Genomic DNA, 56,714 nt, shown 5'->3' with positions numbered 1-56,714 from the left:
GCCAAATCCCTGTTGATCGGCGGGGTGGCCGCCTGGGCGATCTGGACGCGCCGCGACACCATCCTGGCTTTGCTGAACGTACCGGTTGCCGCTGCGCTGGCGGAAGCGCTGGGTATGGTAGCGCGGGTATGCGTCACCATCATTGCCGCCTTGCTCTTCATTGTGCTGCTGGATGTGCCCTGGCAGATATTCAGCCATTTGAAAAAACTCAGGATGTCGCGCCAGGATATGAAGCAGGAACACAAGGAAAGCGAGGGCGATCCGCACGTCAAGGGCAGGCTGCGCCAACTGCAGCGCAGCATGGCACGCCGGCGCATGATGGCGAATGTGCCGCAGGCCGATGTGGTGGTCACCAACCCCACGCATTACGCCGTGGCCTTGCGCTACGAGGAAGGCAAGGGCGGTGCCCCACGAGTGGTGGCCAAAGGCAGTGGCCTGGTGGCCGCACGTATCCGCGCGCTGGCAGCGGAGCATGGTGTACCTTTGCTGCAGGCGCCGCCCTTGGCGCGGGCCTTGCATCATCACGTTGAATTGGAGCAGGAAATTCCCATCGAACTGTATGCCGCTGTGGCCGAAGTGCTGGCCTGGGTCTTCCGGCTGCGCGCCTGGAAAGCGTCCGGGATGGGCGTCGAACCGGTTGCGCCGGAGGGGCTTGCCATCCCTGAAGGCTTTGATGTCCGGTCGGGCAAGCGGGGTGTGGCATGAATGCCGGCCTGTTGAATCATTTGCGGCGCGTGACTGGCGGCAATCCCCGGTTGCTGGTTGGCCCGATCCTCATCATGTTCGTGCTGGGCATGCTGGTGCTGCCGCTGCCGCCGGTGCTGCTGGATCTGCTGTTCACCTTCAATATTGCCTTGGCCATCATCATCATGCTGGTGGTGATGTTCACCCAGAAACCGCTGGATTTTGCAGCCTTCCCTGCCGTCTTGTTGTTTGCCACGCTGTTTCGCCTGTCGCTCAATGTGGCCTCGACACGCGTGGTGCTCCTGCATGGCCATACCGGGCAGGATGCCGCAGGCAAGGTCATCGAGGCGTTCGGGCAGTTTCTGGTGGGCGGGAATTTCGCGGTCGGCCTGGTGGTATTCATCATTCTGGTCATCATCAACTTCATGGTGATCACCAAGGGCGCAGGCCGGATTGCAGAAGTCGGGGCGCGTTTCACCCTGGATGCCATGCCGGGCAAGCAGATGGCGATCGACGCCGACCTGAATGCCGGGCTGATCGGTGAGGAAGAGGCGCGCCGGCGACGTGGCGCCGTGGCCCAGGAGGCGGAGTTCTATGGCGCCATGGATGGGGCCAGCAAATTCGTGCGCGGCGATGCGGTGGCGGGCCTGCTGATCATGGTCATCAGCATTGTGGGCGGGCTGATCGTCGGGGTGGCGCAGCACGATATGTCGTTTGGCGATGCGGGCCGGGTCTATACCCTGCTGACCATCGGGGATGGCTTGGTGTCGCAGATCCCGGCGCTGGTCATTTCCACGGCTGCGGGTGTCGTGGTGTCGCGGGTGGTCACGGGCGAAGATATTGGCCAGCAGGTGACCAGCCAGTTGTTCGCCAATCCCAACGTGTTGTTCCTGGCGGCGGGCGTGCTGACGCTGATCGGCCTGATTCCCAATATGCCGCATCTGGTGTTTCTGTCGCTGGCGATCGTGCTGGGCGCATGCGGCTGGGTGCAGCTGCAACGCCAGGCGCAAGCCCGGCAACAGGCGCAGGCCGAGCAGCCGCCAGCGGCAGCAGTTGCCGAAGCGGAGCAGGAAGCCAGTTGGGAGGATGTGACGCTGGTGGATCCGCTGGGCCTGGAAGTGGGGTATCGCCTCATTCCCTTGGTGGATCACGTGCAGGGGGGCGAACTCCTGCTGCGTATCCGCAGTTTGCGCAAGAAATTTGCCCAGGAAGTCGGCTTTTTGCCGCCTGTCGTGCATATCCGCGACAACCTGGAATTGCAGCCAGGCGAGTACCGCATTCTGCTGTCCGGCGTGGAAATTGGCCGGGGGGCGGCCATGCCCGAGCGCTGGCTGGCGATTGATCCGGGCGGCCTGGACAGCACGGCCATTGAAGGGATACCCACGACGGACCCCGCCTTCGGGCTGCCCGCGTTCTGGATCGAACTGGCGCAGCGCGAGCGCGCGCAGGCAGCGGGCTATACGGTGGTGGACCCTGGCACGGTGATCGCCACCCATATCAACCATTTGCTGCATCGCCATGGCGCTGCATTGCTGGGCAGCCAGGAAGTGCAGGAACTGTTGGATCGTATTGGCCGCGAGGCACCCAAGCTTGTCGGCGACCTGGTGCCCAAGGTGGTGCCGCTGACCTTGCTGCGGCAAGTCTTGCAGGGATTGCTGGAAGAAGAGGTGCCTATCCGGGATATGCGCACCATCCTGGACACGCTGGCCGAATGGGCGCCCCGGCTGGCTGCGCAGCCGGGCGGCCCGGATGCCGGCGCCTTGCTGGCGCATGTCCGCCAGACGCTGGGGCGCTTGCTGGTGCAGCAATGGTTCGGCAATACCACTGAATTGCGGGTGATCGGTCTGGAAAGCCGGCTCGAACGGGTGCTGACCCAGGCCTTGTCCACCAGCGGCGCGCTGGAGCCGGGCCTGGCCGATACCCTGCTGCGCGAGGCACAGCAGGCCGTCGTGCGCCAGGAAGACAATGGCGATGCGCCTGTGCTGCTGGTGGCATCGGCCTTGCGGCCGAGCCTGTCGCGTTTTCTGCGCAGCCATATTCCGCAGATCGTGGTCATGGCCAACACTGAAATTCCGGGTGACCATCGCGTCCACGTCACCAGCCTGATAGGTAATGCAGTATGAAGATCCTGAAGTTCGTAGGCGCCAGCAACCGGGAGGTGCTTGATCAGGTGCGGCAGCTGCTCGGCTCCGAGGCCCTGATTATTTCCAACCGGCGTCTGGAGGACGGCCAGATCGAGGTCATGGCGGCCGATCCGCGCAGCCTGAGCGCCGATTTCAATGACATGGCGCCTCCCGTGCCTCCTGTGGCCCCTGTGTCGCCCGCGCGCCCTGCGCCGCCGGCAGCCGCAAACCATGCCCGATTGGCGCCGGCTCCGTCAGCGCCTGCGGCGTCGATGGCGTCCAGGGCAGGGACAGCCGGTATGGTTGCGGCGCCGGAGCGGGTGGCAAAGGCAGAGGCCGCCACTGCGCCCATGGCGCCGGGCGCGGCCGAGTCTGCGCCTGCAATGCCCGGCGGGCAAGCGGCGTCGGCAGACCAGTCCGGGCCTGCGGCGGCGTCTTCGGCCAGTCTGGCAATGGAGGCGCGCCTGGCCAACTTCCAGGGGGAAATGGCGCAACGCCTGGACGGCCTGCTCTGGGGCCAGACCCTGCAGGCCTCATCGGCCAAGGCCAGACTGTTTGGCGAGTTGCTGGCAGCGGGGTTCAGCGCCACGCTGGCGCGTGTCTTGCTGGAACAGGCGCCACAGGCGGCGGATGCCCATGCCTTGCGCCTGTGGTTGCGCAGCGCTCTGATCGAGCGTGTGATGGCGGCTTCTGCCGGGCAGGAATTGCTGGTTGATGCCGGGGTGATTGCGCTGGTCGGGCCGACGGGCGTGGGCAAGACAACCACGATCGCCAAGCTGGCGGCGCGCTGTGTGGCGCTGCACGGGCGCGGCAGCCTGGCGCTGATCACGGCGGACAGCTATCGCATTGCGGCACAGGAGCAACTGCAGACGTTCGGGCGCATGATGGGCGTGCCGGTCTATCCCTTGCGGGCCGACGCTGACCTGAAAAGCCTGCTCAAGCGTCTGTCTGACAAGCGCATCATTCTGGTGGACAACATCGGGCTGAGCCAGCGCGACCGCAAGGTGGCAAGCCAGCTTGCACTGCTGCGCCAGACCGGCGCGCCGGTTCGGCGCGTGCTGGTGCTCAATGCCGCCGGGCAGGGCGAGACGCTGGAAGAGGTCGTGCAGGCGTATGCGGCGGGCGATGCCTTGGCGGGTTGCATCATTACCAAGCTGGATGAAGCGTCGCGCAGCGCAACAGTGCTGGATGCGGCCATCCGGCATGAACTGACCGTGCACTATGTCACGCATGGACAGAAAGTGCCGGAAGACCTGGCCTTGCCTGTGGCGGAACGCCTGGTGGACGGCGCTTTGCATCCGGCGGGTGGCGGCAGTGGCCTGTATGCGCCGGACGAGGCGGGCTTGGCGGCCTTGCTGAGCCACGCGCAGGCACAGGCCTCGGGACAGGCGCAAGTGCAGGCGTCCGTGCCGGCTGCCGCTCAGGCTTCAGTGCCGCTCTCGGCAATGGCGCGGCAACCCGCGCAGGCGTTGGGGCAGCAGTGCCTGCCGTGGCTGCTACAGAATGGGGCGGAACCGGAGCACTCGGCGGCGGCCGATAGTACCGCAGGCGTTGCGGCTTTTGCGGCAGGCGCCGCCTGGCTGCAGGCGGATCCGTCCTGCCGGCTGGCGTACGCTGCCTGGAAACAATGGGCCGGGCTGGCGCCGGCAGACGCCAGGGCAGCGATCTTGCCGCCCTTGGCGCAGGCGGGCAGCTGGACGCGGGCGGCCAGGGATGCCTGGGTCACGAGCTGTGATCGCAGCTTGCTGGCCATCCATGGTCAGGTCGCGCTGGCGCCGGACCTGCCGCGCACGACGCTTGAAGGCGTGCTGCTGGGCAGCGATAGAGGGCACTTGCTGGCCGCGCCGCTGCCGGCGCTGGTCAGTCCGTTTGGGCGGGTCAGCCTGCTGGACGAGGCTGATGCCCATCATCATGGCGCAGCCTTGGCAGGGGCCACCGGAGCGGCGGCAGAGCACATGGCCGGTAGCGTGGCTTCAGCCCGCCAGGCTGTGCTGGCGCAACGCATGGGCTGGCTGCAAGGAGAGTTGGCGCAGGCGCCGCTTGTACATATGCTGGAGGCGGCCGCGCCGCCAGGACCACTGCCGGCGGACAGCCTCTGGATGATGGCTTGCGAACCCGGCTGGCGGGTGTATCCGGCCGTGGCGGGCGCAGGCGTCGGCGCCGAAGCGGGGGCGACGGTGGGTACGGAGGCGCTCACTGAAGGGGAAACTGTGGGGGAAGCCGAGGGGCGAACTGCGGGGCGAACTGCGGCTGATCGTGCTGCGGGGATCGCGTTGTCGGCCTGGGCGGAACGCCTGACTTGCCTGCCCTTGAGCCTGAGTTTGAGCGCGGGTTGGGAGGAAGCTGCGGCAGGCTGGTGGGGAACCAGCGTGGGCGTGGAAGAGGTGCTGGGTTCGGTGTCTGCGCCGCCGGCAGATGCGCGCGCGGGCGGCCTGTTCTGGCTGGCGCAGCCGGGAGTGCGCCTGCTGGTATTGCGTCATGAGAATGGTAGCGGCAATGCGGGCATGGGTATGGGGATGCAATTGGTGCTAACCAATGTTCCCGCTTCCCAGGCGGATACGGGCAGGCTGGCGGCCTGGTGGATGTACGCGCAGCGCATGCGGCGGGCGTTTGACGCGATGCCGGCCGCCTGGTGCGGGCTGGGGCGCGCGACAGGGCCAGCAGGGAGTGCGGATGCCGGGACGACGGGGCAGGAAGGGGATGGCACGCAGGCCATGCTGACACGCGCCCTGCTGGCCGCGCAGGTGGGCGCCGTGGCGTGGCAGGCCATGCATGTCGGCCACGCGGAACCGCTGCGGCGCGCATTGAAGGCGGCGGCCGGCTGGCATGGCGGGGATTCGTCATGGCAAACGACGGCGGCGTTGTGGCGATTTTTTGCGTTGCAGGCACTGGCTGCCTGAGCGCGGGGCGTGCACTGCGGCCGGTATCGGCCAGGGCGTCCTCTGCACGTACGCCGGAAGGGGGGGCAGGCGTGGCGGCCCCTCCCGGCCGGTCTCCTCAGCCGGCGCGGTAGTGGCTGGCGCCGCTGCGCTTGGCCCTGGCCGTGCGGCCCTGGGCGTCATAGAGATCGGTTTGCTGGCTATCGCGGCGCAGTGATTGAATGGCTTGTTCGGTGTGCTTGAGATACACATCCAGAATGATGCCGTTGCGCCGGTTTTTCTCATGGGCGGCTTGTCCGGCCTGCACCAGGGCCTGCCAGGCGGGCCGGACGGCAGGGAGCGCCGCCGCCTGCTGCATGGGGGACAGGCTTGCATGGGCAGCAGGCAACAGCCCGGCTGCCAGTGTCAGCCGATGCTGTTCATGCGCATGCAGCTGATCGGCATAACCCTGCTTTTGTTCTGCGATGGCCCGTAGCGCATCGGCGCTGTGGGGGGCCGCCAGCAGTCCGGCTTCTTCATCCAGCAGACGGCTGAACGCCTGGAAACATTCCATTTCCTGCTTCAATTGCAGGCAGAGCGCGGCGGTAGCTTCTTGGGCAGGCATGGCAGGTCTTGCAGGAGGAAAATCGCTGAAACGGAAAGAGACGCAGCGAAAGTTGCTGCAACGGGGATGACCCTGGCGGCTCAGGGTTTGAGCAGATCCTTGGCGCTGGATAGCAGGCCATCGGCAATGCGGCCGGTGTCCATCTGATACTCGCCCTGGCGGATGGCCTGGATGATGCGTTCGACCTTGGCGGTGTCGATGTCGCCGGTTGCCGTGGCAGCTGACGCAGGTGCGCGGGCTGCGTCCAGTGACGCCGCACTCAGCGAGACGGAGACCGTGGCGGTTTCTGCTTTGTCCTGCCGTTCGGGAGCCGCCGCCGGGGTGCGGTCGCGCACGCTGTCGGCAAGGCCGGTCGCGGCAGGGGGAAGATGGCGGGGCGGAATGATCACATGTTCTCCGGGCGGGCGTCACAGGCCGGTTTGCGGCGTGGCCTGTGGAATTCAGGGGCTTGACCGGGTTAACGGCAGGGCTTGCGGAAAGTTTAGCCCGCCTGCCGGGCTTAATGCAGGATGTCGATGGTTCCGGCGTTGCGCACCCGGCCAGACAGAATGGTGCCAGCGGGGTTGCGTACCTGAATCGTCTGGCCCGGTGCACCATCCTCCATGGCCAGGCCCTCCGTGCTCACACTGAATCCCTGGCCTTCGATAATCAGTTTGACCGTGCTGCCGCGCAGCACCGTTTCCGCATGGCGCAGGGCGCTGGCGCGAATGGGCTGGCCGGCGGCGATGCGCTGGCGTGCCTGCTGCTGCGTCAGCTGCGTCCAGTCGGTCAGGACATCGGCTGGCTGTTGCAGCAAGTTGCCTTCCAGGCGCTGCACCTTGCTGTTGTCCAGGCTATCGCCAGTCTGGATCGGGACGGTGGCGGCCAGATAGCTGCCGTTGAGCGCGATTTCCGCTGGCGCGTACAGGCTCCAGCGCTGCGGGCCGGCGCAGCGGAAACCGATGTTCATGCGCGCCCGCAGCCTGCCGTTGCCGGACAGAAAGGCGCTGAGCCCTTCCGTGCAGGGCTGGCGTTGTTCCAGGCGTACCGGCGCCAGCTGAATGTGGGGCTCGCCTGCGAGTTGGCTGCTGTGCGCCGTGATCAGTTCGGTTGCGAGTTGCTGGAGGGTGTCCTGGCTTTGGGGCCAGGCGCAAAAGGGCAGGAAGGCCAGTGTATAGCCCGCCATGCGGCGCCAGGATGCCAGGCGCGGCCAGCGGGCGGCGCCTTGCGGTACACGGGAGGAGCGGGCCGGCGGAGTCGGCCAGGATGCAGAAGCTGGGGGCATGCGGATATTTTACGGGGCTTGGGCAGGGATGCCAGCGGCGCGGTGGCCGCCAGGCATAGGCTGCAGCGGGCAGCCGGAAGGGGGGGGCAAGTCCGGACAGGCGGCCCGCGCAGCAGGGGGGCTGCGGCTCAGGGGAAAGCGGCGCATCACGGGTTCGGAAAAACCGTAGTCTGGAAGGGGGAATAGGCAAATATTTACATTCTTTTTCCCGGCATTGTCCGAGCCCGTCCTTGCGTAACATCCTTGTCAGGATGGCGCGCGGCGCGTCCGCATGCGAGAGCGGGGCATTCTATGGCCGGCCTCGGTTGCGGCACCGGCATGGGCCGGACGCAGCCCGCTTAGTCAGGTTTCCGTTTACTTCAGGTTTTCTCAGGTTTGGCGCCGCCAGGCGTCCTGCTTGCCTTATCCATGCTTGACCGTATCGACGACCATTTCAGTTTTCATCAGAAAGCCCTGAGCCTGCGGGCGCAACGCCAGGAAGTGCTGGCCGCCAATATTGCCAATGCCGACACGCCCGGCTACCAGGCGCGTGACTTCGATTTCAGTCAGGCCCTGGCTGCGGCCGAGGCTGGCCAGCAAGGCGGTTTGCCGCTGGCGGTGACGGCACCGGGCCATCTGAGCACGGCGGGCGCGCAGGCGGGCACGGCGGATCTGCTGTACCGCCAGCCGCTGCAGCCCAGTCTGGATGGCAATACGGTGGATATGGATGTGGAACGGGTGGATTTCGCTGACAACGCCTTGCGCTACCAGGCCGGGCTGACGGTGCTGTCCAGCCGCATCAAGGGGCTGCTGGCAGCCATGCAGCAATAGAAACGGACAGAACGGACGAGACATGTCATTGACGAACATTTTTGGCATCGCCGGGTCGGCGCTGACGGCGCAATCCCAGCGTATGAACGTGTCGGCCAGCAATATGGCCAATGCCGATAGCGTGGCCGGCCCGGACGGCCAGCCCTATCGTGCGCGCCAGGTGATTTTCCAGGTGGCGCCCGTCAGCGGGCAGTCGTATGGCAATGAGCTCATCGGCGGGGTGCAGGTCGCTGAAGTGGTGCAGGATAGCGCGCCGCTGCGCATGGTGTACGACCCGGCGCACCCGCTGGCGAATGCGGACGGCTATATCGCCATGCCCAACGTCGATGTGGTCGCGGAAACCGTCAACATGATTGCGGCCTCGCGTTCCTATCAGGCCAATGTGGAAGTCCTGAATACCGCCAAGAACCTGATGCAGCGCACGCTGACGCTGGGCCAGTAAACGGACGCGGCAAAGAGGACGCAAGAACACGATGAGCACGATAGTAAATGGCAGCAATGCGGGCAGTGTCGATAGCCGTTCCTTGGCGGTATCGACGGCACAGGCCAGTACCAACAACCTGATGGCCGACACGCAGGAGCGTTTCCTGACGCTGCTGGTGACGCAGATGCAGAATCAGGATCCGCTCAACCCCATGGACAACGCGCAGGTCACCTCACAGATCGCGCAGCTGTCCACGGTGGCCGGGGTGAATCAGTTGAATACCACCTTGCTGGCGTTGTCCGGCCAGTTGGATGTCGGCCAGTCCATGCAGGCGGCTGCGCTGGTCGGCAAGGATGTGCTGGTGCCGGGCAGCAAGGTGTTGCTGGGCGGCGCGACGGGCGAGGATGCCCAGGGCCAGGCTACGCCGTTCGGCGTCGATATGCAGGCACCGGCTGCGGGTGTGGTGGTCGAGGTGCTCGACAAGAACGGAACGCCAGTGCGGCGGATGGATCTGGGGGCGCAGCCAGTCGGTGTGCGGGCGCTGTCCTGGGACGGCAAGGACGATACCGGCACGGCATTGCCGGAGGGGGCGTATTTCGTGCGGGTATCCGCCACGGCATCCGACGGCTCGGCAGTGCCGGCCGAAACACTGAGCTATGGGCAGGTCAAGAGCGTGGTCTATACCACCGAAGGCTTGCGCCTGGATCTGGGTTTGGCGGGCCAGGTCAGTCTGTTCGATATTCGACAAATCATGTAATTGCGGATCAGCCGCCAGACGTGTGCGGAAGGCGTGCGGGGCGGTGTTCAGGGAGCGTAGAAAAATGGGTTTCAGTCAGGGTTTGAGCGGCTTGAATGCGGCGTCCGCAGGCCTGGATGTCATCGGCAACAATATTGCCAACTCGGCGACGGTTGGTTTCAAGGCAGGCAGTGCCGTGTTTTCCGATGTGTTCGCCAGTTCCCGTATCGGTATGGGGGTGCAGGTGTCGGGTATCAGCCAGCGCTTCGCGGCCGGGACGATCTCCAGCACGAACAATGAGCTGGATATGGCCATCGACGGCCAGAACGGTTTTTTCCGTTTGCAGGACACCGATGGCTCGATTCTGTATTCGCGCAACGGCCAGTTCTTTGAAAACGAGAACCACCAGATCGTCAATATCCAGGGCCACAAGCTGACGGGCTATCCCGCCGGCCAGGTGGGCGCCGATCCGGTGCCGCTGAGCATTCCCTCCAGCAACATTCCGCCGCAGGCTACGGATGCGCTGTCCGCAAACCTGAACCTGGACGCCAACGACCCGGTGATCGACCCGGCGCTCAAGCCTTTCAACCCGAGCGACAGCAGCACTTTCAGCGATTCCACGCCGATGACGGTCTATGACTCGCTGGGGAATTCCCATGTGCTGACCCAGTACTTCATCAAGCGTTCCGGCTCACAGGGCACCGCCAGCAACTGGGAAGTGCAATACGCCCTGGATGGCAAGCATGTGCCGGGCAATGCCCAGGAGCTCAGCTTCGACACCAGCGGCCGCATGACCAGCCCGATAGCCCAGGTATCCAAGAATTTTGCAGATCCGGGTGGCGCGGATTCGCCTGCGGCCGACCTGAATATTGCTTTCAACTATGGCGGCTCTTCGCAGTATGGCGGCAAGTTCCGTTATGACATGCTGCAAAACGGCTACCAGTCCGGCGAGTATGTACGGGTTTCGCTGGCGGCCGACGGCCGACTGATGGCGCAGTATTCGAATGACAAGAGCCAGGAAATCGGCACGGTCGTCCTGGCGGATTTCAATAACCTGCAAGGTTTGCAGGCGGCAGGCGGCAATGCCTGGATGGAAACCGTGAGTTCCGGCCCGGCCACGCTGGGGCAGCCGGGCAGCAATGGGCTGTCTCTGCTGGTGGGACAGGCGGTAGAGGCGTCCAACGTGGATATGGGGCAGGAACTGGTCAATATGATCATCGCCCAGCGCACCTATCAGGCCAATGCCCAGACCATCAAGACCCAGGACGGCATCATGCAGACCCTGGTCACCATGCGCTAAGGAATCGCCGCGCATGGACAAGCTGCTCTACACCGCCATGGGCGGAGCCGCCAGGACACTGGAGCACCAGGCGGTCATCAGTAACAACATGGCGAACATCAATACGCCGGGTTTCCGCGAACAGCTGGCGCTGTACCGTTCAGTGCCGGTCGAGGGGCCGGGGGCGCCGACGCGGGTCTATACCCTGGCCACGACGCCGGGCTCGGATTTTTCGCCAGGGCCGCTGCAAAGCACGGGCCGCGAACTGGATGTGGCACTGGCTGGCGAAGGCTGGCTGGCGGTGCAGGCGCAGGACGGCGAGGCCTATCTGCGCACGGCCAGCCTGCAGGTGGGCAGCGATGGTGTGCTGCGCACTGAGCGCGGCCTGGCGCTGCTGTCTGCGGATGGCGGCGTGATTGATGTTCCCCAGGGCGCGACGCTGACGATTTCCGCCGATGGCAATGTGAATGCCTTGGGCGCAGGCGATGCGCCCAATGATGTGGCGGTGCTGGCGCAGCTCAAGCGCGTGAACCCGCCAGCGGCGCAACTGCAGCGCGGCGATGATGGTCTGTTCCGGCTGGCATCGGGGATAGCGGGCGATGCGGCCGTGCAGGAACCGGCACCGGCGGATCCCTCCGTGGGCGTAGTGAGCGGGGCGCTGGAAAGCAGCAATGTCAGTGCCGCTGCGGCGATGGTCGGCATGATCAATAACGCGCGCCGCTTCGAGATGCAGATGAAAGTGATCCAGCACGCCGATGGCAATGCCCAGCGCGCCAACGACCTGCTGGCGGTCTCACAGTAAGCAGGCCGGCCGCTCAGGCGCCGGCAACAGGATTTGATGCAGTCTATGCCTGTCGAACAGGCGCAAGGAATGCCCGGATGATACGTTCACTATGGATAGCCAAGACCGGCCTGGAAACCCAGCAGACCGGCATGGATGTCATTGCCAATAACCTCGCCAACGTCAGCACCAATGGCTACAAACGCCAGCGCGCTGTGTTCGAAGACCTGATGTATCAGGTCGTGCGTCAGCCTGGCGCGCAGGTTGGTGATGCCAATCAGCTGCCCTCCGGCCTGCAGCTGGGCACCGGCGCGCGCACGGCGGCAACGGCGCGCGTGCATACCGAGGGCAGCCTGAACAATACCGGCAACCCCTGGCATGTGGCGATCGAAGGGCGCGGTTTCTTCGAGGTGGAATTGCCGGATGGCTCCCTGGCCTATACCCGCGACGGCGCCCTGCAGGTCGATCAGGACGGCCAACTGGTGACGGCGGGCGGCTATGTGCTGCAACCGCCCATCAACGTGCCGGACAATGCCTTGAGTCTCAGTATCAGCAAGAACGGCATGATATCCGTCACCCAGCCGGGCTCGGCGGGAATCAGTGTGCAGATCGGGCAGATCCAGCTGGCGACTTTCGTCAATCCCACGGGTTTGCAGAGCATCGGCCAGAACATGTACCTGGAAACCAGTGCGTCCGGCCCGGCCAATGTGTTGCAGCCTGGCCTGGATGGCGCCGGTTCGCTGGCCCATGAGTATCTGGAAACCTCGAACGTCAATGTCGCTGAAGAACTGGTCAATATGATCACGACCCAGCGCGCCTATGAAATCAACAGCAAGGCTGTGTCCACCTCCGACCAGATGCTGGCGCGTCTGACGCAGCTTTGATGGGGGCTGGGCGGGCAATGAACCGTGTGTTGGAAAGGGATCGGACGCCGGGCGGGCAGGGCGAATGGCGCAGCCGGCTGGGCTGGCTGCCGGTATTGATGCTGGGCGGTTGCGCATTGATTCCGCCGGAACCCATTGTGGTGGGGCCGGTCAGTGCGCCGCCGCCCGCTCCGGCGCAACCGCTGGCCGTGCCCAATGGTGCCATTTATCAGCCCACGGCCTATGGCAGCTATCCCTTGTTTGAAGACCGGCGGCCGCGCCAGGTGGGCGACATCGTCACCATTGTGTTGAACGAAAACACCAATGCGGCCAAAAGCGTGGCGACCAATACCAAGCGCAACGGCTCGGCGGCGCTGGGCATGAATACCATGCCCAGCGCTTTGCCCGGCGCTTTCGGGCCGCAGCAGAACATGGATGCCTCGGGCAGCAATAACGCCTCGGGCACTGGGGACAGCAAGGCCAACAATACCTTCTCGGGAACGATCACGACCACCGTGATCGAAGTGTTGCCCAACGGCAACCTGAGGGTGGCCGGCGAGAAGCAGATTGCTATCAACCGGGGCAGCGAATATGTGCGGTTCTCCGGGACGGTGGACCCGCGCAGCATCACCGGCAACACGCATTCCGTATCGTCCACGCAGGTGGCGGATGTGCGTTTGGAGTACCGCAGCCAGGGCGTCATGGATGAAGTGCAGAGCATGGGCTGGCTGCAGCGGTTTTTCCTGAACGTCATGCCATTTTGACCATGCTGCCGGGCGAGGTTATCCGCGCTGCGGCTGTTGCAGGTCGGCCGGACAGTCTTCGCTGCGCCGGGGGCGAGATATTTTTCACGAGAGTAGATGCCATGATGCGTCATGTTTCCCTGATCTTCGGCCCGGCCTTGCTGTGCCTGGGCCTGTTGGCGTCCGCACAGGCGGCGACCCAGCGCATCAAGGACGTTTCCAGCGTTCAGGGCGTGCGCGACAACCCCTTGATTGGCTATGGCGTGGTGGTCGGGCTGGATGGCAGTGGCGATCAGGTGCGGCAGGCGCCGTTCACGCAGCAAAGTGTCGCCAATATGCTGGCGCAGCTGGGGGTTACGGTGCCGCCGGGCTCGAATATGCAGTTGAAGAATGTGGCGGCCGTCATTGTCACGGCGACGCTGCCGCCGTTTTCCCGGCCCGGGCAGAATCTGGATGTGGTGGTGTCGTCCATGGGCAATGCCAAAAGCCTGCGCGGCGGTACCTTGTTGATGACGCCCTTGAAAGGCGCGGATGGCCAGGTGTATGCCATTGCCCAGGGCAATTTGCTGATAGGCGGCGCGGGTGCGTCGGCAGGCGGCAGCAGTGTGCAGGTCAATCAGCTCAACAGCGGCATGATTACCAACGGCGCCATTGTTGAGCGCGCCGTGCCGACCGTGATCGCCACCCAGGGGCAGGTACACCTGGAACTGAAAGAAAATGACTTTGGCACCGCGCAGAATGTGGTGGATGTGGTGAATGCCGCTTTCGGGCCGGGAACGGCAACGGCGCTGGACGGCCGGGTCATTGCGGTGGCGGCGCCCGCTGCCGATGCGGCGCTCAGCCAGTTCCTGTCGCGCCTGGAGAACCTGCCTATCGAGCGCGCACCGGTCGCGGCCAAGGTCATCATCAATGCCCGTACGGGTTCCGTGGTCATGAACCGGACGGTGGTCATTGAAGAGTCTGCCGTGGCGCATGGCAATATTTCCGTGGTGATCAATCGCAGCCTGGATGTCAGCCAGCCCAACGCCCCCTTTGCCGGCGGCCAGACCGTCGTGGCGCCCAATACGGAAATCCGTCTGCTGCAAGATGGTGGCGGGCTCAAGTACATGCAGACCAGCGCCAATCTGCAGGATGTGGTCAATGCGCTCAATGCCCTGGGCGCGACGCCGCAAGACCTGCTGTCCATTCTGCAGGCCATGCAGCGTGCCGGCGCGTTGCGGGCGGAACTGGAAATTATCTGAGGCTGGATGATGACGATTGCCAACAGTTCTCCTGCTGTGTCCCTGGCCCAGGGGTTTGTGTTCGATACGAGGGAAATGGATCGGCTGCGGGCCAGGGTGCAGCAGTCGCCTGAGGGCGAGGCCGCGCAGCGCGAGGTTGCCCAGCAGTTCGAGGCCTTGTTCATCAACATGATGATTCAGCGCATGCGTGACGCGACTCCCGCAGAAGGGCTGTTCGACAATGAACAGACGCGCATGATGCAGTCGCTGGCCGATCAGCAGATGGCCTCTGAGCTGGTGCGCAGCCAGTCAGGCTTGGGGCTGGCGGAAGCCTTGCTGCGGCAGATCCGGCAGCCGGGCAATGCGCTGGCGGCGGCCGGGTCTGCCGCCAGTGCGGGGCAAGCGCCTGGAACCGCGGGCGTGGCGGGCGCAGCTGCCAGCGTGGCGATGCCGGGGCTGGCCGCCACGCCGGGCAGCCTATCGGCGGCCATGCCGGCAAATAGCGGGGGGGCACAAGGATTCTGGCGCGGAGCGCGGGCCGGGATGGCGGCGGGGCAGGCTTGGGCTGGCCAGGTGCCCGCCTTGCGCGCAGCCGCGCATGCGCCGGATTTCGTGGCCCGTTTTGTCGAAAAACTGGCGCCCATGGCGCAGCGGGTGGCGCAGGAAAGCGGGATTCCGGCCCAGTTGATCCTGGGGCAGGCCGCGCTGGAGTCCGGCTGGGGGCGGCGTGAAATCCGCCATGAGGATGGCAGCCCCAGTCATAACCTGTTTGGCATCAAGGCGACTTCGGGCTGGCGCGGTGATGTGGTGGAAACCATGACGACCGAGTACGAGGCAGGCACGGCGCGCAAGCTGAGCCAGCCTTTCCGGGCGTACTCCTCTTATGAGGATGCCTTGCGCGATTATGCCGGCCTGCTGCAGCGCAGCGAGCGTTACCAAAGCGTGCTGCAGACATCCGATCCGGCTGAAGCCGCACGCCGTATCCAGGCTGCCGGCTATGCCACTGACCCGGCATATGCCGACAAACTGATCAGTGTGATGGCCATGCTAGAGCGTTGACGCAGACGCCCTAAATTTCCGCGCCATTTTGCCGTTATTCCCTGGGAATGCCTGGAGCGCCCGGAACCGTGCAGGCCGGCGGGGCGCCCGGCAACCCTTTTGAGAGTCTCCTGACCATGAATCTGTACAACCTGGGACTGACGGGTATCAACGCTGCCACGGCGCGTTTGAATACGACCGGCCACAATATCAACAACGTCGATACGCAAGGCTACAACCGCCAGCAGGTCATGGTGTCCGCCGTGGGCGGCAGCGCCACCAGCGCCGGTTTCTATGGTCGCGGCGTCGCCGTGGATGGCGTGACGCGTCAGTACAGTTCCTATCTGCACAATCAATTGGTGTCGGCCCGTTCCGAACAGTCGTCCTATGGCAGCTATCTGAACGAAATCGGGCAGATCAACAATCTCATCGGCAATAGCGAAACCGGCATCTCCCCGGCGCTCAAAGCCTTCTTTTCCAGCGTGCAGGCCGTGGCGTCTGAGTCCGGCGATGCGGCTGCCCGCCAGGAAATGATCGGGCAGGCCAACAGTCTGGTGACGCAGATCAACCAGACCCAGGAAATGCTGAACCGGCAGCGCGACGAGATCAATATTCAGTTACGCACAACGGTTGAACAGATCAATAGCTATGTGGATGGGATCGCCAGCCTGAATGAACGGATTACCCTGGCCAAGGCATCGTCGGCGCCGGGCCAGGAGCCCAATGACCTGCTTGATCAGCGGGACCAGCTGGTCTCGGAGCTGAATCAGCTGGTGGGCGTGCGGGTGATCGCGCAGGGTTCATCCATCAATTTGACGGTGGGCAACGGGCAGGTATTGCTGTCCGGCAATCAGAGCTATCCCTTGCAGGCCGTGACTTCGGCCAGTGATCCGGGCCGCACGGTGATTGCCTATGCACTGCCTGTCGAGGGTGGGGGCAGCACGCTGGTGGAACTGGACGAAAGCCGTTTGAGCGGTGGCAGCCTGGGCGGCCTGCTGGCTTTCCGGCGCGAATCGCTGGACAGTGTGCAGAACGATCTGGGGCGTTTGGCGCTCGGCCTGGCGCAGGCATTCAATGCGCAGCACCGTCAGGGGGTGGATCTGAACGGCCAGGCCGGGGGAGATTTCTTCCGCATCGCGGATCCTGTCACGCACGCCAGCGTGGGGAATCAGGGCAGCGCCAGCGCTGGCGGCAATGCCGGGGTCAGCGCGGCAGTCAAGGACATCCAGGCCTTGCACGCCAGCGATTACCGCATCAGCTATCACGCGGCCAGCGGCAAGTATGAAGTGCAACGTCTGGCCGACGGCGTGACACGCTCTTTTGATGGCGATGCCGGCACTATCGAGCTGGACGGCCTGAGCGTGGCCTTGCCCGATGCCACACAGCCCGGGGCGGTGGCGCACGGCGACAGCTGGCTGCTGCAACCGACCATGAATGCCGCGGCCAGTCTGGCGGTGGCCGTGGACAACCCCGCGCAGATCGCTGCGGCCGACGCCAGTGGCGGCAGCAGCAATAACGCCAACGCGCTGAAGCTGGCCCAGCTGCAAACCGACAAGGTCATGGGCCAGGGTTCGCTCAGCATCAGCGACACCTATCTGCAGATCGTGAACAAGGTAGGCGTCAAGACCGGGGAAGTGACCACCGCCAGCAAGGCGCAGGACAACCTCGTCACGCAGCGGCTGACGGCGCAGCAAGCGGTGTCAGGCGTCAGCCTGCGCGAAGAGCAGGTGGCCTTGATGCAATACGCCGAACAGTATCAGGCGTCCGCTCGCCTGATCGACGTTGCCAGCCAGATGTTCGACACCTTGCTGTCCATCAAGTAACGGCTGGCGCCGCAACGACAGGATCAAACCATGCGTATCAGTTCGTCTTTGATGTACCAGATCGCCGTCAGCCAGTTCTCGCGCAAGGAAGCGCAACAGGTGCAGCTGTACGAGCAGATTTCCACCGGCCTTCGTGTCGTGCGGCCCGGCGATGATCCGCTGGCCGCCTCGCAGGCGGTGCGTACCAGCCAGAATCTGGCGCTGAACGAGCGGTTCACGGCCAACCGGCAAGTGGCCAAGCACAACCTGGGTGAAACCAGCCAGATGCTGGATGCCACAGTGAATACCTTGCAGGATGTGACGACCCGGCTGGTTGAAGTCGGTAATGGCATTTATTCGGAGACGGACCAACGGGCGCTGGCCAAGGTGCTCAAGGAATCCTATGACCGCCTGCTGAACCAGGCCAATGCCCGGGACGGCAATGGCGTGTATATGTTTTCCGGTCATCGCGGGGATGTCGCTCCGTTCCAGACCGATAGCGAAGGCTGGGTCAGCAGCGCCTACCAGGGGGATGCCGGGCGGCGTCTGATCCAGGTGGACCAGACCCGCCAGATACCGACGGCCGATTCTGCGCTGGATGTTTTCGCCCGTGCCAATCCGGGGGACAAATCCTATGTGGCGTCGGCGGCGGCAGGCAATCAGGGCAGCGCGACCTTCAGTTCGCCAGCGGTAACCGGCCAGGGCGGCGAGCATGTGGGCAAGACGCTCAATATTGCTTTTGAAACGGATCCGGCAGTGGCGGGCGGCGTCCGCTATGTGGTGACGGACGCCACGCAAACCGTGTTGGAAAGCGGTGCGTATGACCCGCAAGCGGGGCTCAATCTGTCGTTGGGGGGCGTGAGCCTGGCGTTTCAGGGGGAGCCGGCGGCGGGTGACAGCTTCACGCTGGAACCGATGGCACAGGCCGATATGGATGTGTTTTCCACTTTGCGGCGCACCATCGAAGCCCTGGAGTCTTTGGATAAGGCCGATCCGGCGTCGGTTGCCCGGTTTCAGAACGTGGTGGGCGAGGCGCAGCGCAAGTTGTCCAGCGTGTATGACAACGTGCTGACGGTGCAGGCTTCGATGGGCGCGCGCATGAATGAACTGTCGGCGCTGGATACCGTCGGGACGGCGCGTGGCCTCAGCTATGCCAAGCAGCTCGATAACCTGGTTGGCCTGGACGAGTTCGCGGCGTATAGCCAGCAGGTCTATTACAAGAATGCGCTGGAAGCCTCGATGCTGGCCTTCCAGCGCATTCAGAGTCTGGGTCTGTTCAACGGCAATAACTAGGCCGCGCGCGATACGGCTGGGATAAAGGGTTGATAAGCATGTTTCGGAATACATCCATAAAAATCAATATGATGCTGGTGCTGAGCCTGTTCATGGGCTTGCTGCTGGTGGCGCTGGCGCTGGGGTGGAACGGGATGCGGGTGTCCAGCCAGGCCTTTGAGACGCTGTATGGTCTGTCCGTGAAGCAGGTGCTGCCGCTCAAGGAAGTGGCACTGGCCGTCAGCGATAGCCATTACTGGATGGAGCGTGCCCGGCGGATTGAAAGCGAGGACGGGACGCAGCAGGACATCGTGCAGGCGGTCGGGCAGGCAGAGGCTGCCTTGAGCCGCGCGGAGCAGCACTATGCACGCTTTGCCGGCTATGCGCCGGTGACGGAGACCGGTGCGGAGTTGGGAGAGGTTCTGGCCCGCCACAATGCCTTGATGCGGCAACGCGCCCAGGCCTTTTTGCCCCATGAGGCGGGGGCGCTGCCAGTGGCCCAGGCGGACCTGGAGGCTTTGCTGGCAAAGGGCGGCGCTTTGCTGCGGGCTTTTACCGATCACGCGCAGGCGCAGATTGCGGTGATGCAGGAGCAGGATTCGCAGCGCGAGCGCTGGGCGCAGGTGGTGGTGCTGGCGCTGATGGCGCTGGCCTTGCTGATTTCCGTGACTGCGTGGCTGGTGTTGCGCCGCCGTGTGTTGCGGCCTTTGGATGAGGCGGCGCAATTGCTGGATCGGGTGGCGCAGGGCGATCTGACGTCGCGGCTGGATGTCCGTGAAGGCAATGAGATTGGCAGGCTGATGACCGGGCTGCGCAAGATGCAGGAAAACTTGTCACAAATGGTGCTGCAGGTGCGCCGTGGGGTGGAGGAAATTTTCCATGGCAGCAAGGAGATCGCCCAGGGCAATGCGGATCTGAGCAGCCGCACCGAGCAGCAGGCCGCTTCTTTGCAGGAGACTGCCGCTAGCATGGAGCAACTGGCTTCTACGGTTCAGCAGAATGCGGATAACGCCCGCCAGGCGGATCATCTGGCTGCCGGCAGCATGGAGGTGGCGCGGCGCGGGGGCGAGGCCGTGTCCGAAGTGGTGGCCACGATGACTGAAATTTCCAGCAGTTCGACCAAGATTGCGGAAATCGTCAATGTGATTGATGGCATTGCTTTCCAGACCAATATCCTGGCCTTGAATGCCGCAGTGGAAGCCTCGCGCGCCGGCGATCAGGGCAAGGGGTTTTCCGTCGTGGCCAGCGAGGTGCGTACGCTGGCGCAACGCAGTGCCCAGGCCGCCAAGGAGATCAAGCAGTTGATCGACGATTCGGTCAACAAGGTCAAGGCCGGTTCCGATCAGGTGGGCCGTGCGGGCGATACGATGCGCGAGATCATGGAGTCGGTGCAGCGTGTGGCGGACATCATGGGTGAGATTTCTTCGGCCTCGCAGGAGCAGTCGCTGGGTATAGATCAGATCAATCGTGCCGTGGCGCAGATGGATCAGGTGACGCAGCAGAATGCCGCCCTGGTCGAGCAGGCGGCGGCGGCTGCCGGGTCGCTGGAGGATCAGGCCTCCAGTCTGGCGCAGGCGGTGTCGGCGTTCAAGGTGTCTTCGGGTGGGGTCAGCCGTGCCCGGACGGCGGCGGGGTCCTCGGGGAGCCACGCGGTTGCGTCTGGCGGTGCGGCGCAAGCGTCGGCCCGTCTGGCGGCAGCGACCCGCTCAGGCGCAAGTGCTGCGGCTTCGTCCGCCTCTGCAACGTCAGCCTCTGCCCGCAAGGTCGCCAAGCCGGCCGTGGCCGGGCGGCGGGAGCCGGTGGCGGTTTCGTCTCCGGCCTCGGCCCGTGCCGCGCGCGCGGGGGACGAGGACGATTGGGAGTCTTTTTAAGCCTTTGCCCGGGCCACGGTTTGCCGGCCGGGATGTTCACGACGAGGCCTGGCAGGGTTGTGCTTCCATAGGGAAGCCGGCCGCGCCAGCATGATGCCAGCCACGAATTGCGAGAGACCGCATGCGAAACAATCAACCGGTCAATGACCATGAGTACCATCTGAGCGAGTCGGATTATCTGATTTCGCGTACGGATCTGGAAGGCCGTATTACTTACGCCAATGAGGCGTTTGTGATTGCGAGCGGTTTTACCCGCGATGAGTTGATGGGGCAGCCGCACAATATTGTCCGTCATCCGGATATGCCGCCAGAGGCTTTCGCGGATTTGTGGCAGACGCTGGAGAGCGGCAATTCCTGGCTGGGTGTGGTGAAGAACCGGCGCAAGGATGGCGGTTTTTATTGGGTGCTGGCCAATGTGACGCCGGTGCGCGAAGCCGGCAAGGTGGTGGCTTTTTCTTCTGTGCGCGTGAAGCCCAGCGAGCAGCATGTGGCTCGTGCCAGGCAGTATTACGCACGCTGGCGCGCCGGTCAGCGGGTGGCGGCGCGTTTGGCGCGTGGCCGGATTGTGGCGACGGGGTGGCGCGGTCTGGCGGGCGGCTTGCGCAAGCTGGGCAAGCCTTGGCTGGCGCCGAGTATGCTGCGTTTCGCCTTTTTTTCGTCAATGATGGTGTTGCTGGCAGCCTTGACTTCCGTGTGGCATTTGCGTTCGGCGGAGGGGGCCGAGTTCGGGACGGAGTGGTTGTTGGGCGGTGCGTTGTTGGCGTCGTTGCTGATTTTTCTGTATGGCTGGCGGGTGACGGTCAAGACGGGCCGGGCGATCGAGGATGTGGTGGATCGGGCGTTCCGTCTGGCCGCAGGGGATTTGGGGACGGCGCTGCAGTATCACGATGATGATCCGGTGGGGCGTTTGGCTTTTGCCCTGGAGATGACGCGTTGCGGGATGACGAGCGTGGCGCTGGATATGCGCAGCAATACCCGTGGGGTGGTGACGGTGCTGGAGACGATTCGTTCCGCCAATAAGGATTTGCAGCATCGTACAGAGGAGTCCGCAGCTTCGCTGGAGATGACGGCAACCAGTGTGGATGAGTTGAGCGCGACGGTGAAGCATAACGTCGATAATGTGAAGCAGGTGTCGCAGTGGACGCATGATTGCCGTCAGCTGGCCGGCCAGGCCGGTACCAGTGTGAGCGATGTGGCGGCGACGATGAAGGAGATCGAGGCGGGTTCGACCAAGATTTCGGAGATTATCCGTTTGATCGACGGGATCGCTTTCCAGACCAATATTCTTGCGCTGAATGCGGCCGTGGAGGCCGCCAGGGCCGGGGAGGCGGGCAAGGGGTTCGCGGTGGTGGCCGGGGAGGTGCGTTCTTTGGCACAGAAGAGCGCGGACGCCGCCCGCGAGGTGCGGGATTTGATCCAGGAGTCCACCGGGCGGGTGGATGCCGGCGCGGGCAAGGTGAAGGCGGCAGGGTCTATGGTGGAGCAGGTGATGGCCGCCATCGAGAGGGTGGATCAGACGATGAGCGAGATTTCCCTGGCGTCCAATGAGCAGCATATCGGTGTGGAGCAGGTGAGTCTGGCGATGAATCAGATCGACGGGCAGACGCAGCAGAATTCGGCGCTGGTGGAGAGTTTGGCCGAGGCGATGCAGACGTTGATGGAGCGGGTGGATGGTTTGCGGGTGGCGCAGCATGTGTTCCGGTTGGCGCCGGCGGGGCAGCGTTGATTTTCTTGGAGCACCGGCATAAGGGTGAGGTGCTAAGTTGCGCCTAGGCCTGTCTGAGGCGGCAGGCCGGTTGCGTGGTTTCGGCTGCGCCGGAGCTGCCTGCCAGTCTGTGTCTGCGGAATAGCGTTGATTGCCTTGGAGCATCGGCGGCAGGGTGAGGTGCTAAGTCGCGCCGAGGCCTGTCTGGGGCAGCAGGCAGATCGCGTGGTTCCGGCTGCGCCGGAACTCCCCGTGCCAGGCGGCGCCAGCGGGGCGGGCGCACAACTCGCGAGGCGGACAGTCCCCCGGACTGTCCGCAAGCGTCTCGCTCAAACATGTGCGCCCTTGCCTCCCCGCTGACACCACCTAGCACGGCACGCTCCACTGCCTGCTGCCCCAGACAGGCCTCGGCGCTGGCAGCCAGGCTTGCAGGTTCAATGCTACGGGTTGCTGTGTGAACGGTGGGCGCAGTTCGGGGCGGCCTGATGAAGGAGGTTGGCTTGATGAGGGGGGCTTGGTGGGGGCAGGGTGTGTTTAAGCGCCGGCTAGCCCTTGTACCATCCTCAACATGTGTTCCAGGCCGTTTTCGATGAGTTGGCCGAGAAAGCCGCTACTGTTGGGCAGGACTGCGAGCAAGGCCAGCAGGCCGGCGATGAGCGAGACGGGGAAGCCGACGGCGAAGACGGACATTTGCGGCGCCGTGCGGTTGAGGATGCCCAAGGCCAGGTTGATGGTGAGCAGGGCGGTGATCAAGGGCAAGGCCATGAGCAGGCCGGAGACGATGATGGCGTTGCTCCATTCGAGCAGGATTCCCCAGCCGTTGATGTCCAGCGGCGCAGCAGCCAGCGGCAGGGTTTCAAAGGAGCGCTGCAGGCCGGCGATCACCATCAGGTGGCCATCCAGTGCCAGGAATAGCAGGACGGTGATGGCGTTGAAGAGGCGCGATAGCACGGTGGTGCTGGCGCCACCGCCAGGGTCGAAGAATGTGGCGAAGGAGAGGCCCATCTGCAGGCCGACGAGTTCGCCGGCCGTGTGGACGGCAGCAAAGACGATGCGTATGCAGAGCCCCATGGCGAGGCCTATGAGTATTTGCCGCGCCATGATGGCCAGGCTGCCCCAGGAGCCGGGCGCCAGTTCGGGAAGGGGGCCGGCGCCGGGCGCCAGCGCCAGGGTGAGCGCCAAGGCCAGCGCCAGTTTGATTTTTTTGGGGATGGCAGCGTCGCCCAGGACGGGCGCGGTGAGCATGAGCGCGCCGATGCGGCAGAAGGGCAGGATGAAGGTGTGGATCCAGCCGTAGAGCTGCTCCAGCGAGAAGGCGATCATGGCCGTGCCGGATCCGGCCTATTGGGCGAATTGCGGGATGGCGCTGAACAGCTGGCGCATGTAGTCCACCAGCTGTTCGATCAGCAAGGGCCCGAGCAGAACCAGGGTGCCGCACATGGCCAGCAGTTTCGGGATGAAGGAGAGGGTCATTTCATTGATCTGCGTGGCCGCCTGGAAAATGCTGATGACCAGGCCGACCAGCAGGATGACGAGCAGCAGGGGGCCAGCCACCGATAGGGTGATTTTGATGGTTTCATAGGCCAGCGTCATTACCGCTTCGGGTGTCATGGTGTCTCCAGGGCAAGGCCGGGGCGCAGAGGCGCCGGTGGGAGGTGGGGCAGGGTCAGGGGTTGAAGCTTTGGGCCAGCGAGCCCAGCAGCAGTGTCCAGCCGTCAGCCAGGACGAATAGCATCAGCTTGAAGGGCAGGGCGATGGTGACGGGCGGCACCATCATCATGCCCAGCGCCATCAGGACGCTGGCGACAACCAGGTCGATGATCAGGAAGGGGATGAAGATGGTGAAGCCGATCTGGAAGGCGGTTTTCAGCTCACTGGTCATGAATGCCGGGATGAGGACACGCATGGGGATTTGTTCCGGGCCCTCCAGTTCAGGCAGTCCCGCCATGCCGGCAAAGAGGGAGAGGTCGTTTTCGCGGGTTTGCGCCAGCATGAATTCGCGCAGGGGCTGGGCGCCGCGTTCGACTGCGGTTTCGAAGGATATCTGGCCCGCCGAGAGCGGGGTGTAGGCCTCTTCGTAGATGCGGTCAAAGACCGGCGACATGGTGAACAGGGTCAGGAATAGCGCCAGGCCGATCAACACCTGGTTGGGCGGTGACGAGCCGGTGCCCATGGCGTTGCGCAGCAGGCCCAGGACGATGATGATGCGAGTGAAGCCGGTCATGGCCAGCAGCATGGCGGGCAGCAGGCCGATGAGCGTCAGCAGCAGCAGGGTTTGCAGGCTGAGCGAGTAGATCTGGCCGCCATCTGCGCCGGGAGAGGCCGTTAGCGCAGGCATGGCGAGGCTTTGTGCCAGCGCGGCCGGCATGGGCCAGGCCAGCCAGAGCAGCGGGGCCAGACAGAGCGCCAGCATGCGGGCACGAGACAGGCAAAGCAAAGAGGGCATGAGAGAAAGGGATGAAGGGTCCGGCAGGGCGGTCAGGGCTGGGCCGAGCGCCATTGGTTCAGTACGCGCTGGAATGCGCCGGTTTCCACCGCGGCCGTAGCCGTGGGATGTATCTTGCCCGTAAGCGTGTCGGGGGGATCAGGAAGCTCGCCGGTGGCTGTGGCACCGGTGGCTTCGGGGGGAGCGGCGGTCATTGCCGTTGTCATTGCCGTTGCGTCGGCAGGCGGCAGCGTGGCGAGGTGCTGGATGTTTTGGGGGGAGAGGCCGATCAGCATGCGTTCGCCTTCGACAGCGACCAGTACAAGTCGGTGGCGCGGGCCGAGGGCCAGGCTGGCCTGGATGCGCAAGTCGTGGCGCCGGGTTTGCTGGCCCAGCCAGCCGCTGCGGCGCGCCAGCCAGGCGGCCAGCAGGATGGCGCTGATGACGCCCAGCAAGGCGGCGATCACGCGCAGGATCGAGCCGGTTTCCATGGTCAGCGGGTTTTGTTCAGGCGGTTCAGCCTGTCTGATGGGGTGATGATGTCCGTCAGGCGGATGCCGTATTTTTCTTCCACGACGACGACTTCACCCTGGGCGATCAGAAAACCATTGACGAAAATGTCCATGGGCTCGCCAGCCAGGCCGTCGAGTTCGATGACCGAGCCTTGGCCGAGTTCCAGCAGGTTTTTGATGGTGATGCGCGTGCGCCCCAGCTCGACCGTGAGCTGTACCGGAATGTCCTTGATCAGTGCCAGGTCATTGAGCGATACGCCAGCGGTGTCGCTGAGGGCCGGGAATTCCACGCGCCGCGGCGTGGCTGTGGTGCTGGCAGTGGCGCCAGCAGTGGAGGCCGTGGCAGAGGTGGCGGCGGCTGGCGCTGCGGGTGCTGCAGGCGTGGCGGAGGCCGCCGCCCGCGCCGTGTTGGCCGCTTCACCGGCAGCCTGCTCGGCCAGTGCCTGTTCCCAGAGATCCATGCCGTCCGTGGCGTCGCTTGCGGCAGACAGGCCATCGGCCTGTGTGCCGCCCAGCGCCTGCGCCAGTTCGTCAGCCGACGGGGAGGAATTGTTCTGGCTGTTCATGGATGAGGAGTCAGTCGTCATAATGCGTCCATCTCATTCGATTCAGGGGCGGGCGGCGCGAGCATTTGTCTGACACGCAGCGCATAGCTGTTGTTGTGCCGGCCATATTCGCAGGTCATGACCGGGACATTGTTCACGCAGGCCTGAACGGTTTCCGGCATGTCCAGCGGCAGCACGTCACCTACCCGCAAGTTCAACAAGTCCTGCAATTTCAGGGGAATGTCGGCCAGGCGGGTGCTCAGCGTGACTTCGGCTTGGCGGACTTCGCGGGCCAGCAGGGAAGTCCAGCGGCGGTCGGCGGCATCCAGCGAAGCGTCTTGCAAGGGGCGGGTGAGCAGGTCGCGTATCGGTTCGATCATCGAATACGGCAGGCAGATGTGCAGGGTGCCCCCCACTGTGCCGAACTCGATGCGGAATGCACTGATCACGACGGCTTCATTGCTGTCGGTGATGCTGGCGAACTTCGTGTGCATTTCCGAACGGATGTAGTCGAAGTCTATGGGATAGACCGGTTCCCAGGATTTGCCATAGCAGTCCAGCGTCAGGCGTAGCAGTCGCTGGATGACGCGCTGTTCGGTCAAGGTGAATTCCCTGCCTTCGACGCGGGTGTGGTAGCGGCCGCTGCCGCCAAACAGGCTATCGACCACCAGAAATACCAGGCTGGGGTCAAAGACAAACAGCGCTGTGCCGCGCAGCGGCCGCATGGCAACCATGTTCAGGTTGCTGGGCACCGGCAGGTTGCGTTCGAAATCTATGTATTTCATGATGCGCAGGCTGCTGACGGAAACGTCGGCGCTGCGCCGCATGAATTGCAGCAATGCGCTGCGGATGTTGCGTCCGAAGCGTTCGTTGATGAGTTCCAGCGTCTGCATGCGCCGGCGCACGATACGGTCGGGCGAACCGAGATCGTAGGCGCGTACCGCACCGGTATCGGCCTGGCTATCCTGAGCCAGTGCGCTGGTGTCGCCGGAAACTTCGGCAACCAGCGCATCGACTTCGTCCTGCGACAGAAAAGCTTCGTAACCCATGGTTCCTTACTGCACCACGAAGTCGGTAAAGAGAACGTCGATGATCTGCTGGCCTTTGACCAGAGGCTTGAACGGCTGGCTCAGCGCGTGGGCGATTTCCTGGGCCAGACGGGTTCGCGTCCGGGTGCTGGCGATGGTTTCGGGCGATTGGTCGCTCAGGATCATCAGGACGCGGTTACGCACTTCCGGCAGGTAGCGCAGCAGCCGGTCCTTGGAGTCCTGGTCGCTCAGGCGGATGGTAATGGCCATGTGCACCAGTCGTTCCATGACGTTGTCGGACAGCGTCACGGTGAAAGGGGTCAGATCCACGAAAATCGGCAGCGGTGCGTTGGCGTCCGGGTCTTTGCCGCTGGGGGCCGCCGTGCTGGCATCCGGGCTGTCGGCAGCCGGTGTCGCCGGGGCAACCGGGTGTTCGCGGTTCACATAGAACCAGGCGCCACCTATGCCTGCGAAGGCGAACAGCACCAGCAGCAGCAAGGCCGAGATGATTTTCAGGAGCAGATTGCTTTTGCGCGGAGGAGACGTACTGGCGTCGAGATCGGGCATGGGGAAGACGGATTAAAACGCCTGGGTCTGGAGGAAGACAGTCCGGGAGCGCCTGTAGCTGCGGGCGCATGATTCCCCATTGTGCCCGAGGGGGGCGAAATTCTGCCGCTGGAACAAAGCGGGGTTTCGGCAGGTATTCGGCGCTATGGCTTCAGGCGAAAGTGTCCAGCAGCGCGTGTGGCCGAAGTATCCGCGCCGCAGCGGGGTTCTGGGCCGGCAGGGCGGCATCGCTGTCCGCAGCGAGATGAGCGGCTGCGCGTGATGAATGCGTCGAGCGCAGCGCCGCCTGGAAGAAGGCTTGCGTCTGATCATCGCCTGAGTGATCGCCGACCTGAGTGTCTGCCAGCGTCAGCCCGGCATGGGCCATGGCTTCCTGCAATTGCGGCAGTGCCGATTCAATGCTTTGGCGGACATGCGCGTGCGCCGAGTTGATCCAGGCATGAGCAATGCCATCCTGTACGGTCATCATGATGCGCAAGGGCCCGAGCGCGGCCGGGTTAAGGCTCAAGTCCATTTGCTGAACGGTGGATTGCTGCCCGGCGGCAAACTGCCCGAGGCGGATGAATTGCTGGTTCAGGGCTGCCTGCCACGCCGGGCTGTCCAGGCTGGGCGATAGCATGCCGCCGGGTAGCAGGGGCTGAGGGCCGGCCGCGTTGGCCGTCGCGATGTGGGACAGCAGCGGCGACGCTGGCAGGGCGGCGGCTTGCGGCGCAGCCGGGCTGCCCTCCGGCACGGAAAATCCGCTGTCGGTGCGTGCGCTCAGCGGTTCTGCTGCGCCGTTGCCATCGGCTCCTGTCGATTGGGCGGCCCATTCGGCCAGGAAAGCGGCAGCGGGCTGGGCTGTTGCCGGTTTGCCATCGGTGCCCAGATTGTCCGGACGTGCCGTACCTGCTTTACCGGCCTGGGCGGCGGATGTTGCTGCGGATGTGGCCGCAGATGCCGCGGGCGTGGCGGACTTCAGGGCGCCAGGGGGCATGCGCAAGGCGCCGGTTGTTCGGATGGACACACCCAGGCGCGTGCCGGCGGCCAATTGGCTGGCTTCAGTCAGGGCCGGTGCCGGGGGCAGGTTCGCCTGATCTGCCAGGGTGTTTTCTGCAGTTTCTGCTAGGGCGTCATGGGTGCTTGTTGCGCCATGCCTGTCCGCTACCGCTGCCGTGCCAGGACGGGGGGCGCCGGCACGTTGCGTTTGTGCCAGAAACAGCATGGTGCTGCGCAGCGTATCACCATCCGCTGCCGGATGCGTGTCTTCGGCGGGAAGGGGGAGCGGCCCGGCAGCCGGTTCGGCGGGGGCTTGCGCCAGCCCGGGCAGGTGATCTGCCGGGCCTTCCGAGACGGAGGGCTCGGCGTTGCCTGGCCGGGCCGAGCGTGGCGTGCCGGAAGATTCTGTCAGGCGGGGGGCGGCGGCCTCGGCACGCGCCTGTCGTTGCCGGGCCAATAGCGCGGAAAAGCTGCGGGCTTCTTCGGCACTTTGCGCGTCTTGGCGCAGGGTGTCGCTGCGCCGAGACAAGGCGGCCTGGTCACGGGTGGTTTCCAGTGCCTGATTGGCTTGTACCAGAGGAGAAAGAAGCGTCATGGGAGACCGGCGTTAGGGGTGGCAGGCGAGCCTGGGTTCAGGAGGCATAGGCTTGGGGCTGGCGCGCCAGGCGCGCCGAGTACTCATCCATGGCGCGTTGTTCCCGTCGTTGCGTCAGGCTATCTGCCGCACGTGAGCGACGCTCAGCCAGCGTGGCGTAGGCATCCAGCTTGCGCTTTTCCTCCAGCCAGCGCTGGCGCAGTTCCGTCAGTTGTTGCTGATGCGACTGCAAGAGCGAATTTTGCTGTGCAATGGCTTGATCCAGACTGTCGAGAAACGACGAATAATTGCGGTAAGTCGCTGTTTGCATGCCTTGCCCCATGCCCTGCTGCAGATTGCGCCGGTAGTCATCGCAATAGTCGTACAGCGCCTGTAGTTGCTGGCGCGCCTGGTTGTAGCGGGCCTGGGCCTGGCCGAATGCCTGCAGGGCATCGTCAACACGCTGGCGCGCCAGGTCGATCAGGGTGTCCAAAGGAGTTGGTTCAGCCATGGCGTCCTGCCTGAGCAAACAAGGCCGCCAGTGCCTGGCTTGCCTGTGGATAGGGGATGTTTTCGTTCAAGCCCTGCTGCAGATAGCGCTCCAGCAGGGGGAAACGGTTGACGGCGTCATCAAGCTGCGGATCGTGGCCAGGCACATAGGCGCCGACGGCGATCAGGTCGCGGCTGCGCTGGTAACGCGAGAACAATTGCTTGAAGCGGCGTGCGTCGGTCTGTTGCGCCGGGCTGGTGATGGCCGTCATGACACGGGAAATCGACGCTTCGATGTCGATGGCGGGATAGTGTCCGGCTTCGGCCAGGTGGCGCGACAGAACGATATGGCCGTCCAGGATGGCGCGTGCGGCATCGGCAATCGGATCCTGTTGGTCATCGCCTTCGGCCAGAACCGTGTAGAAACCGGTAATGGAACCGTGGCTGCCGCCAGCGGGCCGCGCGGCGCCGTTGCCGGCACGCTCTACCAGCGCGGGCAGGCGGGCGAAGACCGAAGGCGGGTAGCCTTTGGTGGCCGGCGGTTCGCCCACGGCCAGCGCGATTTCGCGTTGCGCCATGGCATAGCGGGTCAGCGAATCCATGATCAGCAGGACATGCTTGCCCTGGTCGCGGAAATACTCTGCGATGCGCGTAGCGTAGGCGGCGCCCTGCAGCCGCAACACCGGGGAGACGTCTGCCGGCGCGGCGATGACCACCGAACGCGCCAGACCGCTGGTGCCAAGATTGCTTTCGATGAATTCCTGCACTTCGCGTCCGCGTTCGCCGATCAGGCCGACGACAATCACATCGGCCTGGGTATAGCGCGCCATCATGCCCAGCAGCACGCTCTTGCCGACGCCGGAGCCGGCGAACAGGCCCATGCGCTGGCCCCGGCCGACGGTCAGCAAACCATTGATGCAGCGGATGCCGACATCCAGCACCTGATGAATGGGGGCCCGGTCCAGCGGGTTGATGAAGTGATGCGTCAGCGTGCTGCGCGGGGCATCCTGCAATGAACCCTTGCCGTCCAGCGGCGTGCCCGCGCCATCCAGCACACGCCCCAGCAGCATATCGCCCACCGGCAGCTGGCGTGCGGCATGGCTGGTGCCGGGGCTGTCGGCTTCGCCTGGCGGCAGCGCCGTGACCGGGCGGCGGGGCAGGGCCAGCGGCCGCACCAGCGCGCCCGGCATGATGCCGGCAATATCCTGCAGGGGCATCAGATACAGGGTCTGGCCGTCAAAGCCGACCACTTCTGCTTCAATCCCGCCATTTGCATCTTGCTCATGCGCGATGGTGACAGCGGCGCCGACTGGCAGTTTCAAGCCGGTGGCCTGCAGCACCAGACCGACGGCACGGGTAATGCGCCCCAGCGTTTGCCAGGGGGGGCAATGCCGGATGCGCTGCCGCGCGCGCTGCAGCTGGTCCCGCCAGGGGGGGCTGTCAGGCGGCAAGGTCATGGTTGGGGGCCCGGCGGGGTGCCGGTCGTGTGCAAGGGATGCCCGGCGGGATCAGGCAGCGGGCCGGCGGCAGGTGCCTGGCGGTCGTCCCAGCCATGCTGGACGCCCAGTGCAGCGGCGTGCTGTTGCCAACGGGCGCGCAAGGTGGCGTCTATCGCTCCCAGCCGGGTTTCGACCAGACAGTCGCCTGTATGCAGCGCCGGGTCGGCAATCAGCTGGCACGCCGTTGCGCCCAGTTCGGCCGTCAGCTGGCTTTGTACCAGGGCGCAATCCTCGGGCTGCAAACGCAGCGCCACCAAGGGCTGTTGCGGATGCAGGGCCAGCACTTCACGTACCAGGGGCAGGATGGCGTCCGGGCGCTGGTTCAATTCTGCCCGTACGATATCCCTGGCGATATCCATGGCCAGCAGCACCAACGCATCGCCCACTTCCCGGTCCAACCGGGCCATGGCCGTGCCTGCCTGGGCGACGAGGGTTTGCAGGCGTTGGTGCAAGGCGGTGTTTTCCGCGAGCTGCCGGGCCAGCGCTTCGGCGTGTCCTTGTTGCCGTCCATCCTCCAGGCCGCGGGCCAGGCCGTCGCGGCGCCCGGCTTCCAGTCCTTGCGCGTAACCCAGCTCATGACCCTGCCGTTCGGCCTGTTCGCGCCATTGGGCGATCAAGGCGCGTGGGTCCACTTCTTCCGGTGGTGGCGGTGTCGTGGCGGTAGCGGGGCGGGCTGCCGGGTGGTCGGTGCCCGTGTCGGCCTCCGCTTCCAGGGCGGCGACCTGCCAGCGCTGCCAGGCCCGCCCACGCGGGGCGGCGGGAATGGGTGGTTCTTGCTCAGACATAGGCATCGTTGCCTTGCGTGCCCAGCGCGATCAGGCCATCTTCGGCCAGACGCTTGGCAACAGCCAGGATCTTCTTCTGCTCAGCTTCGACTTGCGACATGCGTATCGGGCCTTGCAGCTCGATATCCTCGCGCAGCATTTGCGCGGCGCGCACCGACATATTGCTGAGGAACTTGTCGCGCACATCTTCCGGCGCCCCCTTGAGGGCGATGGTCAGGACTTCGCTTTCGATTTCCTTCAGCAAGGTCTGGACGCTGCGGTCATCCATGTCCAGCAGGTTTTCGAAGACGAACATTTCATCGACGATGCGCTGGGCCAGGTCGCTGTCGCGCTCGCGCAGCGTATCGACGATGGATTTCTCGTCGCTGGTACTCATCATATTGAGGATTTCCGCTGCCGTACGCACCCCACCCATATTGCTGCGCTTGGCGCCCTGGCCGCTCAGCATGGTGCTGAGCGTGGTGGTCAGCTCTGCCAGCGCAGCCGGCTGTACGCCGCCGAAGGTGGCGATGCGCAGCATGACATCCGTACGCAGCCGTGCCGGCAGGAAATTCAGAATGGCAGCCGAACGGTCGCGTTTCAGGTGCACCAGAATCGTGGCAATGATCTGCGGATGTTCGCCGCCGATCAGTTCAGCCACCACCGAGGCATCCATCCAGTTCAGGGTGTCTATGCCACTACTGGTGCTGCTGACTTCCAGAATATCGTCGATGATGCCGGCGGCGCGTTCGCTGCCCAGCGCCTTGGTCAGCACGGCGCGGATATAGTCATCCGAACCGATGGAGACAGCCAGGAACTGCTCGGCATCCTCGCGAAAACTGCTCAGGGTCGTGTTGACATCCTGGCGGGAAATCTGCTTCAGGTTGGCAATTGCTGCGCCCAGTTCCTGCACTTCCGCGCCTTGCAGGTGGCGGAATACTGCGGCGGCCGAATCTTCACCCAGCGACAGCATCAGGATGGCGCTTTTCTGCAGGCCGCTGAGTTCGGTGTCTTGCGTCACGGTATCAGCCATTTTTCCCTTCCATCCAGGCGCGGATGATCATGGCCACGGCGCGCGGATCCTTCTGGGCGAGTTCTCGGGCCGCGGCCAGATTTTTTTCATGGCTTTGCTTTTCTGCATGCAACTGCTGCTCACGCAGGGCGGCGTTCTGTGCTTCCTGTATCTGCTGTATTTGCGTTTCGCTGGGCGCGGCGCTGGCCACGGCCGGATTGGACGCTGGCGCCTGGCGCTGGGCCAGTATCGGGCGGATCACTGCACGCCAGGCGAACAGCGCCAGCAGGAAATAGAACAGGTATTGCAACATGGAACGGCCCAGGTCCAGGTAGAACGGATCGCGCCAGAAGGGCGTTTCTTCAGCCTGTACCAGCGTTTCATTGAAGGGGCTGTTGGCCAGGCTGACGGTATCGCCACGCGCTTCGTTGTAGCCCACGGCTTCACGGACGATGCCCTCAAGCTTGGCCATATCCTCAGGGCTCAAGGCTTGGGGCACGCCCTGAGCGTCGGGCAGGTAATTCAGTACGACAGCGACCGACAGGCGCCGGATTTCACCTGCGGGCGTACGGACATGCTCGATCGTGCGGTCCACCTCGTAATTGACGGTTTCTTCGGCGCTGGATTGAGCAGGGGCGGCCGGTCTGGCCGTCTCTGCCGGTGTTGCGGCGTTGTCTTGCGCCGGCGCATTGATCGGGGCGACGGCTGCCGGTGCGGGCTGGTTGCTGAGTGCCCCCGGCGGCCCGCCGGCAGGCGCCAGCCCGGTCTGTTCGCGGCGATTGCTTTGCCGGCTGCGGACGGCGCCCTCGTTGGGTGCCTGATTCGGACGATAGGTTTCCGAGGTCTGCTCGCGGCGCGACACGTCCAGGTCTGCTGAAACCCGTGCATGCACGTTGCCGTTGCCCAGCAAGGGGGTCAGCAGGGCCAGAATGCGTTCTTCCGCGCGCTGTTCAATCTGGCGCGCGCGGCGCTGCTGGTCGGCATCAAACCCGAATTCCTCGCCCTGCGGCGTGGACAGCAGGCGGCCGCCCTGATCCACCACGGAAATGTCTTCCGCGCTGAGATTCGGCACGCTGGAGGCCAGCAGCCAGGTAATGGCAGTGACCTGGGCATGGTCGATCTGACGGCCAGGGTAGAGCGTTAGCAGCACCGAAGCGGTCGGCTTTTGCCTGTCCCGGACAAACAGCGATTGACGCGGCAGCGCCAGATGCACACGGGCGCGTTCGACGGCATAAAGCGATTCGATCGAACGTGCCAGTTCGCCTTCCAGGCCGCGCTGATAGCTGACCTGTTCGCTGAACTGGCTGGCGCCGAAACGGGGGTTGTCCAGCAACTCGAAGCCGACCGAGCCCCCTCTGGGCAAGCCCTGGGCAGCCAGGGACAGGCGCGTTTCGTGGACTTTCTCGGCAGGCACCAGCAGTGCCGTGCCCGCTTCATTGAAACGGTAGGGGACATTCATCTGCGTGAGCGCCGTCACGATGGCCCCGCCGTCACGTTCTTCCAGATTGGAAAACAGGACACGGTACTCCGGGCCACGCGACCACAGCAGGGCAACTGCCAGCAAGGCAATCGCCAGGGCGCCTGCCGCCAGCAGCGCCGGCTTGGGCAGACGAGCCAGGAAGGCCAGTTGTGGAAAGCGGGTGAAAAAACCGGACTGGCGAGCCGGGACGGCGTCTTGGCTCATGCGGGCAGTCCTTGCGGGCGGGCGGTGCAGGCCGATGGCAGCGGCAGCAGGATTCTCGACAAAAATACGGGTTGCGGCACGAGGCGGACCTCTATATTCAAGCTGGGGATTATCGCTGTCGGCAGTAGGGTAATAAACGCGGAAAAGGCACCGTTTTTGGCGCTAATCAATTTTTGCTGCGCACCCTCTTTGATCGGTAAACCCGCATGTATCAAGGTTTTCGACGGGGTCGGGACATAGCCCGGAGACAGGCTGCCGCCCTGGCTGCCACGCTGCGTCTGCCGGCGTTATCTGCTATTGTGTTTTGGCTATTTCCCGCGGTGGGCAGCGCGGCTGCCTGGCGTCCATGACCGCGCGCAATCCTTGCGCCGGGGTTCAAAAGGTTGTCTGAATGGCCATGGTGCAGATGTCCGGAGTCGAGCAATTGTTGTCCAGCATGCGCGAGCTTGCCCGCGCCGCAGGCGCTGCGCCCACGACCGAGCTGCATGCGCCGGGCGCAGCCAGGGAAAGCGGTTTTGCGCAGGAGCTGCAACGCTCGCTGGCGCGGGTGTCGTCCATGCAGGAAAGCGCCAATCAGCAGGCGCAAGCCTACGAGGCCGGCCAGCCTGGCATTGCGCTCAATGATGTCATGCTGGACATGCAAAAGGCGGGCATCGCTTTTCAGATGACGGTACAGGTACGCAACCGCTTCGTTGCGGCCTACCAGGAAATCTCCAGCATGCCGGTCTGAAGCGGCGGGTTGCCCGCTAAATGTCTGATGCTCCCCCGCGCCCAGGCGGAGCCGGCGTTCATGGTCGCTAGGCGTGTCATTGAAAGAATCGGAACTCATCGAACAGTATTTGCCCCTGATCCGGCGGATTGCGCTGCGCCTGCTGGCGCGCCTGCCGGCGTCGGTGGAGCTGGATGACCTGATACAGGCAGGCAGCATGGGCCTGCTCGATGCCGTGCGCAAATACCGGAAAATGCCGCATGCCCAATTTGCCACCTATGCGACCCAACGCATCCGTGGGGCCATGATGGACGAATTGCGCGGCATGGATTGGCTGTCACGTGGCGTACGCGAAAAAGCGCGCCGCATCGAGGATGCCATGCGCAGCGTCGAGGCCCGCACCGGGCAGGCGGCGACCGAGGCGGCCATGGCCGAGGAATTGGGCGTCAGCCTGCCGCAGTACCATGAAATGCTGCAAGACGCCCATGGCGCGCAACTGGTGTATGCGGAAGACCTGGCTCATGGCCCGGAGGAATTCGGCCATGACTGGATTTTTTCCGACCAGGGCCGGGCCAATCCGCTCAATGCCATGATGCAGGCCGATTTCCGCACGGTGCTCATCGACGCGCTGGAACGATTGCCGGAACGGGAAAAGCTGTTGCTATCCTTGCTCTACCAGGAAGACTTGAACCTCAAGGAAGTGGCGCTGATCCTGGGAGTGACCGAAGGGCGGGTCTGCCAGCTGCGCACGCAAGCCATGGCCCGCATACGCGCTTTCATGGCCGGCCGCGACTGGGACCGCCGCGACGAAGCCTTGGCAGACGAACGCCTGCTGGGTTGATGGCAGACAGTGTTGCCGGGTATCAGCGGCGTGCCTTGCCCGTATGGGCCACGCTTTTTGGAGCATGGCCGTAGTAGCGTTCGAAGGCCGTACTGAAGCTCGACAGATGTTGATAGCCGACCTGATAGGCGGCTGTTGAGACGCGGGCCCCTGTTTCCAGCAATTCCCTGGCTTTTTCCATCCTGATGGCGGTTAGCAGGCGGTAGGGACTGGTGTCGAACAATTCCCTGAAACCCTGCTTGAGCTTGAAATCATTGGTGCCGACAGTCGTGCTCAGATAGGCGATGGTGAGCGGTTTCGCATATTCCTTGAGCAGGATGTCTCGCGCGCGCAGGATTTTTTCCTGGTCGTCCGGGCTCAGCCTCGACGCTGGCGTGCTGGCGGGAATCAGCGGCCGGGTCTGTTCCGCCAACAGGCCGAGCGCCGCGATCTGCAGTTCCAGCCTGCCGGCATTGCGGCGGTGCAGATGCAGCAGCGTATGCGCCAGTTGCTGGGTCGCGCCGTTGTCCTTGCTGAAGGAAATATGGCGGAAACGGTGCTGTGTGCCGACGCCGTCAAGCAGATGCTCCAGCTGAAAGCGTTGCAGCAGGGCTTCATTGGCAATCAGGCGCAATTGGCGGACCGGCCGGTTGGCCGAAAAGCGGCGTTCCCCACGGCCGCTGGACAGCGCGGCCAGCGTGCTGTGGCCGGCCACGAAGTCGAAGCGCTGGCCGTCGCCGCCCAGGATGCTGGATTCGCCTTCCAGCGCCACCACAATGGTCAGCACCCGGTTTTCACGCTCGATGGCGCTGGTCTCCAACAGGTCGCGTCGGGGGTGATAGTGGGTATAGGCCAGGGCCAGGCCATCGTCGATCTGGCAGATATCGTTGATGCACTCGCCCAATTCACCTGGCAACCGGGAGCGCAGCCAGGCGCCCTGGCGCAGGCGTACCGGCGCGGGAATATCCGCTGCGTTCAGACGGTAGATCATGCTCGCCCCCTGTTGATCCGGCTGGCGCCATATTGGCGGCCTGAGCCTGGCTCCTGAATGCCGAAGAAAGAATCCAGTTCGCCAAAATATTGAATGAAATCCATTCTCGAGTGCGAATTATAGTGGCCGGGAAGGTCATTGGGCGCTTCCTGCCCGGCTCTCTTTCCAGGTTATGACATGAAATTCGAATCCCGTGCGCTGGGGTGCGCCCTCCGGCTTGCCCTGCCTGTATTCACCCTGCCCGCCATGGCTGTTGCCGCTGACGCCTCCGTGGAAAACACGGGGGCGGGCGTGGCGGCGTTGCCTGCCATCACCGTCAGTTCGGACAAAGTCGAGCGGCCGATAGAGCAGGTGCCTGCCAGCGTCGCCGTGATTGACGGCGTCGAACTGGAGCAATCAGGCATTACCAGCATGGAGCAGCTCGAAGGCAGGGTGGCGGGCCTGTCGTTCCAGCCTTTCGGGCAACCCGGCATGAAGGCGCCGGTCATGCGCGGCCTGACCGCCAGCATTCACTCGTTCTCCACCTCGGTGCTGATGCTGGTCGATGGCGTGCCGACGCTGACTGCGCAGGGCTATGAAAATAGCTTCCTGGACCTGGACCGCATCGAAGTGTTGCGCGGTCCCCAATCCACGCTGTATGGCCGCAATGCCGAATCCGGCGTGATTTCCTTTTACACGCAGCCTATGGACAATACGCCGCGCGCCAGCGTGACGGCTGACCTGGGTAACCATGACAGGCGCGCCATGCGCTTTTCGCTCAGCCAGCCGCTGGTCGAAGACACGCTGTATGCCAGCCTGTCGGGTTCTTGGCTGAAGCAGGGCGGCTTCATTCGCAATACCTACAGCGGCGGCAAGGAAGACAAGCGCGACCACAAGGATTTGAATCTCGGCCTGCGCTGGACGCCCTCGGCCGCCACGGACGTGGTGCTGCGCTATGTCAGGCAGGATTATGACGACGGCGCGGCCCTGTGGGGCAATGTTGGTACGCCCCGGGCGGAGGTCGAATCCGGCACGCCCAGCTGGAACCGGTCGTTGGGGCAGACGGTTTCGCTCAATGCCTCGCATGTGTTGGCGTCCGGGCTGCGCCTGCGTTCCATCACGGCCTACAACCATTTCCGTGACAAGATCCAGCAGGATACCGACTTCATGCCGGTAGAAACGCTGTATATCGGCCGCGACAACAAGCTGGGAACCTGGTCGCAGGAATTCCGCATGGAAGGCAATCTGGGCCGCGCAGATTGGCTGGTCGGCGTGTATGGCGACCAGAGCGACAACAATCTGCGCAACTTCACCAAGCGTGGCCCGATGTTCCTCAATTACCGCGCCAAGCTGAAAACGCAATCCCTGGCGCTGTTCACGAACTGGAACGTGCCGCTGGACGATGCCTGGAGCGTGTCGGCAGGCGGGCGAATCGAGCGGAACTCGGCAGAAGTGCGCCCCGATAGCGGCGTGCGGAAAAAAGAGGACTGGACCCACTTTTCTCCCAAGCTGGCCTTGCAGTACCAGATCAATCCTGAGCACCAGTGGTATGCCAGCGTGAGCCGCGGTATCCGCGCCGGTGGCTACAACATCTTTGTTTCCGCGCTGGATTACCCATCCTACGACCCTGAGGAAAACTGGTCCTATGAAACCGGTCTCAAGGGCTGGGCGCTGGAAAAACGCCTGCGCTACTCGATGGCGGCGTACATCATGAAGGTCGATAACATGCAGGTGCAGATGCAGCCGGCGCCCGGCGTGATCTACACCGCCAGCGCTGCCAGGGCGACCTCCAAGGGCCTGGAACTGGACATGGACTACCTGCTGGGCAGCAACTGGCGCCTGACCGGAGGCATGGCCTGGAACCGCACCACGTTCGACAGCTTCGAGGATGGCGCGGCGAATTACGCGGGCAATGACAACAACTTCGCACCCCGGATGACCGGGCATGTCGGCGTTCGCTACGACGCGCCGCAGGGCTGGTACGCCCAGGCCAGCCTGGTGGGCAGCAGCAAGATCTACCTGGATGCTGCCAACCAGTACCGGCGCAATGGCTATGGCCTGGTCAACCTGGTGGCGGGCTACCAGCGTGGCGACTGGGAAATTGCCGCCTACGTCAACAACCTGGCCGACAAAACCTACGATGCTGCGGGCTACCAGGGGGGGTACGTCACCATCTACAGCCCGCCGCGCGAAATCGGCGCGCGCCTGACCTGGCGCATGTGAGGGGTGGGTCATGAGTTTTCATACCCCACACCCCTTGCAACCGTTCTGGAACATCGCCGCAGCGCCCATGCAGGCCCAGGCGCTGGAACAGGCCATCGCACACGATCTGTTCATGCGCCTGCGGCAGCCGCTCACAGCCGATGCCCTGGCCGGGCAGCTGGGCCTGGACCCTGCCGCGACGGCAGTGTGGCTGGACCTGCTGTGGAGCATGGAATTGCTGGAGCGCCTGCGGCCCGCCGCATCGGCAACACCTGCCGCTGCGCCTGTACCGGCCTATGTGGCATCGGCACTGGCGAAGCGCTTTTTCAGTGATGCATCGCCGGACAACTGCGCGCAGGCCTGGCGCTACCGCAACCGTTTCCTGGCGCGTTTTGCCAGTCAATGGGAGGCTTTGCTGCGTGATGGCCTTCAGGGGCAACCGGCGCCTGCCAAGCCTGACCAGGGCGGAACCAGCTGGGCGCAGGCGGCCCGTGAACAGATCGGGCAGGAACAACTGGCCGTTACCGTGCCGGCCGTGCTGCGCCTGCTGCCAGCCTTGCCGGCATTGCCGCCTGGCGGGCATCTGCTGGATTTCGGTGGCGGGCCGGGCCATGTCGGCATCGCGCTGGCGCAGCACCTGCCTGGCTGGCAAGGCACTGTTTGCGACCAGCCCGGCACGGCCGCAGTTGCCCGCGAAAATATCGCCCAGGCCGGGCTGGGTGATCGGATGACTGCCTTGGGTTGCGACCTGGATACCGATGCGATCGGCAGCGCTTATGGTCTGATCTGGTGCTCTGCCGTACTGCATTTCCTGCGCGATCCGCAGCAGGCGGTGTGCAAAATGTTCGGTGCGCTGGCGCCGGGCGGCTGGCTGGTGCTGGCGCACGCGGAACTGCCGGACGACGCACAGGCGGCAGCGCAGGTGTTGCCGTTCTATGGCACGGTGATGCTGCGCGGCAACCGGTTGCCACAGGCGGGTGATATCCCGCACTGGCTGGCGCAGGCTGGATGCACAGACATCCATACGCTGGGCCGGACGGATTTCCCCATGGCGCCGGTGTGGCTGCATCTGGGGCGCAAGGCATGAGTCGTTCCTGGTGGCCGCAGCAATTGCTGCTGGGTTGGCTCAACCTGATGCTGACCGCACCGATGATCTACCTGTTCGTCGGTTTGCCGCTGGTGATGCGCCAGCATGGCTGGAGCGGCACGGAAATCGGCATGATACAGATGGCTGGCTTGCCGGCCATGCTCAAGTTCGTGCTGGCCACGCCGGTCGATCGCTGGCGGCTGGGGCGGGATACCGCCAGCTACCGAAACTGGGCCGTCCTGCTGGGCTTGGCCTACGCTGCCGCCCTGTTGCTGCTGGGCCTTAACGATTTGCAGCACACCTCCTACCTGGCGCTGTTTGCGCTGGCCATGCTGGTCAGCCTGTGCGGCACCTGGGCGGACGTACCCGTCAACGCGCTGGCGATACGCATTCTGCCGGAATCCGAGCGCATGCGCGCAGGCGCGATACGGTCGGCTGCGACATCGCTGGGCGCCATCGTGGGCGGCGGCCTGATGCTGATGCTGCAGGCTCGCGCTGGCTGGGGCTGGCCTTTCTTCGCGCTGGCCGCAGGCATGCTGGCAGCGGTGCTGCTGGTGCCCTGGCTGCGGTCCAGGGGAGGGCAGGGCGTGACGGCGGGCCCGCCGCCAGCCCTGGCAGGCCTGCGGGAATGGCTGTCCTGGTTTGCGCTGCCGCAGCACCGAGCCTGGGCCGTATTGCTGGTGCTTTATTACCCGCTGATCGGTGCCGTATGGGTTTATCTCAAGCCCCTGATGCTGGACATGGGCTTCGCGCCCGAGCATATCGCCCTGACCATCGGTGTGGCCGGCGGCCTGGTGGCCGCCATTGCCAGCATGGCTGGCAGCCGGGTATCGCGGCGCAGCGGGGCGCGTCAGGCGCTGGTCTGGTTTGCTGTGGGCAATGTGCTGGCCCTGGGCTTGCTGGGCGGTGCGGTGTGGTTCCAGGCGGGGCCCGGCATGCTGGTCGGCGCGGCCATGGCGGTGGCGCTGATGATGGGCGCATCGGCCGGCCTGGTATTCGGCCTGATGATGTATCACGCCCGCACCGGCCTGGCGGCGCTCGATTACGGCCTGCAGTCCAGCCTGTTCGTGATCGGCCGCACCACCGTGCCCATGCTGGCTGGCGTCCTGCTGGATGCCTGCGGCTATCCCGGCATGCTGTTCGGCTTGATGGCGGGCCTGTGCCTGGTGACCGGGCTGGCGGTGTCGCTACGCCACAGGATCTTCGTCTATGGCGAGGACCCTTCCGGCGTTGCGCGGCGTTGTCCAGCCTCAGCGATCAAATCACTGCATTGAAGGTAACTCCATGATGGAACATGAAATTTCATGCTGGCCGCTGGCCTTGTCGGTTTCGCAGGGCGCACCGAGCCTGGACGACTTGCGTGGCTATTCGGCCGCCTGGAACGCGTGGTTGGATCGCCAGCAACGCTTTGCGACATTGCGCGTGCTGCTCGACAGCGCCGCGCATGTTCATCCGCCAGGCGGGGCCAGGGAACGCAAAGACTGGCTGGCGGCCAATGGCGCACGGCTGCGGGCGCAAGTCATCGGGATGGCGACGGTCGCACCGGCGGACGTCGTGGCACAGATGAACCGGGTCAAGACGGAACGCCTGTTCGGCGTTCCGGCGCAGGCCTTCGACAGCCTGGATGCTGCGCTGGCGTGGCTGTTGCCCCTGCTGGAGCAGGCGATTCCCGGCCACGATGGCGTGGCGGTGAAGCAGCAGGTGCAGGCATGGCAACAGCGCATCGGCGCATTGACGGCTGACGCCCGGTAAGGAAAAAACATGCAAAACGCCTCTGCAGCAACCCGTGCGGCCACAGCTGCCGGGAAACCCGTCGAATCATTGCTGGCTGCTGGCCTGTTGTGGGCCGGATTCATTCTGGTGTCGCTCAACTTGCGGCTGATCTTCGCAACAGTAGGCCCCTTGCTGCAAAACCTGGAGCTGGGGGTGGCGTCCACCTTGCTCGTCACCACTTTGCCGCTGGCCTTGCTGGGCCTGTTTTCGATTCCAGGCGTGCGCCTGCGGCAATGGCTGGGCGAGGAGCGCTCATTGTTCCTGGCGCTGGCGCTGCTGGTGGCCGGGTGCGGCCTGCGCTGGTTGGGCGCAAGCGCGCTGATCGCCGGCACTATTCTGGGCAGTGCCGGCATTGCCGTGATGAACGTCATCATGCCGGCGCTGGCGCGCAAGCGCTTCGGGCCTCGGCGCATGGGCCTGGTGATGGGCATCTACGCGCTGATGCTGGGTGTTGGGGCCGTCCTGGGCGCCAGCGGTTCGTTTCCGCTGTTTCAGTGGATGGGGGGCGATACGGCCGCCGCCTATCATTCGCTGGGCCTATGGGCGATTCCCGCCATGCTGGCGATGCTGGTCTGGCTGCCGCAGCTCAAGCACGGCGCGGCCGCGCCCGCTGGCCCGGCGGGCCACGGCGAGACACCCAGGGTGCAGGTCTGCCGCAGCCGCATGGCCTGGTCCATTACCCTGTTCTTCGGCCTGCAAGCCCTCAATTTGTACGTATTCCTGCCCTGGATGCCGACGATTCTCACCGATCGCGGCATGGCGCAGGCCGGGGCCGCAGGTATTTTCTCGGCATCGCAGCTGAGCCTGATGGCAGGCAGCTTTATCACGCCGCTGCTGGCATCGCGCCGGGCTGATCAGCGCCCGTGGATTGCCGCGACGGTGTTGACCTGCCTGGCGGGCACCCTGGGCCTGATGTATGCCCCGCTGGGTTCAGCCTGGCTGTGGGCGCTGTTGTTGGGCTTCGGCCAGGGGGCGGGGCCTTCGCTGGGGGCCTTCCTGTTCGTGGCCAAGGCTTCGAGCATAGAGGTTGCCACCCGGCTTTCCGCGATGGCGCAGACCGTGGGCTACCTGATCGCCGTGGCGGGGCCGTTGCTGGTGGGGGCGATTTACTACCGCACCGGCGACTGGAACCTGCCCATCCTGCTGCTGGCCGGCATTCTGGTCATCGAATTGATTGTTTCCCTGCCGGCCGGCCGGAATGTCAGGATATGAGTGCGTCCGCGCTTGAATCACGGTCTTGTGCGTGGCGCCCGGCATGCCAGTTTTTCGCGCTTTGCTGGGCCTGCCACATCCTGGCATAGCGGCCAGGCCGGGCCAGCAATTCGGCATGGCGGCCTTGCTCTACGATCTCGCCAGCGTCGATCACAAGGATCTGGTCGGCGCCGGCGATAGTGGAAAGACGGTGGGCGATCACGATTACCGTGCGTTCGCGTACCAGGGCATCAATGGCGGATTGGACGGCTACTTCGCTTTCCGTATCCAGCGCGGCGGTCGGCTCGTCCAGAATGACGATGGGAGCGTTCTTCAGCATGGCGCGGGCGATGCTGATGCGCTGGCGTTCTCCGCCGGACAGCCTGCCACCGATGTCGCCCACGCAGGTGTCATAGCCTGAGGGCAGGCGGCAGATGAAATCGTGGCAATGCGCTGCCCGCGCTGCGGCTTCCACCTCGGCGTTTGTTGCTTCGGGACGAGCCATGCGGATATTGGCCAGGATCGTATCGTCGAACAGATAAACGTCCTGGAATACCACGGAAACCAGCGAGTTCAGCTGTTCCGGGGCGATGGCGCGAATATCCACGCCACCGATCAGGATGCGCCCGGCCTGCGGATCGGCATGCCGCATCAGCAGGCGCGTTACGGTTGTCTTGCCGCTGCCGGAAGGGCCCACCAGCGCCGTCAGGCTGCGGGCTGCAATCCTGGCGTTCAGGTGGCGCAGGCACGGCGTACTTGCTGCGGCATAAGAAAATTCCACGGCTTCGAACGCCACATCGAAGGTTTGCGGCATCTGTGCCGGCTGTTGCTGCGGCAGTGGCGCCAGAGACAGCAGCGCATTGATTTTCCCCAGTGCGGCTTCTATCAGGTCCAGTATCTTGGCGTACAGCACAAAGGTGGCCAAGGGTTCGCTGAAACGAACGACCACGACCATCAGGGCGGCCAGGATGGCGACGTCCAGTGTGCCCTGGGCGGCCAGCAGCGTGCCGACGAACACCACAAGCAGCACGGCCAGCTCCATGACAGTGGTCAGGATCAGGTTGGGCTTCGCCCCTTTTTTATGGCCGATGGTTTGTACCGTTTCCAGGTGACGGAAGCTGTCCTGCAGGGTCTCGGCGCGTGCGCCGGCGCAACAGGCGGCCCGCAGGATGGGCAGGCCCTGGAGATATTCCAGTATGTCGCTGCTGGTGCGTTCGTTGGCGTCCGCGAGCAGGCGCATGCCACGGCCGAACGCAGGGCGACGCCAGCGGTAGAGCGGGACCAGCAAAGGAAACACCAGCAGCAGGACCAGGCCCATGCGCCAGTCGAACCACAGTGCGGCGAGGCCAACCACGGCGGGTGTGATCAAGGCGCTGGCCATCATATTGGCGATGGTCAGGACGTAGCTCAGGGTTTCGTCCACGTTGCCCAGCAAGGCCGCGTTGACGCCGCCAGTACGCTTGTCCTGCAGCAATTCAAGCGGGATGCGGCGCAACTGGGCGCCCAGCTCCGTGCGCAGCTCGTGCGTATTGCTGACCATGTCGCCGTCGTAGTCGAAGCCTTGCGCATGCCAGCGGATGGCACTGCTGGCCAACAGCAGGACTGTCATGGCCAGCAGCCAGGGCAGGGCGGCCTGCCAGTCCGGCACAGGGATCAGTGCCTGGAAAGTCGGCATCAGACAGGCCAGTGCCAGGCCTTGCATGGCGGCGGCCACGCCCAGCCCGATCAGGCTGGCCCGCAGCCGGGGGGCCCGGCTGCGGGCATTGCGCAGCAATAGTTGCCAGGTCTCGCGCAGCGAGGTAATGCGTGGGCCGGAGGCCGGTTTGTTCATGCCGAGGTTCATGCCGGTGTTCCTGTCAGCGACCAGTTCTGGGCGGCTTCGTAGCTGCGCCAAAGCCTGGCGTATAACCCTGCCTGCTGCAACAGGGTTTCGTGCCGCCCGCTTTCGGCCAGGCGGCCTTGGTCGAAAACCAATATCTGGTCTGCATCGCGGATGGTCGATAGCCTGTGCGCGATCATCAACACGGTTTTTCCCCGCATCAGGTGGGAGAGCGCAGTCACCAGGGCGGCTTCGTTTTCAGGGTCGGCAAAGGCAGTGGCTTCGTCCAGGATAAGGATTGGCCGGTTTTGCAGAATGGCCCGGGCAATGGTGATGCGTTGGCGCTGTCCGCCGGACAGAAAGACGCCGCGCTCCCCTGCGGGGGTGTCATAGCCCTGCGGCAGCGCCATGATGAAATCATGAGCCTGTGCGGCCTTGGCTGCCTGCATCACGGCCTGGAGCGTGGCGCCAGGCATGCCCAGCCGGATATTGTTGGCAATCGTGTCGGCGAACAGGAAGGTATCCTGGAAAACGAAGGCCAGCTGTTGCATCAAGGTGTCTGGCGGTATGTCCCGGACGTCCACGCCGCCCACACGGATACAGCCTGAACTCACGTCCCAGAAACGTGGAATCAACCTCGCCACCGTGGTTTTGCCAGCACCGGATGGCCCGACCAGCGCCGTGATGCTGCCTTGCGGCACGTGGAAGCTCACATTCTGCAGAACCAACGGGCCATCCGGCGCATAGCGGAAATTTACGCGTTCGAAGCGCACACTGGCATCTGCCGGCATCCTGGCCCGTTTGGCATCAGGTGCCGGCAGTGCGGGTTCGGCCATGACTTCGTGAATACGGTGGATGCTCATCTGCGTCTTGGCAACCAAGTGCTTGAGCGACATCAGCGGCAACAGGGATTCGGCCATGCCGGTGCCGACCAGCAAGGCTGCCAGCCAGGTGGAAGTGGCCTGTACATCCTGGCTGAGCAGCCAGGCGCCCAGCCAGACCAGGACAGCGAGGGTAGGGAGCGGGTTCAGGATGGCGACGGACAGGCGCGATGAAACCCCGGCCATGCGGTACCACTGCTGCACGACGTCCCGGAACCGGTCCAGCGCCTGCTGGTAGCGCTGAAAGGTGGTGGCGCCGGTGTCGAAAGTGCGTACCACTGGCATGGCCTGCACATATTCCACCACTGCCTTGCTCACGTTCTCGCTGGCATGGTGATAGCGCGACATCATTTCCATACTGCCGCGCATGGCCAGAGATACGACCGCCATTCCCAGCAGCAGCACGGCTGCGGCTGCCAGTGCGAGGCGCCAATCCAGCCAACAGAGCAGGATGAAGGTCAGGACGGGCGAGACATATGCCCTGGCATAGAGCGGTGTGCTGTCAGCCACGAAAACATGCAATGCCTTGACGTCATCCATCAATACCTTGGTCAACGCCCCGGAGCCCGTTTGCTGCAGATAGCCCAGCGGCACGCGGGCCAGATGCGCCGAAAGCGCAGTGCGCAAATGGGTTTCGAGGCGAAACGCGGCCAGATGTGATTGATTGAAGCCGCTCAGCCGCAGCAGATAGGCCAGCACCGTCAGGCAGCTAGCCAGCAGCAATGGCTGCCAGGGCCACTGGCCGGGCTGCGTGAGCAGTCCATGCACGGCCCAGGCCAGTGCGCACAGCGCGCCCAGCGCTGCCGAAGCAGCCAGCCCTGCCAGAATCATCGCGGCTCGGATCTGGCGGCCGACCGGCCGCATGATGCTCCATACGCTGGGGGAGGCGGGACGGGAATCAGCAGCCATGGGAGTGCAATTCCGGATCCAGGCCATCCAGGGACGGAGCCTGGCTTCTGATCACGATCACCGCAATGACTGCAGACGTTGCGGCCAGCCCGAAAAAGACCGGGTAGCCCAAGTGCTGCGCCAGCCACCCGCCCGCCATTCCGCCGGCAACAGCCAGCAGCGCATCGGCACTTTGGAACAGGGTGAAATCCACGCCTGCCTGTAGCGGTGATGCCAGCCCCATCAAGGCGGAATACAAGGCGACCCAGACAAAGCCCAGGACGGCGAATACCAACCCGACCAATACCATCAGGACTGTCAGCGAGGCGGACGGTGCAGCCAGCGCCAGGGCAGCCAGCACGCAGGCTTTCAACGCGACGGCAATCCATACGGCCCGCCATCCGGGGACCAGCCGTACCAGCAGCCCGCCCAGGCAGGCGCCAGAGAGCCCGGCGAAGATATGCAGCGAACCGAAAAGCCAGCCCAGTTGTTCCAGGTTCAGCCCGCGATCCAGCAGGAAGGGGCCGAACATGCCCAGCGTGAGGCGCACTCCCACGCTGGCCAGTAGCATCAGGAGCAGGCCGGTACGGATTTCCGGGCGGCGCAGCGCATGCAGCAGCCCGGGGCGGTGCCCCTGCGCCAGTTCGCGTTCGCGCGGCGGTTCACGCAACAGCAGCATGGGGATGCTGAGCAACAGTGTTGCCAGGCCTGCGGCCATCAGGGCCCAGGGCCAGCCGGCTTTGCCGGCGACCAGCAGAAATCCGCCAGCGCCCAGCATGGCGCCGATATAGCTGCCGCCGACCTGGGCCACGTTGCCCCAGCCACGTTGCTGGGCTGCCAATTGTTCCACGGTGAATCCGTCACTGGCGACATCGGTGGTGGCGGCTACCAGCGCGGCGAGCAGCAAGCCGCAGAGAATCCATCCGGCATGAGCGGATAGCGAGAAAAAGCCAGCCAAGGCCGCCAGCCCCAGCAGGAACAGAATGGCGGATATCAGCCACTGACCCGTCAGGATCAGGGTACGTGAGCGTCGTTCCAGCCGATGGGCGGGCAGCCGCCAGCGTTCCACCGCGGGCGCCCAGATGAATCGCAAGCCCCAGGGAATCCAGAGCAGGGCGGTCAGGCCCGCAACTTGCAGCGATGCCCCGGCATCACGCAGCAGCGACGGCAGAGCCTGCGTCGTCAATGCGGTGATGATGGTCTGGCTGATATAGATGCCTGCGATGGCTGGCAGAACTTGTCGTGCGCTCAGGCGCGACGGAACAACATAGGATTTCGACATGCGGAGTGGTCCGTAGCCTGCGGGAGGCGGATGTTCTGCCGCATTGCGGAAAGCGCTGCATTGCAATGCGGGTCAATCACAATGGACAATTTCTATCTACAGGATTTGTGGATAGAATAGATAAGAGTGATATCCAACATCATTACGTTTGCAGGGAAGTTGCGCTAACGGTTTACGGAAAAAATTTGATTTTTTCAGGAAGAAATTATGTCGGGGAGCGCAGGTCCATCCGCCCAACAGGCCCTTGATCCCGGAAAAATGTCGGAAGAAAGCCTGAACCGTGTGCATGAGGATTGGCGGCATGCCGTTCACATGTATCAGCCCTGCGAAGGCCTGTGCATCAGCTGCATCAACGGACGGCCGGGCAATAAATGGTCGTTCGAGGCAGAAGGGCCTTCTGCATTCAGTGTGAATATCCTGTTGCAGGGGCGCATGCAGGCAGCGTTCGACGACGGCGGCGTGCTCGATGCCCGGGCCGGCTCTGCGATCATGATGGCAACCGGCCAGTATGCGAAGGGCTGGGATGTGCTCGACAGCGAATCCGAAGGCGCGTTCCGCATGGTCAGCATCCACATTCCCCAGACGGCCATGACCAGCCTGACCGGATTGCAGATGGACGACCTGAAACAGCGCATCTGCACGACCTCGGGCGACCAGTCGCATCTGGACGCTTTTCTTGGCGTCATGCCTGCATCCAGCAGTCTGCAGCGTCTGGCGGGCGAGCTGCTGGGTTTTGAAAGCATCTATCCGGGCAGCTGCATTTCGCGTGATCTCTATCTGCGTGCCAAGGCCTTTGAAGCGGTTGCCTGCTTCCTGCGGGAAAACCTGGCCCAGCAACGGGCCAGCCTGCCTGTGCCGGCAGACCGGCCGCGGCTGCTGGATGCAAGGGCCTTGCTGGAACGAAGCTACGACCAGGAATGGAGCGTGCAAACGCTGGCGCGAGCGGTGGGCCTCAACGAAAAACGCCTGCAATCGGGCTTTCAGGCCCTGTATGGCTGCTCGGTACACAGCTGCCTGACGCGCATACGGCTGGATGCCGCCGTGGCGCTCTTGCAGCGCGGTGTCAGCGTGACGGAAACGGCAGTCAGTTGCGGATTTTCAAACCTCAGCCATTTCAGCCGGATATTCAGGAACCATACCGGCGTTTCACCCAAGCAATGCGCCCTGGGCATGCAGGCCAGGCCGCAATAGCGGGCAATAGCTGGAAATTCTTGGCATTTTCTGGCGCTTGCGGGCCAGTGCACTCAACACCGGCCATGGCCGGTGTTTTCAATTTTTCCATTCGATATTGCAACGCCTGGCGAGACATGAATGCCATTTCTGCACAGGTGCTCGCCGGCTTTTTGTGGCGCAACAAATATTCTCGAATAGTCAAATTTTTCCCGTAAACCGTTAGCAGCCAGCACATATTTTCGTGATCATAGGCCCTGGCTGGTAGAGGGTAGAGAGCCCAGCGGGCGGCCGTGCCCGTAGGGAGTCAGGGCTCAACACAGGGTCTGCGTCAGCACAACCGGGGCAAGATGCCGCCAAGAGCACAGCCTGAGCGATGGGCGATCATCGGTAAATATGTAAATGCCTATCATTACTTATATCGTTTATTTTTATTCATCAAATGAAATTTCCTAGAGACAAGGCAGTGAGCCACACGGAACTGCTTGCCGCTGCCGGGCAGCGGCGCCGCAAGCTTGCGCCGCTTCAAGCAGAAACGGCGGTACCGGTGCGCCCGCGGCAATTGAGCCTGGCCATCGTATTGGCCCTGGCCGGGCAGGCTGTGCTGGCCCAGGAAGTGCAAGAGCGCCTGCCATCCGGGGATCAGGATGCCCAATCTGCCCAGATGCCTGCGGATGCCGGACATGCCCAGGTGCTGGACGCGGTAGAGATCATAGGCACGGCGGAAGAAAACAAGACGATTGGCAATACGGCGGGGGCCAGCAAAGAGGATATCGAGCGGCGCGGTGCCAGCCACATGAGCGACCTGATTGACCAGATATCAGGGACGTCGGTCAACAGTTTGTATGCCAGGCCGGAAGTGTCTGTAGGGGTGCAGGGGATTGCGGGGCATGGGCGTGTTTCTCAGTCGCTTGAAGGCATTACACAGAACTTCCATGCCTTTACCAAAGATATTGGCCAGACCGGCTCGATCTTCGTTGATCCGCAGTTTTTGAAATCCATTGACGTTACCAGAGGTGTGAATACCAGCACTGGTAGCTTGGGAAGTTTGGGCGGCTCTGTTGATTTCAAATACCTCGACCTAGACGACATATTGCTTCCTGGCAGAAGCTTTGGCGGGATGGTTCGCGGTTCTACCGGGTTCAGTAAATACAAGAATGGACAAAAGCCGTCTGGCTCATTTTTTCTGGGCGGAAGGAATGAGCGCTGGGATGTGATGGTAGGCGCGGCTGACAGTGAAAATGATGCCTATAAGATAGGTAGTCATTTTGATGATGGCGATATGCTGAAGTATTTTCATGCAAGAAATATTAATTTTTACGACAACATAAATAATCCAGAGCTCAATTGGGGGGGAGGGTGTCGCTATCAAGTTCGCGGAGTCAGTAGTGGAAGTAGAGATGGAATGGAAAACTGCCAACTCTCTCCTGAACGCCTGAATCAACTCAAGCAGGCAGCAAAGTCTGGTGCTTTGGAAGGTACAGAAAAGAAAGCCGAATCACAGATGTTGCGTCTGCGTCATTATTTTAATGATGATTATCAGCAAAGCCTGGAGATGTTTGCGGCAAACAGTCGCGCCAAATATCAGACTGATCAGCAGCCTCAGATTATCATCCCGGAAGGTTGGGGGATTGCAGAGCCTGCATATTGGGCGAAAAATCCTTGGTTTATTGCTACCGAGATGAAAAGCCAGGTTGTTAGCCTGAAATACAAAGCAGTCGTTTCGGATTTAATTAATCCTGAAGTAATGCTCTACCACGAGGAACAAAAACGAGATCAACAATGGAAAGGTGTCAGGGGGACTGGTGCCGTTGGTCAGGATATGCACTACTTTGTAGATAATAGTTCCAATGGGCTCAGGCTGAGTAATGCCAGTCATTTCCAAACATCGCTTGTCGGCCCATTGCGCCTGGATTCTTCATTCGAGTTTCGACGTGCTCATAAAGATGTGGATAGTTTCAGCGAAGCCGACTGGTTGGAGGAAGACAAAAAGAATCGTGGCTTACCCTACACCCTTGCGCAGGAATGGGATCCCAGTTCAAAGAACAAATCTTCAGGTTTTGCGCTGAATTTGAGTACTGAAGGGGATGGGCCATGGCAGGCCAGTGCTGGTGTTGGTTGGCAGCGAGTGACAATGGATGTGGACTCTCCCAGATTTAGGACTGGAAATATTGCAAAAGAGGGAATAGTTCCTAATACTACAACACTCTTAAATGCTTATCGTAGTCAAGGTTACTCTTTTGGAGAAGCCCGACGCATGGCGAATGCGGAAAGTACAAGAATATTCAATGAGATGAAGTTGGATCCTGATAGCGACAATGGGAATAATCGCTTTAATTTAGATGATAAAAAACATGGTTTTAATTTGAGGCAAGCCAATTTCAACTTGCAATATACACAACCAGGGACGGGTTTGACGGCATATGGCTCTATTGGTTACAGTGAACGAGCGCCGACAAGCAATGAAATGTATACATCTGGCCCCTGGTTGAAGCAACTGTTTGTCGCCAATCCTCATCTGAAAAAAGAAAAAAATCTTTCCTTGCAATTGGGAGTTAACTATCATAAAGAAAGATGGTTGACGACCTCAGATGAATTTAATGTGGGTCTTGGGTATTATCGAAATCGCATACGCAATCACATTGGCTACGGCCCGATATGGATGGAAAACGATGCAGTTATGAATGGCAAAAGCTCTGTTGGGGGTGCTGTTGCTAACGTCAATAATGAGGCGGCAGTCGTTCGTCATGGCTTTGAACTGAACCTTGCCTATAAACAGCCGTTGTTTTATGTAGGTGGTAATTTGACTCTTCCACTTCGGCATAATAATAAAATGTGTAATTCGCTCCTGCCGAGCGGGAACGCTTATTACGTCACCTATGATGCAGAGGGAAATGCTGTTTTCTCACAGGTAGGGGGCCAAGGGCCGAGTTCATGTTACTCAGGCTGGAACTGGATGGAAACCAGCTTAATCGAGCCTATTCGAGGAAGTCTCACAGCAGCCCTGACGCCTTACAACGGGAAAATGGAAATAGGCAGCACCTTGCATTTCCGAGGAAAACAACGTGCGTCTTATTACTACATCAAGGATGCTCAAGACCCCAGCAACAACTCATTAGGGCCATTGCCCAATGGAGATGGCTGGATAGATGCCTATCTTTGGCCGAAAACTATCAAATTTGATCTGTTCTTTAACTACCGATTTAACGATCAACTGAAAGCAGGAATTTACATTGCCAATCTAACTGATGAGTTTGATGGTACGCCGACCTCTTTGGGATACAACTTTTATCCAGGCCGCACCGTTACAGCTAACTTGGAGTACAGATTTTAAGTTTTTCGCTGTTTCGGCCATCCGGGTCGGAAAAAATTTTGCCGGAGTTGCGACCGGCTTGTGAAACAGGAGAGACATCATGTCTTTGAAAACTGCAATCGACGACTGGCGTGATAGCTACGATGAAACCATCATCGACACGCAACATGATCCGGCCTATATCGGTTCGGTGAAGGCCACGAACGGCAATATCTACGAAGGTATTGCAATTTACCAAACCGGCAACAAGATCTACGACTTCAACGTGTACGCGGGACAAGGTGTGGATCATGTCAATGCCATCAACGGTGGTGGCAAGTTCGTGGTGGAATCGACTGGCGGCTTTTCGTGGGATACGGCAGTTGCAACGCCACCTTCGACCCCTGGCGGCTACGATGGTACCTACAATTTCGTGACATCTGGTTCACTGAATAAGTTGTCGCTCGGCTACACCCCCTCGGGTGACAACAATCCCTCTCCGGATGCTGCCACACTGACTGCGTTCAATACCAGCTATCCGCTGTTGGTAGTCAACGGTTTCAATATCGCCGTGGACTACGCCGCCACGTTGTTTGGCTCGGGATACAACGGCAACACGGCTATCAGCGTGTCGGCAACGGCCTCCGATGGCACCGTGCTTTCCAGCATCCTGGCTAACGCCAGCCTGTATGAGAACGCAACGCTGAACTCTGCCGTGCTGTACAGCCTGGCGTTCGACAACACCGGTGTTCAAGCCTTCGAGTGGGTGCTGGATAAGTACCTGGAGTCCAAGGGTTCGGATATCACCGACTCGTGGGCAGACATCCAAACTGCACTGTCTGGCACTGGCGTGTCGATCAGCTACTACGACTACGCTCCCAGCAGCGCTGTTGCAGCTGATGCATATGCCGTTGCTGCTGCCGAAGTCGAAAGCGACCTCCTGCTGGCCGCGTAAGCAGCCATTCCAGAAATGCAAGAGGTTTGACCGGAAAAGTGCTGGTGATTTTCTAGCGGGAAGATCCACCACTTGACCGGGTAGTACCGGGGCCTGGCGCTTTGCGGCCGGGTTCCGGGTTCCGGAAGCCGTTGATTCTAGCGGTTTACGGAAGCCCCTGCAAAAACACTTTGCAGGCAGATTTCGGCTTTCCCCTTGCCAGTGGGGAGGGGGATTTTTTTCCGTAAAAAAGGCTGGGGATGTAATGACGGCGGATAAATCCCGGCCGGCAGGGAGTGCGCGTGGTGAATTGGCCCGTGCCCTGCTGACCTATAAAAGCAGTTTTGTGCACATCGGCGTGTTTTCCGGCGTCATCAATATCCTGATGCTGGCCCCCGCCCTGTACATGCTGCAAGTGTATGACCGGGTGCTGACGTCCGGTAATGAGATGACCTTGCTGATGCTGACGCTCATCTTGCTGGGCATGTACGCGTTCATGGGGGCACTGGAATGGGTGCGCTCGGTGGTGGTGCTGCGCCTGGGGACGGGCTTTGACCGCCAGCTGGCGCCACGTGTCTATGACGCGGCCTTTAGTGCCAACCTCAGGACTGGCAAGCTCAACGCAGCGCAGCCGCTGGAGGATTTGCAGCAGCTGCGCCAGTTCGCCACCGGCCAATCGCTGTTCGCGCTGTTCGATGCGCCGTGGTTCCTGGTGTATGTGCTGGTGATGTTTTATTTCCACCCCGCACTGGGCTGGTTCGCCCTGGGCGGCACGGTGCTGCTGATGTGCGTGGCCTGGATCAATGAGCGTGTCAGCCGCCCGCATTTGCAGAGAGCCGGGGAACTGGCCATTGCGTCGCGCCGCGATGCCGGCGCAAATTTACGCAACGCCGAGGCCATAGCCGGCATGGGCATGCTGGCAAACCTGCGCCGGCGCTGGGCCGGACAGCACCTGGGCTATGTGCGTGAACAGAATCTGGCCAGTGCCCGCATGGCGAAGATCCAGGGCTGGAACAAGTCATTGCGCATGGCGGTGCAATCCCTGGCGCTGGGCCTGGGGGCGTGGCTGGTGCTGGAACACCAGATGACGGCAGGCATGATGATCGCAGGCTCCATCTTGCTGGGCCGGGCCCTGGCACCCATAGACCAGATTATCGGCGCGTCGCGCCAGTGGACGCAGGTGAAGGAGGCCGAGCGGCGTTTGAGCCGTTTGCTGGAGGATTTTCCGCCGCTGGCAAAAGGTATGGATTTTCCCCGGCCAGCGGGCAATCTGGCGGTCGAGCAGCTGCTGGCTGCTCCCCCTAGCCAGACCCAGCCAGTGCTGCATGGCATTCACTTCAAGCTGGCAGCGGGAGAGACACTGGTCGTGATCGGCCCGTCCGGCTCGGGCAAGACAACGCTGGCGCGTTGCCTGGTCAATGCATGGCCGCCCTTGCGCGGCAAAGTCAGGTTGGATGGCGCCCCGCTGGAGCAATGGCGGCCGGAAGCCCTTGGGGCGCTGATCGGCTACCTGCCGCAGGATGTCCAGTTGTTCGCGGGGACAGTGGCGGAGAACATCGCCCGGTTTGCGGCCGGTGAGGCTGGCCGGGTGGATGAACAACAGGTCATTGCCGCTGCGCAGATGGCTGGCGTGCATGAATTGATTCTGCAACTGCCCGACGGCTACCAGACACAACTGGGAGAAAACGGCATGGGATTGTCGGGCGGCCAGCGCCAGCGGGTGGGGCTGGCCCGCGCCCTTTATGGCGAACCCTGCCTCGTGGTTCTCGACGAGCCGAATGCCAACCTGGATGAGGCCGGTGACGCCATGTTGGCCGAGGCTATCGCCCGCATCAAGCTGGCGGGTATCACCCTCGTACTGATTACGCATAAACCCAACATCCTCAAGCTGGCCGACAAACTGCTGGTGCTGCACGCCGGCGCCCAGGCCGATTTCGGCCCGCTGGCCGAGGTAATGCAGCGCATGCAGCGTGGCGCGCCGCCCAGGGCGCCTGCCAGCGTGCCGCAGCCCCGGGTCATGCCCATTCCCACCTACGGGGCGGCGATGAACTATGCACAACGCAAGGAAGGAGCATGAGCATGCCAGTGAACACAGGGGCCTTGCCGGTGGACGCCGGCTTGATCGACCCCAGGGATGAACTGCTGTCGGTGGACGAACGATACTTTGTGCGCCTGGGCTGGCTCATCGTGCTTGTCGGTGTGATGGGGTTTCTCGGCTGGGCCATGCTGGCACCTTTGGATGCCGGGGTGCCGGTAGAAGCCAAGGTGGTGGTCAGCGGCAATCGGAAAGCGGTGCAGCCGATCACCGGCGGCCGGGTTGAACGCATTCTGGTCAGCGAAGGCCAGCGCGTGCAGGCGGGGCAGGTATTGGTCGTGCTGGAACCCAATGTTGCAGCCAATCAATTGGATTCCCTGCAATTCCAGTTCTTCAGCAGCCTGGCGATGGAGAACCGCTTGATGGCAGAACGTGATGGCCTGAGCGACATCCGCTTCGATGAGCGCCTGCTGCAGGCCGGGCAGGCGGGCCTGGCCCAGGGGGCAGAGATCATCCAGGCGCAGCGGCAATTGTTCGACAGCCGCCGCAGAGCCCAGCAAATCACGCTCGATGGCCTGGAGGCTACCTTGCGCGGCCTGCGCGAGCAGCGCGACAGCCTGCAGCGCATCCTGCAATCTCGCCTCAGCCAGCGCGAGGCTTTTGAGCGCCAATTGGCCGGGCAGCGTTCGCTGGCGGCCGACGGTTTGTTGGCGCGTAACCGTTTGCTGGAGTCCGAACGCCAGTTCCTGCAATTGGCCGGGGCCGTTGCCGATGACCAGGGGCGCTTGGCGCAGCTGCAGGGCCAGGTGCAGGAATACCAGCTGCGCCTCGTGCAGCAGCGCGAGGACTATCAGAAGGAGCTGCGCACGGCGCTGGCCGAAACCCGCACGCGTACGGCAGACCTCGGCGCGCGCCTGGACAGCGCGCGATATGACGTGGGCAACATGCAGATTCTGGCACCCACCGAGGGCATCGTGGCCGGCCTGGCTGTTTTCACCCAGGGCGGCGTGGTCAGTGCCGGCGACAAACTGATGGACATCGTGCCGTTGGACCAGCCCTTGATAGTTGAAGGCCGCCTGCCCGTTCAGGACGTGGACAAAATACATGTCGGACAGCCAGTAGAGCTGGAATTCGCGGCATTCAATCGCGCATCGACCCCCAGGCTGCCAGGCACCGTCAAGACCGTTTCCGCAGATCGCCTGGAAGATCCTTATCAGGGCGTGCCGTACTACCACGTCGAAATCAGTGTTGATGAATTGCAGGGCAGGGAGGTGCTGCCGGGCCTGCAACTACAGCCGGGCATGCCAGTGACTGCCTTCATCAAGGCTGGCGAACGCACCATGATGAGCTATCTGCTCAAACCCTTGCGCGACCGTGCCCGCCTGGCGCTGACGGAGGAATGAATGACTGGGCCGGAGATGACGGAAAAGGGTGGGCGGCGAACCGGGAAAAGGGGGCTGAGGGCGGGCATTCGAGGGCGGCGGGC

The 56,714-nt window shown here is 63.0% G+C and carries 48 protein-coding genes (1 of these 48 running past the window's edge); 28 read left to right on the top strand and 20 right to left on the bottom strand.

From position 1 onward, the window contains the following. The 3 genes in view from flhB to flhF are tightly spaced (each overlapping or abutting the next) and all read left to right on the top strand, a layout consistent with a single transcriptional unit that may run on beyond the window. A protein-coding gene (gene flhB / locus ACNA1V_RS12730) for a flagellar biosynthesis protein FlhB (RefSeq protein WP_415833984.1) crosses the window boundary here: on the top strand, window positions 1-705 show its 3' portion. 450 nt of this gene lie to the left of the window's left edge; the window shows 705 of its 1,155 coding nt (coding positions 451-1,155); the start codon falls outside the window, past its left edge; it ends in the stop codon at window positions 703-705. Beyond that, window positions 702-2,807, top strand: coding sequence for a flagellar biosynthesis protein FlhA (flhA, locus tag ACNA1V_RS12725; protein ID WP_415833983.1), 2,106 nt, complete (start codon window positions 702-704; stop codon window positions 2,805-2,807). Before flhB ends, flhA begins: the two co-directional genes overlap by 4 nt. After that, on the top strand, window positions 2,804-5,707 hold the full coding sequence (gene flhF / locus ACNA1V_RS12720; protein WP_415833982.1) for a flagellar biosynthesis protein FlhF: 2,904 nt from the start codon (window positions 2,804-2,806) through the stop codon (window positions 5,705-5,707). The genes flhA and flhF overlap by 4 nt, the downstream gene beginning before the upstream one ends. Window positions 5,708-5,804: 97 nt before the next feature. On the opposite strand, the gene ACNA1V_RS12715 is transcribed toward flhF, so the two are convergent. The 3 genes from ACNA1V_RS12715 to flgA all read right to left on the bottom strand — a co-directional run bounded on the left by ACNA1V_RS12715 (window position 5,805) and on the right by flgA (window position 7,554). After that, window positions 5,805-6,290, bottom strand: a complete 486-nt coding sequence (locus ACNA1V_RS12715) for a flagella synthesis protein FlgN (protein ID WP_415833981.1) — start codon at window positions 6,288-6,290, stop codon at window positions 5,805-5,807. Between the two features lie 80 nt (window positions 6,291-6,370). After that, on the bottom strand, window positions 6,371-6,679 hold the full coding sequence (gene flgM, locus ACNA1V_RS12710; protein ID WP_415833980.1) for a flagellar biosynthesis anti-sigma factor FlgM: 309 nt from the start codon (window positions 6,677-6,679) through the stop codon (window positions 6,371-6,373). Window positions 6,680-6,789: 110 nt separating this feature from the next. Then, window positions 6,790-7,554: a flagellar basal body P-ring formation chaperone FlgA gene (flgA, locus tag ACNA1V_RS12705; RefSeq protein WP_415833979.1), complete on the bottom strand. Its 765-nt coding sequence runs from the start codon at window positions 7,552-7,554 to the stop codon at window positions 6,790-6,792. Between the two features lie 408 nt (window positions 7,555-7,962). On the opposite strand from flgA, the gene flgB reads away from it, so the two are divergent. From flgB to ACNA1V_RS12640, 13 genes are all read left to right on the top strand, one after another. After that, window positions 7,963-8,364, top strand: coding sequence for a flagellar basal body rod protein FlgB (flgB, locus tag ACNA1V_RS12700; RefSeq protein WP_415833978.1), 402 nt, complete (start codon window positions 7,963-7,965; stop codon window positions 8,362-8,364). A 22-nt stretch (window positions 8,365-8,386) separates the two neighbouring features. Beyond that, window positions 8,387-8,806, top strand: coding sequence for a flagellar basal body rod protein FlgC (flgC, locus tag ACNA1V_RS12695; protein WP_415833977.1), 420 nt, complete (start codon window positions 8,387-8,389; stop codon window positions 8,804-8,806). Window positions 8,807-8,837: 31 nt separating this feature from the next. After that, window positions 8,838-9,545, top strand: a complete 708-nt coding sequence (locus ACNA1V_RS12690) for a flagellar hook capping FlgD N-terminal domain-containing protein (protein ID WP_415833976.1) — start codon at window positions 8,838-8,840, stop codon at window positions 9,543-9,545. A 64-nt stretch (window positions 9,546-9,609) separates the two neighbouring features. Next, the gene (gene flgE, locus ACNA1V_RS12685; protein WP_415833975.1) at window positions 9,610-10,824 is read left to right on the top strand and encodes a flagellar hook protein FlgE; all 1,215 of its coding nucleotides are present in this window, start codon (window positions 9,610-9,612) and stop codon (window positions 10,822-10,824) included. A gap of 13 nt (window positions 10,825-10,837) precedes the next feature. Further along, a complete protein-coding gene (locus ACNA1V_RS12680) occupies window positions 10,838-11,605 on the top strand; it encodes a flagellar basal body rod protein FlgF (protein WP_415833974.1) in 768 nt (255 codons plus the stop codon). 77 nt (window positions 11,606-11,682) lie between these two features. Continuing rightward, window positions 11,683-12,468 (top strand): flagellar basal-body rod protein FlgG, encoded by a 786-nt coding sequence (flgG, locus tag ACNA1V_RS12675; protein ID WP_415833973.1) that lies wholly within the window; start codon window positions 11,683-11,685, stop codon window positions 12,466-12,468. A 98-nt stretch (window positions 12,469-12,566) separates the two neighbouring features. Beyond that, entirely contained in the window at window positions 12,567-13,211 is a 645-nt protein-coding gene (locus ACNA1V_RS12670; RefSeq protein WP_415834003.1) for a flagellar basal body L-ring protein FlgH, read from the top strand. A 101-nt stretch (window positions 13,212-13,312) separates the two neighbouring features. Beyond that, window positions 13,313-14,431: a flagellar basal body P-ring protein FlgI gene (locus ACNA1V_RS12665; RefSeq protein WP_415833972.1), complete on the top strand. Its 1,119-nt coding sequence runs from the start codon at window positions 13,313-13,315 to the stop codon at window positions 14,429-14,431. Between the two features lie 6 nt (window positions 14,432-14,437). Continuing rightward, window positions 14,438-15,469 (top strand): flagellar assembly peptidoglycan hydrolase FlgJ, encoded by a 1,032-nt coding sequence (gene flgJ, locus ACNA1V_RS12660; protein ID WP_415833971.1) that lies wholly within the window; start codon window positions 14,438-14,440, stop codon window positions 15,467-15,469. A 116-nt stretch (window positions 15,470-15,585) separates the two neighbouring features. Next, on the top strand, window positions 15,586-17,271 hold the full coding sequence (flgK, locus tag ACNA1V_RS12655) for a flagellar hook-associated protein FlgK (protein ID WP_415833970.1): 1,686 nt from the start codon (window positions 15,586-15,588) through the stop codon (window positions 17,269-17,271). Window positions 17,272-17,301: 30 nt separating this feature from the next. Beyond that, window positions 17,302-18,543 carry a flagellar hook-associated protein FlgL gene (flgL, locus tag ACNA1V_RS12650; RefSeq protein WP_415833969.1) on the top strand — a complete coding sequence of 414 codons (1,242 nt, stop codon included), beginning with the start codon at window positions 17,302-17,304 and terminating at the stop codon, window positions 18,541-18,543. A 38-nt stretch (window positions 18,544-18,581) separates the two neighbouring features. After that, complete coding sequence (locus ACNA1V_RS12645; protein WP_415833968.1) at window positions 18,582-20,393, top strand: methyl-accepting chemotaxis protein; 1,812 nt, start codon at window positions 18,582-18,584, stop codon at window positions 20,391-20,393. Window positions 20,394-20,514: 121 nt separating this feature from the next. Continuing rightward, window positions 20,515-22,119, top strand: a complete 1,605-nt coding sequence (locus tag ACNA1V_RS12640; RefSeq protein ID WP_415833967.1) for a methyl-accepting chemotaxis protein — start codon at window positions 20,515-20,517, stop codon at window positions 22,117-22,119. A gap of 513 nt (window positions 22,120-22,632) precedes the next feature. Here ACNA1V_RS12640 and fliR read toward each other — a convergent pair. The 13 genes from fliR to fliF form a co-directional block, all read right to left on the bottom strand. After that, window positions 22,633-23,421 carry a flagellar biosynthetic protein FliR gene (fliR, locus tag ACNA1V_RS12635; protein WP_415833966.1) on the bottom strand — a complete coding sequence of 263 codons (789 nt, stop codon included), beginning with the start codon at window positions 23,419-23,421 and terminating at the stop codon, window positions 22,633-22,635. Window positions 23,422-23,439: 18 nt separating this feature from the next. Further along, window positions 23,440-23,709 carry a flagellar biosynthesis protein FliQ gene (gene fliQ, locus ACNA1V_RS12630; protein ID WP_415833965.1) on the bottom strand — a complete coding sequence of 90 codons (270 nt, stop codon included), beginning with the start codon at window positions 23,707-23,709 and terminating at the stop codon, window positions 23,440-23,442. A gap of 55 nt (window positions 23,710-23,764) precedes the next feature. After that, complete coding sequence (gene fliP / locus ACNA1V_RS12625) at window positions 23,765-24,511, bottom strand: flagellar type III secretion system pore protein FliP (protein ID WP_415834002.1); 747 nt, start codon at window positions 24,509-24,511, stop codon at window positions 23,765-23,767. 65 nt (window positions 24,512-24,576) lie between these two features. Beyond that, a complete protein-coding gene (gene fliO / locus ACNA1V_RS12620; RefSeq protein WP_415833964.1) occupies window positions 24,577-25,014 on the bottom strand; it encodes a flagellar biosynthetic protein FliO in 438 nt (145 codons plus the stop codon). 2 nt (window positions 25,015-25,016) lie between these two features. After that, window positions 25,017-25,622 (bottom strand): flagellar motor switch protein FliN, encoded by a 606-nt coding sequence (gene fliN, locus ACNA1V_RS12615; protein WP_415833963.1) that lies wholly within the window; start codon window positions 25,620-25,622, stop codon window positions 25,017-25,019. Continuing rightward, window positions 25,619-26,629: a flagellar motor switch protein FliM gene (gene fliM, locus ACNA1V_RS12610; RefSeq protein ID WP_415833962.1), complete on the bottom strand. Its 1,011-nt coding sequence runs from the start codon at window positions 26,627-26,629 to the stop codon at window positions 25,619-25,621. The genes fliN and fliM overlap by 4 nt, the downstream gene beginning before the upstream one ends. A 6-nt stretch (window positions 26,630-26,635) precedes the next feature. Then, window positions 26,636-27,175 (bottom strand): flagellar basal body-associated FliL family protein, encoded by a 540-nt coding sequence (locus ACNA1V_RS12605; protein WP_415833961.1) that lies wholly within the window; start codon window positions 27,173-27,175, stop codon window positions 26,636-26,638. A gap of 151 nt (window positions 27,176-27,326) precedes the next feature. Next, window positions 27,327-28,748 carry a flagellar hook-length control protein FliK gene (locus ACNA1V_RS12600; protein WP_415833960.1) on the bottom strand — a complete coding sequence of 474 codons (1,422 nt, stop codon included), beginning with the start codon at window positions 28,746-28,748 and terminating at the stop codon, window positions 27,327-27,329. A 37-nt stretch (window positions 28,749-28,785) separates the two neighbouring features. Then, window positions 28,786-29,238, bottom strand: a complete 453-nt coding sequence (gene fliJ, locus ACNA1V_RS12595; protein ID WP_415833959.1) for a flagellar export protein FliJ — start codon at window positions 29,236-29,238, stop codon at window positions 28,786-28,788. Continuing rightward, the gene (fliI, locus tag ACNA1V_RS12590; protein ID WP_415833958.1) at window positions 29,231-30,673 is read right to left on the bottom strand and encodes a flagellar protein export ATPase FliI; all 1,443 of its coding nucleotides are present in this window, start codon (window positions 30,671-30,673) and stop codon (window positions 29,231-29,233) included. The genes fliJ and fliI overlap by 8 nt, the downstream gene beginning before the upstream one ends. Beyond that, window positions 30,670-31,500 (bottom strand): flagellar assembly protein FliH, encoded by an 831-nt coding sequence (locus ACNA1V_RS12585; RefSeq protein ID WP_415833957.1) that lies wholly within the window; start codon window positions 31,498-31,500, stop codon window positions 30,670-30,672. The genes fliI and ACNA1V_RS12585 overlap by 4 nt, the downstream gene beginning before the upstream one ends. Next, a complete protein-coding gene (gene fliG / locus ACNA1V_RS12580; RefSeq protein WP_415833956.1) occupies window positions 31,493-32,512 on the bottom strand; it encodes a flagellar motor switch protein FliG in 1,020 nt (339 codons plus the stop codon). Before fliG ends, ACNA1V_RS12585 begins: the two co-directional genes overlap by 8 nt. After that, entirely contained in the window at window positions 32,505-34,175 is a 1,671-nt protein-coding gene (fliF, locus tag ACNA1V_RS12575) for a flagellar basal-body MS-ring/collar protein FliF (protein WP_415833955.1), read from the bottom strand. Before fliF ends, fliG begins: the two co-directional genes overlap by 8 nt. Window positions 34,176-34,566: 391 nt before the next feature. On the opposite strand from fliF, the gene fliE reads away from it, so the two are divergent. Together fliE and ACNA1V_RS12565 are read left to right on the top strand one after the other, a co-directional pair. Beyond that, entirely contained in the window at window positions 34,567-34,905 is a 339-nt protein-coding gene (fliE, locus tag ACNA1V_RS12570) for a flagellar hook-basal body complex protein FliE (RefSeq protein WP_415833954.1), read from the top strand. Window positions 34,906-34,984: 79 nt separating this feature from the next. Continuing rightward, the gene (locus ACNA1V_RS12565) at window positions 34,985-35,725 is read left to right on the top strand and encodes an RNA polymerase sigma factor FliA (RefSeq protein ID WP_415833953.1); all 741 of its coding nucleotides are present in this window, start codon (window positions 34,985-34,987) and stop codon (window positions 35,723-35,725) included. Window positions 35,726-35,747: 22 nt separating this feature from the next. Here the strand turns inward: ACNA1V_RS12565 and ACNA1V_RS12560 are convergent, their stop codons facing one another. After that, window positions 35,748-36,695 (bottom strand): helix-turn-helix transcriptional regulator, encoded by a 948-nt coding sequence (locus tag ACNA1V_RS12560; RefSeq protein WP_415833952.1) that lies wholly within the window; start codon window positions 36,693-36,695, stop codon window positions 35,748-35,750. A 177-nt stretch (window positions 36,696-36,872) separates the two neighbouring features. On the opposite strand from ACNA1V_RS12560, the gene ACNA1V_RS12555 reads away from it, so the two are divergent. Genes ACNA1V_RS12555 through ACNA1V_RS12535 form a run of 5 tightly spaced genes read left to right on the top strand, consistent with a single transcriptional unit; the run spans window position 36,873 to window position 42,948 of the window. Then, window positions 36,873-38,897: a TonB-dependent receptor gene (locus ACNA1V_RS12555; RefSeq protein ID WP_415833951.1), complete on the top strand. Its 2,025-nt coding sequence runs from the start codon at window positions 36,873-36,875 to the stop codon at window positions 38,895-38,897. Between the two features lie 10 nt (window positions 38,898-38,907). Next, entirely contained in the window at window positions 38,908-39,963 is a 1,056-nt protein-coding gene (locus tag ACNA1V_RS12550; RefSeq protein WP_415833950.1) for a class I SAM-dependent methyltransferase, read from the top strand. Beyond that, window positions 39,960-41,237, top strand: a complete 1,278-nt coding sequence (locus tag ACNA1V_RS12545) for an MFS transporter (RefSeq protein WP_415833949.1) — start codon at window positions 39,960-39,962, stop codon at window positions 41,235-41,237. The genes ACNA1V_RS12550 and ACNA1V_RS12545 overlap by 4 nt, the downstream gene beginning before the upstream one ends. Before the next feature lie 10 nt (window positions 41,238-41,247). Further along, window positions 41,248-41,715: a hypothetical protein gene (locus ACNA1V_RS12540; RefSeq protein ID WP_415833948.1), complete on the top strand. Its 468-nt coding sequence runs from the start codon at window positions 41,248-41,250 to the stop codon at window positions 41,713-41,715. A gap of 9 nt (window positions 41,716-41,724) precedes the next feature. Continuing rightward, window positions 41,725-42,948, top strand: a complete 1,224-nt coding sequence (locus ACNA1V_RS12535; protein WP_415833947.1) for an MFS transporter — start codon at window positions 41,725-41,727, stop codon at window positions 42,946-42,948. Here ACNA1V_RS12535 and ACNA1V_RS12530 read toward each other — a convergent pair. The 3 genes from ACNA1V_RS12530 to ACNA1V_RS12520 are packed head-to-tail and all read right to left on the bottom strand — an operon-like array spanning window position 42,938 to window position 47,797. Continuing rightward, on the bottom strand, window positions 42,938-44,770 hold the full coding sequence (locus tag ACNA1V_RS12530; protein ID WP_415833946.1) for an ABC transporter ATP-binding protein: 1,833 nt from the start codon (window positions 44,768-44,770) through the stop codon (window positions 42,938-42,940). The two genes, ACNA1V_RS12535 and ACNA1V_RS12530, sit on opposite strands and share 11 nt — an antisense overlap. After that, complete coding sequence (locus ACNA1V_RS12525; protein ID WP_415834001.1) at window positions 44,767-46,491, bottom strand: ABC transporter ATP-binding protein; 1,725 nt, start codon at window positions 46,489-46,491, stop codon at window positions 44,767-44,769. Before ACNA1V_RS12525 ends, ACNA1V_RS12530 begins: the two co-directional genes overlap by 4 nt. 34 nt (window positions 46,492-46,525) lie before the next feature. After that, entirely contained in the window at window positions 46,526-47,797 is a 1,272-nt protein-coding gene (locus ACNA1V_RS12520) for an MFS transporter (protein ID WP_415833945.1), read from the bottom strand. Window positions 47,798-48,055: 258 nt separating this feature from the next. Between ACNA1V_RS12520 and ACNA1V_RS12515 the strand changes: the two genes are divergently transcribed. From ACNA1V_RS12515 to ACNA1V_RS12495, 5 genes are all read left to right on the top strand, one after another. Then, entirely contained in the window at window positions 48,056-48,988 is a 933-nt protein-coding gene (locus ACNA1V_RS12515) for a helix-turn-helix transcriptional regulator (protein ID WP_415833944.1), read from the top strand. A gap of 445 nt (window positions 48,989-49,433) precedes the next feature. Continuing rightward, window positions 49,434-52,301 (top strand): TonB-dependent receptor domain-containing protein, encoded by a 2,868-nt coding sequence (locus ACNA1V_RS12510; RefSeq protein ID WP_415833943.1) that lies wholly within the window; start codon window positions 49,434-49,436, stop codon window positions 52,299-52,301. Window positions 52,302-52,380: 79 nt separating this feature from the next. After that, window positions 52,381-53,214, top strand: coding sequence for a hypothetical protein (locus ACNA1V_RS12505; protein ID WP_130487206.1), 834 nt, complete (start codon window positions 52,381-52,383; stop codon window positions 53,212-53,214). Window positions 53,215-53,458: 244 nt separating this feature from the next. Further along, entirely contained in the window at window positions 53,459-55,270 is a 1,812-nt protein-coding gene (locus ACNA1V_RS12500; RefSeq protein WP_415833942.1) for a type I secretion system permease/ATPase, read from the top strand. Window positions 55,271-55,272: 2 nt separating this feature from the next. Next, on the top strand, window positions 55,273-56,631 hold the full coding sequence (locus ACNA1V_RS12495) for an HlyD family type I secretion periplasmic adaptor subunit (RefSeq protein WP_415833941.1): 1,359 nt from the start codon (window positions 55,273-55,275) through the stop codon (window positions 56,629-56,631). Window positions 56,632-56,714 lie beyond the last annotated feature (83 nt).

It is taken from the genome of Kerstersia similis (assembly GCF_965139615.1).
GTDB classification, from domain to species: Bacteria; Pseudomonadota; Gammaproteobacteria; order Burkholderiales; family Burkholderiaceae_B; genus Kerstersia; species Kerstersia similis.
The sequence above is the reverse complement of the archived record's forward strand: the minus strand, read 5'-3'. Positions and strand labels throughout refer to the sequence as shown.

What these genes read in the sequence shown, in the direction of transcription:
- flhA (WP_415833983.1), top strand. Translation starts at nt 702, where the DNA reads ATGAATGCCGGCCTGTTGAATCATTTGCGGCGCGTGACTGGCGGCAAT.
- flhF (WP_415833982.1), top strand. Translation starts at nt 2,804, where the DNA reads ATGAAGATCCTGAAGTTCGTAGGCGCCAGCAACCGGGAGGTGCTTGAT.
- ACNA1V_RS12715 (WP_415833981.1), bottom strand. Translation starts at nt 6,290, where the DNA reads ATGCCTGCCCAAGAAGCTACCGCCGCGCTCTGCCTGCAATTGAAGCAG.
- flgA (WP_415833979.1), bottom strand. Translation starts at nt 7,554, where the DNA reads ATGCCCCCAGCTTCTGCATCCTGGCCGACTCCGCCGGCCCGCTCCTCC.
- flgB (WP_415833978.1), top strand. Translation starts at nt 7,963, where the DNA reads ATGCTTGACCGTATCGACGACCATTTCAGTTTTCATCAGAAAGCCCTG.
- flgC (WP_415833977.1), top strand. Translation starts at nt 8,387, where the DNA reads ATGTCATTGACGAACATTTTTGGCATCGCCGGGTCGGCGCTGACGGCG.
- ACNA1V_RS12690 (WP_415833976.1), top strand. Translation starts at nt 8,838, where the DNA reads ATGAGCACGATAGTAAATGGCAGCAATGCGGGCAGTGTCGATAGCCGT.
- flgE (WP_415833975.1), top strand. Translation starts at nt 9,610, where the DNA reads ATGGGTTTCAGTCAGGGTTTGAGCGGCTTGAATGCGGCGTCCGCAGGC.
- ACNA1V_RS12680 (WP_415833974.1), top strand. Translation starts at nt 10,838, where the DNA reads ATGGACAAGCTGCTCTACACCGCCATGGGCGGAGCCGCCAGGACACTG.
- flgG (WP_415833973.1), top strand. Translation starts at nt 11,683, where the DNA reads ATGATACGTTCACTATGGATAGCCAAGACCGGCCTGGAAACCCAGCAG.
- ACNA1V_RS12670 (WP_415834003.1), top strand. Translation starts at nt 12,567, where the DNA reads ATGCTGGGCGGTTGCGCATTGATTCCGCCGGAACCCATTGTGGTGGGG.
- ACNA1V_RS12665 (WP_415833972.1), top strand. Translation starts at nt 13,313, where the DNA reads ATGATGCGTCATGTTTCCCTGATCTTCGGCCCGGCCTTGCTGTGCCTG.
- flgJ (WP_415833971.1), top strand. Translation starts at nt 14,438, where the DNA reads ATGATGACGATTGCCAACAGTTCTCCTGCTGTGTCCCTGGCCCAGGGG.
- flgK (WP_415833970.1), top strand. Translation starts at nt 15,586, where the DNA reads ATGAATCTGTACAACCTGGGACTGACGGGTATCAACGCTGCCACGGCG.
- flgL (WP_415833969.1), top strand. Translation starts at nt 17,302, where the DNA reads ATGCGTATCAGTTCGTCTTTGATGTACCAGATCGCCGTCAGCCAGTTC.
- ACNA1V_RS12645 (WP_415833968.1), top strand. Translation starts at nt 18,582, where the DNA reads ATGTTTCGGAATACATCCATAAAAATCAATATGATGCTGGTGCTGAGC.
- ACNA1V_RS12640 (WP_415833967.1), top strand. Translation starts at nt 20,515, where the DNA reads ATGCGAAACAATCAACCGGTCAATGACCATGAGTACCATCTGAGCGAG.
- fliR (WP_415833966.1), bottom strand. Translation starts at nt 23,421, where the DNA reads ATGATCGCCTTCTCGCTGGAGCAGCTCTACGGCTGGATCCACACCTTC.
- fliQ (WP_415833965.1), bottom strand. Translation starts at nt 23,709, where the DNA reads ATGACACCCGAAGCGGTAATGACGCTGGCCTATGAAACCATCAAAATC.
- fliP (WP_415834002.1), bottom strand. Translation starts at nt 24,511, where the DNA reads ATGCTGGCGCTCTGTCTGGCCCCGCTGCTCTGGCTGGCCTGGCCCATG.
- fliO (WP_415833964.1), bottom strand. Translation starts at nt 25,014, where the DNA reads ATGGAAACCGGCTCGATCCTGCGCGTGATCGCCGCCTTGCTGGGCGTC.
- fliN (WP_415833963.1), bottom strand. Translation starts at nt 25,622, where the DNA reads ATGACGACTGACTCCTCATCCATGAACAGCCAGAACAATTCCTCCCCG.
- fliM (WP_415833962.1), bottom strand. Translation starts at nt 26,629, where the DNA reads ATGGGTTACGAAGCTTTTCTGTCGCAGGACGAAGTCGATGCGCTGGTT.
- ACNA1V_RS12605 (WP_415833961.1), bottom strand. Translation starts at nt 27,175, where the DNA reads ATGCCCGATCTCGACGCCAGTACGTCTCCTCCGCGCAAAAGCAATCTG.
- ACNA1V_RS12600 (WP_415833960.1), bottom strand. Translation starts at nt 28,748, where the DNA reads ATGACGCTTCTTTCTCCTCTGGTACAAGCCAATCAGGCACTGGAAACC.
- fliJ (WP_415833959.1), bottom strand. Translation starts at nt 29,238, where the DNA reads ATGGCTGAACCAACTCCTTTGGACACCCTGATCGACCTGGCGCGCCAG.
- fliI (WP_415833958.1), bottom strand. Translation starts at nt 30,673, where the DNA reads ATGACCTTGCCGCCTGACAGCCCCCCCTGGCGGGACCAGCTGCAGCGC.
- ACNA1V_RS12585 (WP_415833957.1), bottom strand. Translation starts at nt 31,500, where the DNA reads ATGTCTGAGCAAGAACCACCCATTCCCGCCGCCCCGCGTGGGCGGGCC.
- fliG (WP_415833956.1), bottom strand. Translation starts at nt 32,512, where the DNA reads ATGGCTGATACCGTGACGCAAGACACCGAACTCAGCGGCCTGCAGAAA.
- fliF (WP_415833955.1), bottom strand. Translation starts at nt 34,175, where the DNA reads ATGAGCCAAGACGCCGTCCCGGCTCGCCAGTCCGGTTTTTTCACCCGC.
- fliE (WP_415833954.1), top strand. Translation starts at nt 34,567, where the DNA reads ATGGCCATGGTGCAGATGTCCGGAGTCGAGCAATTGTTGTCCAGCATG.
- ACNA1V_RS12560 (WP_415833952.1), bottom strand. Translation starts at nt 36,695, where the DNA reads ATGATCTACCGTCTGAACGCAGCGGATATTCCCGCGCCGGTACGCCTG.
- ACNA1V_RS12555 (WP_415833951.1), top strand. Translation starts at nt 36,873, where the DNA reads ATGAAATTCGAATCCCGTGCGCTGGGGTGCGCCCTCCGGCTTGCCCTG.
- ACNA1V_RS12550 (WP_415833950.1), top strand. Translation starts at nt 38,908, where the DNA reads ATGAGTTTTCATACCCCACACCCCTTGCAACCGTTCTGGAACATCGCC.
- ACNA1V_RS12545 (WP_415833949.1), top strand. Translation starts at nt 39,960, where the DNA reads ATGAGTCGTTCCTGGTGGCCGCAGCAATTGCTGCTGGGTTGGCTCAAC.
- ACNA1V_RS12540 (WP_415833948.1), top strand. Translation starts at nt 41,248, where the DNA reads ATGATGGAACATGAAATTTCATGCTGGCCGCTGGCCTTGTCGGTTTCG.
- ACNA1V_RS12535 (WP_415833947.1), top strand. Translation starts at nt 41,725, where the DNA reads ATGCAAAACGCCTCTGCAGCAACCCGTGCGGCCACAGCTGCCGGGAAA.
- ACNA1V_RS12530 (WP_415833946.1), bottom strand. Translation starts at nt 44,770, where the DNA reads ATGAACCTCGGCATGAACAAACCGGCCTCCGGCCCACGCATTACCTCG.
- ACNA1V_RS12525 (WP_415834001.1), bottom strand. Translation starts at nt 46,491, where the DNA reads ATGCGGCCGGTCGGCCGCCAGATCCGAGCCGCGATGATTCTGGCAGGG.
- ACNA1V_RS12520 (WP_415833945.1), bottom strand. Translation starts at nt 47,797, where the DNA reads ATGTCGAAATCCTATGTTGTTCCGTCGCGCCTGAGCGCACGACAAGTT.
- ACNA1V_RS12515 (WP_415833944.1), top strand. Translation starts at nt 48,056, where the DNA reads ATGTCGGAAGAAAGCCTGAACCGTGTGCATGAGGATTGGCGGCATGCC.
- ACNA1V_RS12505 (WP_130487206.1), top strand. Translation starts at nt 52,381, where the DNA reads ATGTCTTTGAAAACTGCAATCGACGACTGGCGTGATAGCTACGATGAA.
- ACNA1V_RS12500 (WP_415833942.1), top strand. Translation starts at nt 53,459, where the DNA reads ATGACGGCGGATAAATCCCGGCCGGCAGGGAGTGCGCGTGGTGAATTG.
- ACNA1V_RS12495 (WP_415833941.1), top strand. Translation starts at nt 55,273, where the DNA reads ATGCCAGTGAACACAGGGGCCTTGCCGGTGGACGCCGGCTTGATCGAC.